The 55,579-nt window shown below is 67.4% G+C and carries 51 protein-coding genes and 2 tRNA genes (2 of these 53 only partly in view); 35 read left to right on the top strand and 18 right to left on the bottom strand.

Annotation, left to right across the window (positions count from 1 at the left end; translation table 11 throughout):
• The 3 genes in view from era to pdxJ are tightly spaced (at most 6 nt apart) and all read left to right on the top strand, a layout consistent with a single transcriptional unit that may run on beyond the window.
• Window positions 1-545: the 3' portion of a GTPase Era gene (gene era, locus RTK35_RS13690; RefSeq protein WP_044407217.1), read on the top strand. Its footprint begins 358 nt before the window's first position; only the last 545 of its 903 coding nucleotides appear in the window; the start codon falls outside the window, past its left edge; the stop codon is at window positions 543-545.
• A gap of 6 nt (window positions 546-551) precedes the next feature.
• A complete protein-coding gene (gene recO / locus RTK35_RS13695) occupies window positions 552-1,256 on the top strand; it encodes a DNA repair protein RecO (protein WP_044407215.1) in 705 nt (234 codons plus the stop codon).
• On the top strand, window positions 1,249-1,998 hold the full coding sequence (gene pdxJ, locus RTK35_RS13700; RefSeq protein WP_284548398.1) for a pyridoxine 5'-phosphate synthase: 750 nt from the start codon (window positions 1,249-1,251) through the stop codon (window positions 1,996-1,998). Before recO ends, pdxJ begins: the two co-directional genes overlap by 8 nt.
• Window positions 1,999-2,112: 114 nt before the next feature.
• Here pdxJ and cmoB read toward each other — a convergent pair whose 3' ends face one another.
• The 5 genes from cmoB to lon form a co-directional block, all read right to left on the bottom strand.
• A complete protein-coding gene (cmoB, locus tag RTK35_RS13705; RefSeq protein ID WP_316908233.1) occupies window positions 2,113-3,081 on the bottom strand; it encodes a tRNA 5-methoxyuridine(34)/uridine 5-oxyacetic acid(34) synthase CmoB in 969 nt (322 codons plus the stop codon).
• Complete coding sequence (cmoA, locus tag RTK35_RS13710) at window positions 3,078-3,821, bottom strand: carboxy-S-adenosyl-L-methionine synthase CmoA (RefSeq protein ID WP_316908234.1); 744 nt, start codon at window positions 3,819-3,821, stop codon at window positions 3,078-3,080. The genes cmoB and cmoA overlap by 4 nt, the downstream gene beginning before the upstream one ends.
• Before the next feature lie 65 nt (window positions 3,822-3,886).
• Entirely contained in the window at window positions 3,887-4,540 is a 654-nt protein-coding gene (locus RTK35_RS13715) for a lysoplasmalogenase (RefSeq protein WP_316908235.1), read from the bottom strand.
• Window positions 4,541-4,634: 94 nt separating this feature from the next.
• The gene (locus RTK35_RS13720) at window positions 4,635-5,033 is read right to left on the bottom strand and encodes a protease inhibitor I42 family protein (protein WP_410478665.1); all 399 of its coding nucleotides are present in this window, start codon (window positions 5,031-5,033) and stop codon (window positions 4,635-4,637) included.
• Between the two features lie 70 nt (window positions 5,034-5,103).
• Entirely contained in the window at window positions 5,104-7,500 is a 2,397-nt protein-coding gene (gene lon / locus RTK35_RS13725) for an endopeptidase La (RefSeq protein ID WP_316908237.1), read from the bottom strand.
• 163 nt (window positions 7,501-7,663) lie between these two features.
• On the opposite strand from lon, the gene RTK35_RS13730 reads away from it, so the two are divergent.
• From RTK35_RS13730 to putP, 3 genes are all read left to right on the top strand, one after another.
• Window positions 7,664-8,416, top strand: coding sequence for an AraC family transcriptional regulator (locus RTK35_RS13730; RefSeq protein ID WP_107329106.1), 753 nt, complete (start codon window positions 7,664-7,666; stop codon window positions 8,414-8,416).
• 181 nt (window positions 8,417-8,597) lie between these two features.
• Window positions 8,598-10,637: a TonB-dependent receptor gene (locus RTK35_RS13735; RefSeq protein ID WP_284548410.1), complete on the top strand. Its 2,040-nt coding sequence runs from the start codon at window positions 8,598-8,600 to the stop codon at window positions 10,635-10,637.
• Window positions 10,638-11,214: 577 nt separating this feature from the next.
• Window positions 11,215-12,708: a sodium/proline symporter PutP gene (putP, locus tag RTK35_RS13740; protein WP_044407203.1), complete on the top strand. Its 1,494-nt coding sequence runs from the start codon at window positions 11,215-11,217 to the stop codon at window positions 12,706-12,708.
• Window positions 12,709-12,822: 114 nt separating this feature from the next.
• Here putP and RTK35_RS13745 read toward each other — a convergent pair whose 3' ends face one another.
• Window positions 12,823-13,722, bottom strand: a complete 900-nt coding sequence (locus RTK35_RS13745; RefSeq protein ID WP_316908238.1) for a LysR substrate-binding domain-containing protein — start codon at window positions 13,720-13,722, stop codon at window positions 12,823-12,825.
• 137 nt (window positions 13,723-13,859) lie between these two features.
• On the opposite strand from RTK35_RS13745, the gene RTK35_RS13750 reads away from it, so the two are divergent.
• The gene (locus RTK35_RS13750; RefSeq protein WP_316908239.1) at window positions 13,860-14,498 is read left to right on the top strand and encodes an FMN-dependent NADH-azoreductase; all 639 of its coding nucleotides are present in this window, start codon (window positions 13,860-13,862) and stop codon (window positions 14,496-14,498) included.
• Between the two features lie 10 nt (window positions 14,499-14,508).
• A complete protein-coding gene (locus RTK35_RS13755) occupies window positions 14,509-14,826 on the top strand; it encodes a DMT family transporter (RefSeq protein WP_236212037.1) in 318 nt (105 codons plus the stop codon).
• A gap of 11 nt (window positions 14,827-14,837) precedes the next feature.
• Here RTK35_RS13755 and RTK35_RS13760 read toward each other — a convergent pair whose 3' ends face one another.
• The gene (locus tag RTK35_RS13760) at window positions 14,838-15,749 is read right to left on the bottom strand and encodes an alpha/beta fold hydrolase (protein WP_268194486.1); all 912 of its coding nucleotides are present in this window, start codon (window positions 15,747-15,749) and stop codon (window positions 14,838-14,840) included.
• Between the two features lie 267 nt (window positions 15,750-16,016).
• On the opposite strand from RTK35_RS13760, the gene RTK35_RS13765 reads away from it, so the two are divergent.
• On the top strand, window positions 16,017-16,832 hold the full coding sequence (locus tag RTK35_RS13765) for a MerR family transcriptional regulator (protein ID WP_142011218.1): 816 nt from the start codon (window positions 16,017-16,019) through the stop codon (window positions 16,830-16,832).
• Here RTK35_RS13765 and RTK35_RS13770 read toward each other — a convergent pair.
• Together RTK35_RS13770 and RTK35_RS13775 are read right to left on the bottom strand one after the other, a co-directional pair.
• A complete protein-coding gene (locus tag RTK35_RS13770; protein ID WP_044406198.1) occupies window positions 16,829-18,028 on the bottom strand; it encodes a GGDEF domain-containing protein in 1,200 nt (399 codons plus the stop codon). The two genes, RTK35_RS13765 and RTK35_RS13770, sit on opposite strands and share 4 nt — an antisense overlap.
• An 86-nt stretch (window positions 18,029-18,114) precedes the next feature.
• Window positions 18,115-21,591 (bottom strand): PAS domain-containing hybrid sensor histidine kinase/response regulator, encoded by a 3,477-nt coding sequence (locus tag RTK35_RS13775; RefSeq protein WP_316908240.1) that lies wholly within the window; start codon window positions 21,589-21,591, stop codon window positions 18,115-18,117.
• A 235-nt stretch (window positions 21,592-21,826) separates the two neighbouring features.
• Between RTK35_RS13775 and RTK35_RS13780 the strand changes: the two genes are divergently transcribed.
• From RTK35_RS13780 to RTK35_RS13800, 5 genes are all read left to right on the top strand, one after another.
• Window positions 21,827-22,396, top strand: a complete 570-nt coding sequence (locus RTK35_RS13780; protein ID WP_142011214.1) for a GNAT family N-acetyltransferase — start codon at window positions 21,827-21,829, stop codon at window positions 22,394-22,396.
• Complete coding sequence (locus RTK35_RS13785; protein ID WP_074968953.1) at window positions 22,393-23,235, top strand: helix-turn-helix transcriptional regulator; 843 nt, start codon at window positions 22,393-22,395, stop codon at window positions 23,233-23,235. The genes RTK35_RS13780 and RTK35_RS13785 overlap by 4 nt, the downstream gene beginning before the upstream one ends.
• 37 nt (window positions 23,236-23,272) lie before the next feature.
• Entirely contained in the window at window positions 23,273-23,986 is a 714-nt protein-coding gene (locus tag RTK35_RS13790) for an AzlC family ABC transporter permease (protein WP_142011212.1), read from the top strand.
• Window positions 23,986-24,315 carry an AzlD domain-containing protein gene (locus RTK35_RS13795; protein WP_172432980.1) on the top strand — a complete coding sequence of 110 codons (330 nt, stop codon included), beginning with the start codon at window positions 23,986-23,988 and terminating at the stop codon, window positions 24,313-24,315. Before RTK35_RS13790 ends, RTK35_RS13795 begins: the two co-directional genes overlap by 1 nt.
• A gap of 131 nt (window positions 24,316-24,446) precedes the next feature.
• Window positions 24,447-26,321, top strand: coding sequence for an MFS transporter (locus tag RTK35_RS13800; protein WP_279862911.1), 1,875 nt, complete (start codon window positions 24,447-24,449; stop codon window positions 26,319-26,321).
• 53 nt (window positions 26,322-26,374) lie between these two features.
• On the opposite strand, the gene sugE is transcribed toward RTK35_RS13800, so the two are convergent.
• From sugE to rdgC, 3 genes are all read right to left on the bottom strand, one after another.
• Window positions 26,375-26,689 (bottom strand): quaternary ammonium compound efflux SMR transporter SugE, encoded by a 315-nt coding sequence (gene sugE / locus RTK35_RS13805; protein WP_044406178.1) that lies wholly within the window; start codon window positions 26,687-26,689, stop codon window positions 26,375-26,377.
• A 163-nt stretch (window positions 26,690-26,852) separates the two neighbouring features.
• The gene (locus tag RTK35_RS13810; protein ID WP_316908241.1) at window positions 26,853-27,806 is read right to left on the bottom strand and encodes a bile acid:sodium symporter family protein; all 954 of its coding nucleotides are present in this window, start codon (window positions 27,804-27,806) and stop codon (window positions 26,853-26,855) included.
• A 57-nt stretch (window positions 27,807-27,863) separates the two neighbouring features.
• Window positions 27,864-28,784: a recombination-associated protein RdgC gene (rdgC, locus tag RTK35_RS13815; protein WP_044406173.1), complete on the bottom strand. Its 921-nt coding sequence runs from the start codon at window positions 28,782-28,784 to the stop codon at window positions 27,864-27,866.
• 157 nt (window positions 28,785-28,941) lie between these two features.
• Here rdgC and RTK35_RS13820 point away from each other — a divergent pair.
• The 7 genes from RTK35_RS13820 to RTK35_RS13850 all read left to right on the top strand — a co-directional run bounded on the left by RTK35_RS13820 (window position 28,942) and on the right by RTK35_RS13850 (window position 32,179).
• Window positions 28,942-29,017: transfer RNA gene (locus RTK35_RS13820), tRNA-Val, on the top strand.
• A 15-nt stretch (window positions 29,018-29,032) separates the two neighbouring features.
• Window positions 29,033-29,109: transfer RNA gene (locus RTK35_RS13825), tRNA-Asp, on the top strand.
• 231 nt (window positions 29,110-29,340) lie between these two features.
• Entirely contained in the window at window positions 29,341-30,066 is a 726-nt protein-coding gene (locus RTK35_RS13830; protein ID WP_044406170.1) for an FKBP-type peptidyl-prolyl cis-trans isomerase, read from the top strand.
• Window positions 30,067-30,467: 401 nt separating this feature from the next.
• A complete protein-coding gene (locus RTK35_RS13835; protein WP_044406167.1) occupies window positions 30,468-30,911 on the top strand; it encodes a YkvA family protein in 444 nt (147 codons plus the stop codon).
• Window positions 30,912-31,038: 127 nt separating this feature from the next.
• A complete protein-coding gene (locus RTK35_RS13840; RefSeq protein WP_268194492.1) occupies window positions 31,039-31,347 on the top strand; it encodes a multiprotein-bridging factor 1 family protein in 309 nt (102 codons plus the stop codon).
• A complete protein-coding gene (locus RTK35_RS13845; RefSeq protein WP_044406163.1) occupies window positions 31,344-31,709 on the top strand; it encodes a hypothetical protein in 366 nt (121 codons plus the stop codon). The genes RTK35_RS13840 and RTK35_RS13845 overlap by 4 nt, the downstream gene beginning before the upstream one ends.
• The gene (locus RTK35_RS13850) at window positions 31,709-32,179 is read left to right on the top strand and encodes a sel1 repeat family protein (RefSeq protein ID WP_253122718.1); all 471 of its coding nucleotides are present in this window, start codon (window positions 31,709-31,711) and stop codon (window positions 32,177-32,179) included. Before RTK35_RS13845 ends, RTK35_RS13850 begins: the two co-directional genes overlap by 1 nt.
• A gap of 7 nt (window positions 32,180-32,186) precedes the next feature.
• Here the strand turns inward: RTK35_RS13850 and RTK35_RS13855 are convergent, their stop codons facing one another.
• Both RTK35_RS13855 and RTK35_RS13860 read right to left on the bottom strand, forming a co-directional pair.
• On the bottom strand, window positions 32,187-33,935 hold the full coding sequence (locus RTK35_RS13855) for a bifunctional diguanylate cyclase/phosphodiesterase (protein WP_316908242.1): 1,749 nt from the start codon (window positions 33,933-33,935) through the stop codon (window positions 32,187-32,189).
• A 90-nt stretch (window positions 33,936-34,025) separates the two neighbouring features.
• Entirely contained in the window at window positions 34,026-36,107 is a 2,082-nt protein-coding gene (locus RTK35_RS13860) for a carboxy terminal-processing peptidase (protein WP_172432984.1), read from the bottom strand.
• Between the two features lie 127 nt (window positions 36,108-36,234).
• Here RTK35_RS13860 and RTK35_RS13865 point away from each other — a divergent pair, with 127 nt between their 5' ends.
• The 4 genes from RTK35_RS13865 to RTK35_RS13880 all read left to right on the top strand — a co-directional run bounded on the left by RTK35_RS13865 (window position 36,235) and on the right by RTK35_RS13880 (window position 40,345).
• On the top strand, window positions 36,235-37,197 hold the full coding sequence (locus RTK35_RS13865) for an NAD(P)H-quinone oxidoreductase (RefSeq protein WP_309042015.1): 963 nt from the start codon (window positions 36,235-36,237) through the stop codon (window positions 37,195-37,197).
• Between the two features lie 224 nt (window positions 37,198-37,421).
• The gene (gene ahpC, locus RTK35_RS13870) at window positions 37,422-37,985 is read left to right on the top strand and encodes an alkyl hydroperoxide reductase subunit C (RefSeq protein ID WP_044406148.1); all 564 of its coding nucleotides are present in this window, start codon (window positions 37,422-37,424) and stop codon (window positions 37,983-37,985) included.
• Window positions 37,986-38,123: 138 nt separating this feature from the next.
• The gene (gene ahpF / locus RTK35_RS13875; protein WP_044406145.1) at window positions 38,124-39,677 is read left to right on the top strand and encodes an alkyl hydroperoxide reductase subunit F; all 1,554 of its coding nucleotides are present in this window, start codon (window positions 38,124-38,126) and stop codon (window positions 39,675-39,677) included.
• A gap of 179 nt (window positions 39,678-39,856) precedes the next feature.
• On the top strand, window positions 39,857-40,345 hold the full coding sequence (locus RTK35_RS13880; RefSeq protein WP_142011203.1) for a GNAT family N-acetyltransferase: 489 nt from the start codon (window positions 39,857-39,859) through the stop codon (window positions 40,343-40,345).
• Between the two features lie 17 nt (window positions 40,346-40,362).
• Here the strand turns inward: RTK35_RS13880 and RTK35_RS13885 are convergent, their stop codons facing one another.
• Window positions 40,363-40,959, bottom strand: coding sequence for an NAD(P)H-dependent oxidoreductase (locus RTK35_RS13885; RefSeq protein WP_316908243.1), 597 nt, complete (start codon window positions 40,957-40,959; stop codon window positions 40,363-40,365).
• Between the two features lie 160 nt (window positions 40,960-41,119).
• On the opposite strand from RTK35_RS13885, the gene RTK35_RS13890 reads away from it, so the two are divergent.
• Window positions 41,120-41,437, top strand: a complete 318-nt coding sequence (locus RTK35_RS13890; RefSeq protein ID WP_316908244.1) for a putative quinol monooxygenase — start codon at window positions 41,120-41,122, stop codon at window positions 41,435-41,437.
• Between the two features lie 115 nt (window positions 41,438-41,552).
• Here the strand turns inward: RTK35_RS13890 and RTK35_RS13895 are convergent, their stop codons facing one another.
• Window positions 41,553-42,551, bottom strand: a complete 999-nt coding sequence (locus RTK35_RS13895) for an AraC family transcriptional regulator (protein WP_044406132.1) — start codon at window positions 42,549-42,551, stop codon at window positions 41,553-41,555.
• A gap of 322 nt (window positions 42,552-42,873) precedes the next feature.
• Between RTK35_RS13895 and RTK35_RS13900 the strand changes: the two genes are divergently transcribed.
• From RTK35_RS13900 to RTK35_RS13920, 5 genes are all read left to right on the top strand, one after another.
• Window positions 42,874-44,178, top strand: coding sequence for a dicarboxylate/amino acid:cation symporter (locus RTK35_RS13900; RefSeq protein ID WP_044406129.1), 1,305 nt, complete (start codon window positions 42,874-42,876; stop codon window positions 44,176-44,178).
• A 198-nt stretch (window positions 44,179-44,376) separates the two neighbouring features.
• Window positions 44,377-45,516 carry an acyl-CoA dehydrogenase family protein gene (locus RTK35_RS13905; RefSeq protein ID WP_044406126.1) on the top strand — a complete coding sequence of 380 codons (1,140 nt, stop codon included), beginning with the start codon at window positions 44,377-44,379 and terminating at the stop codon, window positions 45,514-45,516.
• Between the two features lie 50 nt (window positions 45,517-45,566).
• A complete protein-coding gene (locus RTK35_RS13910; protein WP_222901408.1) occupies window positions 45,567-46,403 on the top strand; it encodes an amidohydrolase family protein in 837 nt (278 codons plus the stop codon).
• 66 nt (window positions 46,404-46,469) lie between these two features.
• On the top strand, window positions 46,470-48,107 hold the full coding sequence (locus RTK35_RS13915; protein ID WP_316908245.1) for an AMP-binding protein: 1,638 nt from the start codon (window positions 46,470-46,472) through the stop codon (window positions 48,105-48,107).
• Between the two features lie 19 nt (window positions 48,108-48,126).
• The gene (locus RTK35_RS13920) at window positions 48,127-49,320 is read left to right on the top strand and encodes a CaiB/BaiF CoA-transferase family protein (RefSeq protein ID WP_316908246.1); all 1,194 of its coding nucleotides are present in this window, start codon (window positions 48,127-48,129) and stop codon (window positions 49,318-49,320) included.
• Between the two features lie 21 nt (window positions 49,321-49,341).
• Here RTK35_RS13920 and RTK35_RS13925 read toward each other — a convergent pair whose 3' ends face one another.
• Window positions 49,342-50,256, bottom strand: coding sequence for a DUF6685 family protein (locus RTK35_RS13925; RefSeq protein ID WP_279862926.1), 915 nt, complete (start codon window positions 50,254-50,256; stop codon window positions 49,342-49,344).
• Between the two features lie 153 nt (window positions 50,257-50,409).
• Here RTK35_RS13925 and RTK35_RS13930 point away from each other — a divergent pair, with 153 nt between their 5' ends.
• Window positions 50,410-50,634, top strand: a complete 225-nt coding sequence (locus tag RTK35_RS13930; RefSeq protein ID WP_044406117.1) for a DUF2835 domain-containing protein — start codon at window positions 50,410-50,412, stop codon at window positions 50,632-50,634.
• A 54-nt stretch (window positions 50,635-50,688) separates the two neighbouring features.
• Window positions 50,689-51,726, top strand: coding sequence for a quinone-dependent dihydroorotate dehydrogenase (locus RTK35_RS13935; RefSeq protein WP_069564861.1), 1,038 nt, complete (start codon window positions 50,689-50,691; stop codon window positions 51,724-51,726).
• A gap of 89 nt (window positions 51,727-51,815) precedes the next feature.
• Here the strand turns inward: RTK35_RS13935 and rmf are convergent, their stop codons facing one another.
• The gene (gene rmf / locus RTK35_RS13940) at window positions 51,816-52,031 is read right to left on the bottom strand and encodes a ribosome modulation factor (RefSeq protein WP_074968920.1); all 216 of its coding nucleotides are present in this window, start codon (window positions 52,029-52,031) and stop codon (window positions 51,816-51,818) included.
• Between the two features lie 430 nt (window positions 52,032-52,461).
• Between rmf and rlmKL the strand changes: the two genes are divergently transcribed.
• Complete coding sequence (rlmKL, locus tag RTK35_RS13945) at window positions 52,462-54,648, top strand: bifunctional 23S rRNA (guanine(2069)-N(7))-methyltransferase RlmK/23S rRNA (guanine(2445)-N(2))-methyltransferase RlmL (RefSeq protein WP_316908247.1); 2,187 nt, start codon at window positions 52,462-52,464, stop codon at window positions 54,646-54,648.
• A gap of 126 nt (window positions 54,649-54,774) precedes the next feature.
• On the top strand, window positions 54,775-55,579 hold the start of the coding sequence (locus tag RTK35_RS13950; protein WP_074968916.1) for a diguanylate cyclase. 1,955 nt of this gene lie beyond the right edge of the window; only the first 805 of its 2,760 coding nucleotides appear in the window; its start codon is at window positions 54,775-54,777; its stop codon lies beyond the right edge, outside the window.

A 55,579-nucleotide genomic window follows, 5' to 3' on the forward strand; every position in this document is an offset into this window, starting at 1 on the left:
TGATCATCGCCGTGAACAAGACCGACCGCCTGGAAGAGAAGTCCGAGCTGCTGCCGCACCTGACCTGGCTGCAGGAGCAACTGCCCAAGGCCGAGATCGTGCCGATCTCCGCCCAGCACGGCCACAACCTCGATGCGCTGGAGCGCCTGGTGGCGGACAACCTCCCGGAAAACGAGCACTTCTTCCCGGAAGACCAGATCACCGACCGCAGCAGTCGCTTCCTCGCCGCCGAACTGGTGCGGGAGAAGATCATGCGCCAGCTGGGCGCCGAGCTGCCCTACCAGATCACCGTCGAGATCGAGGAGTTCAAGCACGATGGGCGCACGCTGCACATCCATGCGCTGATCCTCGTCGAGCGCGACGGGCAGAAGAAAATCATCATTGGCGACGGTGGCGAGCGCATCAAACGCATTGGCCAGGACGCGCGCAAGGATATGGAGGTCATGTTCGACTCCAAGGTCATGCTCAACCTCTGGGTCAAGGTGAAGGGCGGCTGGTCCGACGACGAGCGGGCCCTGCGCTCCCTGGGCTACAACGACCTCTGACCCGCCATGCAGACACCCGCGCAGGCGGTACCGGCCTTTGTCCTGCACAGCCGGGCCTACCGCGAAAGCAGTGCGCTGGTGGACCTGTTCACCCCCGATGGGCGCCTGCGCGCAGTGTTGCGCGGCGCCCGTGGCAAGGCCGGCACCCTGGCCCGGCCTTTCGTCCCCCTCGAAGTGGAACTGCGTGGCCGCAGCGAGCTGAAGAACATCGGCCGGCTCGAAGGCGCGGGCATCCCGCATTTCCTTACCGGCGAAGCCCTGTTCAGCGGGCTCTACCTCAATGAACTGCTGGTGCGCCTGCTGCCGGCGGAAGCGCCTCACCCCGACCTGTTCCAGCATTACGCCGTGACCCTCCAGGCTCTTGCCGCCAACCGCCCGCTGGAGCCGCTGCTGCGCGCTTTCGAGTGGCGGCTGCTGGACGAGCTGGGCTACGGTTTCGCCCTGGACATCGACCTGCACGGCGCGCCCATCGCCGTCGACGGCATCTACCGCCTGCTGCCCGACGCCGGCCTGGAGCCGGTCGGCCACCTGCAGCCCGGCCTCTTCCAGGGCGCCGAGCTGCTGGCCCTGGCCGAGGCCGACTGGTCGGCGCCGGGGGCCCTGGCCGCGGCCAAGCGCCTGATGCGCCAGGCCCTGGCCCCTCACCTTGGTGGCCGGCCGCTGGCCAGCCGCGAACTCTTCATGACGATCAAGGAACCTGCCCGTGACTGAAGCCAACCGTGTACTGCTCGGCGTGAATATCGACCACGTCGCCACCCTGCGCCAGGCCCGGGGGACCCGTTACCCCGACCCGGTCAAGGCCGCCCTGGACGCCGAAGAGGCTGGTGCCGACGGCATCACCGTGCACCTGCGCGAAGACCGCCGGCACATCCAGGAGCGTGACGTGCGCGTGCTCAAGGAGGTCCTGCAGACCCGCATGAACTTCGAGATGGGCGTCACCGAGCCGATGATGGCCTTCGCGGAGGAAATCCGCCCCGAGCACATCTGCCTGGTGCCGGAAACCCGCCAGGAGTTGACCACCGAAGGCGGCCTCGACGTGGCCGGCCAGGAGGCGCGCATCCAGGCCGCCGTCGAGCGCCTGGCCAAGCTCGGCAGTGAGGTTTCGCTGTTCATCGACGCCGACCCGCTGCAGATCCAGGCCGCCCACCGCGTCGGTGCGCCGGCCATCGAGCTGCACACCGGCCGTTACGCCGATGCCCACACCCCGCAGGAAGCCGAGCAGGAGCTGCAGCGCATCCGCGAGGGCGTCGCCCTGGGCCTCAAGCTCGGCCTGGTGGTCAATGCCGGTCATGGTCTGCACTACCACAACGTCGAGCCGGTGGCGGCGATCCCCGGCATCAACGAGCTGAACATCGGCCACGCCCTGGTGGCCCACGCGCTGTTCGTCGGCTTCAAGCAGGCGGTGGTGGAGATGAAGCAGCTGATCCAGGGGGCGCAGGCGTCGCGCGTCTGACGCAGCCCAGGGTCACCACCCGCTGACCCCTGATGAAACGCCGGCCTACCCGTGGTGCACGGGTAGGCCGGTTCGTTTGTGGCGGGCGTTCCCGGGCTGAAGGCGGGTTGCGGTTCAGGGCTTGCGGGCGACGATCACCGCGCGAGCGGGGGCGGGTAGGCCTTCGACGGTGCGGCTGTGGTCGGCCGGGTCGAGGAACTCGGGCAGCGACTGGAAGCGCATCCACTCCGTGCTGCGCTGTTCCTCCACGCTGGTGACGCTCACGTCCACGCAACGCACGTCCACGTAACCGGCGCGGCGCAGCCACAGCTCCAGCGCCGGCACCGACGGCAGGAACCACACGTTGCGCATCTGCGCGTAGCGGTCCTCGGGCACCAGCACCTGCTGGGCATCGCCTTCCACCACCAGGGTTTCCAGCACCAGTTCGCCGCCGCGCACCAGGCAGTCCTTCAGGTCGTACAGGTGATCGATAGGCGAGCGCCGATGGTACAGCACGCCCATGGAGAACACCGTGTCGAAGCCTTCCAGCTTCGCCGGCAGCTCCTCCAGGGCCAGGGGCAGGTGCCAGGCGGGGAGGTCGGGCAGGAAGCGCTTCATGGCGAGGAACTGGCAGAAGAACAGCCAGTTCGGGTCCACGCCCACCACGCAGTCGGCGCCGGCGCCGAGCATGCGCCACTGGTAGTAGCCGTTGCCGCAGCCCACATCCAGCACCCGCTTGCCGACGAGGTCCAGGTGGGGCGAGACGCGCGCCCATTTCCAGTCCGAGCGCCACTCGGTGTCGACATGCACGCCGAACAGCTCGAACGGCCCCTTGCGCCAGGGAATCAGCCCTTGCAAGGCCGCTTTCAGTTGGGCCCGGGTGGCCTCGTCGCAGGGGCCGTCCAGCAGGAAGCGCTGGGCCAGCTCCACCTGCTGCGGTTGCAGCGCGGGGAGGGCGTTGACGGCCGCTCCCCAGCGCTTCAGGTCGCCGTGGCCGACGGCCAGCTTGGTGTCCAGTTGCGCCGGCAGGTCGGCGGCCCAGTCCTGCAGGCGGGTGCCGGCCAGTTGCTGTTGCAGGCTGTCGAGGTCGAGGGTGCGGATCATGGCAGGGCGATCAGCGAGGCGAAGTTGAGGCACTGGAACCAGGGCACCACCTTGGAGAAGCCGGCGGCGAGCAGACGCTCGCGGTGTTCCTCCAGGCTGTCCGGGTGCATGACGTTCTCCAGGGCGCTGCGCTTCTGGGCGATTTCCAGCTCGCTGTAGCCATTGGCGCGCTTGAAGGCGACGTGCAGGTCGGTGAGCAGCGCGTGGGCCTCGGCGTCCTCGAAGCGCAGCTTCTCCGAGAGAATCAGCGCCCCATCCGGCAACAGGGCCTGGCGGATGCGCCCCAGCAGTTCCTCGCGGCGCTCGCGGGGGACGAATTGCAGGGTGAAGTTCAGCGCCACCAGGCTGGTGGGCTGGAACTCCAGGGCGAGGATGTCCGCCTCCAGCACCTCCACCGGCAGCAGCTCCTGGAACATCGCGTCCTGGGCGTGCAGATACTCCCGGCAGCGCGCCACCATGGCGCTGGAGTTGTCCACCGCGATCACCCGGCAGCCCTCGGTCTTCACGTGGCGGCGCAGGGCCTGGGTCACGGCGCCGAGGGAGCTGCCCAGGTCGTAGAGCGGGGTGTTGGGCTGGGCGAACTGCGCGGCCAGCACGCCGATGTTCTCGACGATGGTGGGGTAGCCCGGCACCGAGCGCTTGATCATGTCCGGGAAGACCCGGACCACGTCCTCATTGAAGGCGAAGTCGGCCACCTGGGCCTGGGGCGTGGCGTAGATGCGGTCGGGTTGTTGCTTCACGGGCCGGTACCAGCAGTTGGAAAGGGCGGCATTCTAGCCAAGACTGCCCGCCGCCCCAAATGCCGCTACGTCGGGTTGCAGGCCGTGCCCGCCTTGAACCGCGCCGAGGCGGTGATGCCCCACTGGCCGAGCCAGTAGCTGAGGATGATGGCGTAGCCGTCACCGGGGAAACTGCCGACGAAGCGCGCGATGCCCAGCAGGCTGTCCGAGACCACGAAGCACAACGCCCCGGCCACGGCGGCCAGCACCGACCCGTGTGCTATCCCGGTCTCGCCGATGCGGGCTAGGGCGCGCCAGAGCATGGTGCTGATGGTCAGGGCGTAGAGCGCCACGGGCAGCGCCAGGGGCCCCAGGCCACCGCTGCCGAGCAGGGCGAACATGGCGCCGCCATAGACCAGGCAGGCCGCGAGGGCGAGGGGCGCCAAGCGGCGGCTGTCGCTCAGGTAGGCGGCGATGTAGCACAGGTGGCCCAGCAGGAACGCCGCCAGCCCGGGGACGAACAGGTCGCCGGGCCATTGCAGCAGCACATCCCCCAGCAGGCACAGCGCCAGGCCGAGGGCGACGCGGTTGCGGTAGGCGTCGGCCGGTGCACCCCGCAGCCAGAGCATCAGGGCGATGACCGGCAGCGGCTTGCTGGCGAAGCACAGCCAGGGCAGGTCGAGTGCACGGCCGATGAGGAAGGCGCAGGCGCCGGTCAGGCCGATCAGCAGGGCAGGCATGGGGCCGCTCCATCGAAGGGGAGGGCGAACTTTGCTTCAGCATCCGGTCGGGCCGCCAGGCGTTGTGCGCCAGGGCGGCTCGCCGATTGCGCCGTCACTCCACGTGGACGGGGCAGTCGAAGGTCTGCTCCGGGGCGACGTCGGTTTCCCAGGGGCGCTGGTAGACCAGCAGCAGGCGACCATCGCCCGGCTGGGCGGCGCTGAAGCGCCAGGTGGATTCCCCGGCGCCGCCGACCAGGCCGGCGTCCTCGGGGGCGTTGTAGACCTCCGGGCCGAGGCTGCGCAGCACGCCGGGCGCGGCGTCCTTCACCACCCAGCGGAAGCCGGTGGTGGGGTTGCTCGGCAGGGTCAGCACCAGGGTCTGGCCCTTGTCCAGCTCCAGGGGGCAGCGGTCCTGTTCCTGCACCAGCAGGGTGGTCGACTCGTGGGCGCAGCCGGCCAGCAGGGCGAGGGCGCCGGGCAGCAGCAGGTGGGGGAGGGGATTCAGGCGCATGGACGGCTCCATCGTTCAAGGGCCGCTGCAGCATATCCGCTGCTCCGGCCCCTGGGTAGGCACCGCGGGTTCAGCCGAAGAGCACCTTGGCGACATCCGAGAAGCGCTTGGCGAAGTGCACCGTCATGCCCTCGCGCAGGTAGTCCGGCAGTTCCTCGTAGGCACCCCGGTTGGCCTCGGGGAGGATCAGCTCGTGGAGCTTCTGCCGGCGCGCGGCGATGACCTTCTCGCGCACCCCGCCGATCGGCAGCACCTGGCCGGTGAGCGTCAGCTCGCCGGTCATGGCCACGCCCTTCTTCGGCGCCTGGTCGCGGGCCAGGGACAGCAGGGCGCTGGCCATGGTGATGCCGGCGCTGGGGCCATCCTTGGGCGTGGCGCCTTCCGGTACGTGAAGGTGCACGAAGGCCTGGTCGAAGAAGGTCGGGTCGCCGCCGAACTGCTTGAGGTGCGAACTCACGTAGCTGTAGGCGATCTCGGCCGACTCCTTCATCACATCACCCAGCTGGCCGGTGAGCTTGAAGCCCCGGTTGAGGGTGTGGATGCGGGTGGCTTCGATGGGCAGGGTGGCGCCACCCATGCTGGTCCAGGCCAGCCCGGTGATCACGCCCTTGCCCGCCAGCACCTGTTCCTTGCGGAAGGGCGGCGTGCCCAGCAACGGCTCCAGGTCCTTGTTGCCGACGCGGATCTTCGCCTCGGGCTCCTCCAGCAGGCGCACCACCGACTTGCGGATGATCTTGCCCAGCTGCTTCTCCAGCTGGCGTACGCCGGATTCCCGCGCGTACCCCTCGATCACCGCAGTGAGCGCAGCGTCGGTGATGGCCAGGCGCTGCTTCGGCACCCCGGTGCGTTCCAGCAGGCGCGGCCACAGGTGGCGCTTGGCGATGGCGTGCTTTTCCTCGGTGATGTAGCCGGACAGGCGGATCACCTCCATGCGGTCCAGCAGCGGGTCGGGGATCGAATCCAGGGTGTTGGCGGTGCACACGAACAGCACCTTGGACAGGTCCAGGCGCAGGTCCAGGTAGTGGTCGAGGAACTCGACGTTCTGCTCCGGGTCGAGGGTCTCCAGCAGGGCCGAGGCGGGGTCGCCCTGGTAGCTGGCGCCGAGCTTGTCGATCTCGTCGAGCATGATCACCGGGTTCATCACCTCCACTTCCTTCAGCGCCTGTACCAGCTTGCCGGGCAGGGCGCCGATGTAGGTGCGACGGTGGCCCTTGATCTCGGCCTCGTCACGCATGCCGCCGACGCTGAAGCGGTAGAAGGGGCGGCCCAGGGACTCGGCGATGGATTTGCCGATGCTGGTCTTGCCGACGCCGGGCGGGCCCACAAGCAGCACGATGGAGCCGGCGATCTCGCCCTTGAAGGCGCCGACGGCGAGGAATTCGAGGATGCGGTTCTTGATGTCGTCGAGGCCCGCATGGTGGCGGTCCAGCACCTGGCGCGCGTGCTTGAGGTCCAGCCGGTCCTTGCCGTACACGCCCCAGGGCAGGGCCGTGGCCCAGTCCAGGTAGTTGCGGGTCACTGCGTACTCGGGGGAGCCGGTCTCCAGGATCGACAGCTTGTTCAGCTCCTCGTCGATGCGTTTCTTCGCCTGCTCCGGGAGGGTCTTGCCCTCCAGGCGCTGGCGGAACTGCTCGGCGTCGGCGCTGCGGTCATCCTTGGTGATGCCCAGCTCCTGCTGGATCAGCTTCAGCTGCTCCTTGAGGAAGAACTCCCGCTGGTGCTTGCCGATCTTGCGGTTCACCTCCGCCGACAGCTCGCTCTGCAGGCGCGCCACCTCGACTTCCTTGCGCAGCATCGGCAGCACCTTCTCCATGCGCTTGAGCACGGGGATGGTGTCCAGCACCTCCTGCAGGTCGGTGGCCGGTGCGGTGGTGAGGGCGGCGGCGAAGTCGGTGAGCGGCGACGGGTCGTTGGGGCTGAAGCGGTTCAGGTAGTTCTTCAGCTCCTCGCTGTACAGCGGGTTGAGCGGCAGCAGCTCCTTGATGGCGTTGATCAGCGCCATGCCGTAGGCCTTTACCTCGTCGCGCGGGTCGGATTGCGGGCGCGGGTAGTCCACCTCCACCAGGTAGGGCGGGCGGTGGCGCTTGAGCCAGCCACGGATGCGCACCCGCGACAGGCCCTGGGCCACGAACTGCAGCTTGCCGCCCTCGCGGGTGGCGTGGTGCACCCGCACCAGGGTGCCGTGCTCGGGCAGGGTGCTGGGGTCGAAATGGCGTGGGTCACCCGGCGGGCTGTCGACGAAGAACAGCGCCAGGCTGTGGTGGTTGGTCTTGGCCACCAGCTCCAGGGTTTCTGCCCAGGGCTCCTCCTCGACGATCACCGGCAGCACCTGCGCCGGGAAGAACGGGCGATTGTGGATGGGGATGACGTACACGGTGTCCGGCAGCGTCTGGCCGGGCAGCGCCAGGCCCGTACTGGTGGCACTGGTGTCATCGACGAGAGTGGCGTGGATCTCCTGATCGCTCATTGGGCACCTGATGGAAACGAATGGGCTTGGGGTGGGGCATGCAGGCTAGATGGGGCGGCTCCGAAGGCTTTTCAACCGGCACGTCGAAGCGGGGCCTGCCCGGTGGTGCTGGGCAGGCGAGCGCCGCTTGTTTAAAATGCGCAAATTTTGAGCAACCCCCGCCATGCTCGTCGCCCGCCTGCAACGCCTGGATGAACAGGTCCATGCCCACGCCCATGACCACCATCAACTGGTGATGTCCCTGGCTGGCCGCGCCGCTTTTGAGGTCGGTGGCCGCGGTGGCGAGGTGTGCCGCATGCGCGCCTGCGTGGTGCCGGGCACCACCGAGCACGTCTTCGCCGGCTGCGGCGACAACCGCATGCTGATCCTCGACCTCAACGCGCCGGAGGCCGCCAGCGAGGACCGCGAGCTGCTCCAGCGCCTGTTCGACATCCCCCGCTTCCCCGACCTCGACGCCGACTTCCAGCACCTGCTGAGCTACGCCGGCGCCGAGCTGCAGCGCTACGGCGACGACCCGCTGCTGGCCCGTGCCCTGGGCGGTGTCCTGCTGCGCGCGCTGTACCTGCGGCTGTTCGGCGAGCGTGGGCGGCGCAGCAACCAGGGCCTCGACCTGGAGCCGCTGGATGCCTACATCGCCGACAACCTGGCTCGGCGCATCAGCGTGGCCGAGCTGGCCCAGGTGGCCTGCCTCAGCCCCAGCCATTTCCACGCCCTGTTCAAGGACAGCGTCGGCCTGACGCCCCACCAGTACCTTCTGCGCGCTCGCCTCGACCGCGCCTCCCGCCTGCTGCGCGAAAGCGACCTCGCCCTGGTGCGCATCGCCGAGGAATGCGGCTTCTCCAGCCAGAGCGCCCTGACCACCGCCATGCGCCGCCACCTGGGTCTGACGCCGAAGCGACTGCGCGACCACGCCTGACAGGGCCGTAAGGCCCGTTCCAAAGCCTTTGTCAGTGAATTGCCGGTCAATGCGATTCGCTCTTATTTGTTACGTTATAACGCTTTATAGTGGCGACCCGACGCAGCCTGCCTGTGTCGCACGTCCATCCGCCTGACAGGCGCGCAAGGTGGCGCGCCGACGACTATTCGAGGACCCCATGATGAAACCGATCCGCTCTCCACTCGCCTTGGCCATCGCCCTGTTCTCCGGGCCGGCGGCCCTGGCAGCCGAAGCCGAATCGCCCCTGGAGCTGGAGCCCAGCGTGGTGCGCGCCAGCGCCCTGTCCACCGCAACCCGCGACATGACGACCCCCGCCGAGGTGCTGGAAGGCGACGCCCTGCGCCTGCGCCGCGAGGCGACCCTCGGCGAGACGCTCGACGGCCTGCCCGGGGTGCATGCCAGCAGCTTCGGCCCCGGCGCCAGCCGCCCGGTGATCCGTGGGCTGGACGGCGCGCGGGTGCGGGTCCTCAGCGACGGCGTGGACACGCTGGATGCGTCCACCGTCAGCCCGGACCACGCCGTGGCGATCGAGCCGTTGCTGGTGGAGCGTGTCGAAGTGCTGAAAGGCCCCGCCACCCTGTTGTATGGCGGCGGCGCCATCGGCGGGGTGGTGAACGTGATCGACAAGAAGATTCCCGTTGCGCTCCCCGAGAAGGGCTACGAAGGCGAGCTGGAGCTGCGCGGCAACACCGTGGCCGACGAGGGCCTCGGGGCCGGTGGCCTGACGATCGGCACCGGCCCGTTCGCCTGGCGCATCGAGGGGCTCAAGCGCCAGGCCAACGCCTACGACATCCCCGGTGCGGCCGGCGACCCGCGCTCCTCGAAGCAGACCGGGGCCTACAACGACACCGACAGCGCCACCCTGGGCGGCAGCTGGATCGGGGATCGCGGCTACCTGGGCCTGGCCTACACCGAGCAGAACAATCGCTACGGCCTGCTCGCCCACGAACATGCCCACTGCCACACCCATGGCCCGCGCGACTGGCATTGCGGCGCCCACGGGCACGGCCATGCCCACGACGACCACGAGGAGGGCGGGCTGCCCTACATCGACATGAAGCAGAAGCGCTGGGACGTGCGCGGTGAGTACAGCGACCCGCTACCGGGCTTCGAGCTGGCCCGTGTACGAGGGGGCTACAGCGACTACCAGCACGAGGAGATGGAAGGCGGGGTGGCCGCGACCACCTTCAAGAACAAGGCCTACGACTCCCGCCTGGAGCTGACCCACGCACCGCTTTTCGGCTGGCGTGGCGTGCTGGGCGGGCAGAGCTCGCGCCGGGATTTCCAGGCCCTGGGCGAAGAGGCCTATGTGCCGCCGAGCCTGACCCGCAACCACGGCCTGTTCCTGCTGGAGGAGTACACCTGGGATGACTGGCGCTACGAGCTGGGCCTGCGCCACGAGTGGCAGGATATCTCCGCGCGCGGGGAGCGCAGCCGCCAGCACCGCGGCACCTCCGTGTCCGCCGGGGCGGTCTGGACCTTCGCGCCGGAATACTCCCTCGGCTTCTCCCTGTCCCGCTCCCAGCGCCTGCCCACCGCCGAAGAGCTGTACGCCAACGGCCCCCATGCCGCGACCCGTACCGTCGAGCTGGGGGACCCGAACCTGAGCGAGGAGACCTCGCGGAACGTCGAGCTGACCCTGCGCAAGTTCGCCGGCCGCACCCACTTCAGCCTCAGCGTCTACCGCAACCAGATCGATGACTTCATCTACGCGGCGGACACCGGGCGCGACATCGGCGGCGAGATGCGCGAGATCCAGTACCGCCAGCAGGATGCCGTGCTGACCGGCGCCGAGGGCGAGGTGGGCTATCGCTTCAGCGATGACACCGACGTCACGCTCTTCGGCGACCGCGTGCGTGGCCGCCTGCGCAGCGGCGGCGGGGACCTGCCGCGCATCCCGGCCGATCGCCTGGGCATCCGCCTCGATCAGCGCCTGGCACCGGCCCTCGCCGGGCAGCTGGAGTTCTACCGCGTGCAGCGCCAGGACCAGCTCGCCGACTACGAGACCCGTACCGGCGGCTACAACATGCTCGGTGCCGCGCTGACCTACACCGGCAAGCTGGAGATGGCCGACTACGAGCTCTACCTCAAGGGGAGCAACCTGCTGGATGCCGAAGGGCGCAACCACAGCTCCTTCATCAAGGACGAGGTGCTACTCCCGGGGCGCAACCTGACCATGGGCGTGCGCCTGGCTTTCTGAGCCAAAGTGCCGGCTGCTCTGACGAGTAGCCGGTTGCACCTTTTGGCAGAAAGTTCCCTTTATCGGACTATCCGGAAATGAAATCAGAGGATTGTGTAAGAAAGTCGAGGTGCCACCTCTCTACATTCCACGCTTCCTGATTTTCAGCCCGCCTTCATCGACGGTTTGGGCTGTACTGAATCCAACGCGATGGTCATGAAGACCAACGGGTAGCGCACCCGGGAATCACGCCTTTCCATGTGCAGGCGCTGTACCCGAACGGGCCCCATGTCCTGATGAGGTGGCCGCCCGGCACCCCGCGGCGGTTAATCCACGCACCGTCCTGGGCGGACGGTGCGTCAGCCAAGAGGCCAGGTATTTCTGTACATGTTCGCGAGGGCCGCTCCCCATGAGCAGGGCCTTCGATGACGGGTGGGGCCGGATCGCCTCGCTTGAAGTTCGATCGGACGTGAATCGGCTATTGGCCGACAGGGTCGAGAAGCCAAGCGGTCATCGCCACGCGCGGTCGCCAAACAATCACCACGGGAGCAGATCACCCTCAGCTCCCGAATAACAACAAACGAGCAGGGGAGACCCCATGACACTCAGCAACCCGATGCTGATCACGTTCGTGATCTATATCGCCGCCATGGTACTGATCGGCCTGGCCGCCTACCGTTCCACCAACAACCTGTCCGACTACATCCTCGGGGGCCGCAGCCTCGGCAGCTTCGTCACCGCGCTGTCCGCTGGCGCTTCCGACATGAGCGGCTGGCTGCTGATGGGCCTGCCCGGCGCCATCTACCTCTCGGGCCTGTCCGAGGCCTGGATCGCCATCGGCCTGATCGTCGGCGCCTACCTCAACTGGCTGCTGGTGGCCGGCCGCCTGCGGGTGCAGACCGAGCACAACGGCAACGCCCTGACCCTGCCGGACTTCTTCACCAACCGCTTCGAAGACCACAGCCGCATCCTGCGCATCTTCTCCGCCGTGGTGATCCTGGTGTTCTTCACCATCTACTGCGCCTCCGGCATCGTCGCCGGTGCCCGCCTGTTCGAAAGCACCTTCGGCCTGTCCTACGGGACCGCGCTGTGGGCCGGCGCCGCCGCCACCATCGCCTACACCTTCATCGGTGGCTTCCTGGCGGTGAGCTGGACCGACACCGTGCAGGCGACCCTGATGATCTTCGCCCTGATCCTCACCCCGGTCGTGGTGATGATGATCAACGGCGGCATCGATCCGACCTTCGCCGCCATCGAACTGCAGGACGCTGCCCACTTCGACATGCTCAAGGGCGCCACCTTCATCGGTGTGATCTCGCTGATGGCCTGGGGCCTGGGCTACTTCGGCCAGCCGCACATCCTGGCGCGCTTCATGGCCGCTGACTCGGTCAAGTCCATCCCCAACGCCCGCCGCATCTCCATGACCTGGATGATCGCCTGCCTGGGCGGCGCGGTTGCCGTCGGTTTCTTCGGCATCGCCTACTTCTCCGCTCACCCGGATGTGGCCGGCCCGGTCACCGCCAACCCCGAACGCGTGTTCATCGAACTGGCCAAGCTGCTGTTCAACCCCTGGGTGGCCGGCGTGCTGCTGTCCGCCATCCTGGCGGCCGTGATGTCCACCCTGAGCTGCCAGCTGCTGGTGTGCTCCAGCGCCCTGACCGAAGACTTCTACAAGGCCTTCTTCCGCAAGAACGCCAGCCAGAACGAACTGGTCTGGGTCGGCCGCGCCATGGTGCTGCTGGTGGCCGTGATCGCCATCGCCATCGCCTCCAACCCCGAGAGCAAGGTGCTGGGCCTGGTGTCCTACGCCTGGGCCGGCTTCGGCGCCGCCTTCGGCCCGGTGGTGATTCTCTCCCTGGTGTGGAAGGGCATGACCCGCAACGGTGCCCTGGCGGGCATGGTGCTGGGCGCCGTCACCGTGATCCTGTGGAAGAACTTCTTCGGCTGGACCGGTCTGTACGAAATCATCCCGGGCTTCATCCTCGCCACCCTCGGCATCCTGATCTTCAGCCGCATCGGCGCCGCGCCGTCGGATTCGATGATCAAGCGCTTCGACGCCGCCGAGAAGGAATACCAGGACGCCAGCGCCTGACCGGCGTCCTCCAGCGGGGCACAGACCCCGCCTGACGATTGCGATAGCGCCTCAACGGCCCACGTCCTCCCCGACCTGGGCCGTTTTTTTATGCCCGCGCCACGGGCATCGGCTTCAGGCCGGAGGCGGTACGGCTCCCGCTTCCCGGCCCAACCAGTCGGAAAACGCCTTGACCGGAGGGTGGCGCTCGCGACCCGGCACGCACAGGGTGGAGTAACCGGCGCCCTCGACGCTGACCTCGGGTCGGTAGGGCACCAGCAGCCCGCTGGCGATGCTCTCGGACACCAGGATCGAACTCGCCAGCACCAACCCCTGGCCGGCGATGGCGGCTTGCAGGGCGTAGTGCTCCTCGTCGTACTCGCGCTGTGGCGCGCTTTCCAGCAGGTGCTGCGCGCCGGCGGCCTGGCACCAGGCCTTCCAGCCCAGCTCGTAGAGCTGCGGGCTGCGCCAGCGGATGGTGATCAGCGTGGGCACCTGGTTGCCCAGGTTGTCCACCAGCGCGGGCGCGCCGTAGACGCCGAAGCGCTCATCCAGCAGGCACTGGCTGTGCAGGCTGGGGTAGTGCGTGGTGCCGTAGCGGATCACCAGGTCGATGCTCGCGTCTTGGTGCAGGTCCACCAGGGTGTTGCTGGTGTCCAGGCGCAGGCGGATCGCCGGGTACTCGGCGTAGAAACGCCCCAGGCGCGGGATCAGCCACAGCGCGGCAAAGGCCGGGGTGGTGGAGATCGTCAGCTGGCCGCTGCTGGGCTGGGGCCGCAGGTGATCGAGGGTCTGGCTCACATCCAGCAGGGCGCCGTGCAGGCGGCCGAACAGCTGCTGGCCGCAGGCGGTCAGCCGCACGCTGCGGGGCAGGCGCTCGAACAGCGGCACGCCGAGCCAGCCCTCCAGGCTGCGGATCTGGTGGGAGACCGCCGTCGGCGTCACCGCCAGCTCCTCGGCGGCCGCCTTGAAGCTCAGCTGGCGCGCGGCGGATTCGAAGGTGCGCAGCGCGGTGAGGGGCAGGTTGGCGAACATACAGTCCCCATGGATGAAATGGATTCATCTCGATGAACTAACGCTCATTTGTCCGCGAATGCGGAGAAACCTAGCTTAGTGCCTGTTCCAGGGCCGGTCACCGGCCTTGATGAGCCCACTGCACCCAGGAGTCAGAGATGAGCCAAATTCTTTCCATTCAAGGCAGCCCCCGTGGCGAGCGCTCCCACTCGCGCCGCCTGCAGGAGACCTTCCTTGCCGCGTGGCAAGCACAGCGCAGCGAGCGCCAGGTGGTGCGACGCGAGGTGGGACGAGCCCCCATCGCCCCGCTGACCGAAGGCTGGATCGCCGCCGCCTTCCACCCCGAGCCGGAGAGTCGCAGCGAGGTGATGAAAGCCGACCTGGCCTTGAGCGACCAGTTGGTGGATGAGTTGCTGGCCGCTGATCGCCTGGTGATCTCCGCCCCGATGTACAACTTCGGCGTGCCCAGTGGGGTCAAGGCCTGGATCGACCAGATCGTGCGCATCCGCCGCACCTTCGACTTCGATCCGGGGCGGCCGGGCAACCCCTATACGCCGCTGGTGCTGGGGCGCAAGGCGCTGGTCATCACCACCCGGGGTGACCATGGCTACGGGCCGGGCGGTGCCAACGCCCACATGAACCATGCCGACACCTACCTGCGCACGGTATTGGGCTACATCGGCATCAGCGACGTGACGGTGGTGGCGGTGGAGAACGACGAGTTCGGCGGCGCGGCCTTCGAGCAGTCCTACCAGCGCGCCGAGCGTGCCCTGGTCGAACTGGCCGAGGGGTTCTGAGGTGCCCGCCATGGCCTGGACATACCTGCTGGTCGCCGCCGTCTTCGAGGTGCTCTTCGCCATGGGCATGAAGTACGCGGAGGGCTTCACCCGGCCGCTGCCCAGCGCCTTGGTGATCGTGGCCGCTGTCGCCGGCATCTACTTCCTGACCCTGTCGATGCGCGTGCTGCCGGTGAGCGTCGCCTACCCGGTGTGGACGGCCATCGGCAGCCTCGGCACCGTCATCCTCGGCGTGGTGCTGCTGGGGGAGTCCTTCACGCCGGTGAAGGGGCTGTCGGTGGTGCTGATCGTGGCAGGCGTGGCTGGCCTGAAGGGCGGCGCGGGTTGAGAGCCGGGCGCTCAGCGCCCGGCGTCGTGCTCCTTCGCCTCGACGAAGGCCCGCAACCAGGCCGCCAGGCGACCCGGACGGGCCAGCAGCTGCCAGTGGCCGGCGTCCACCTCGCGCCGCAGCAGGTCCGGGACCCAGCGTTCCAGGCCGTCGAACAGCTGGGGTCGCACGTAGCGGTCACGGGTCTGCACCACCAGTTGCACCGGCACCCGGGTGGGGCGTTGGCGAGCGGCGAACAGGCGCGGCATGAAGTTGGCGCGGTAGAGCTTCACCCCGTGCTGGCCGTCGGCCAGCTGGTGCGGGTTGCGCTCCGGCTCGCGGATGCGCTCCATCTGCCGCATCACGGCCGGCCAGGCGCGCGCCAGGCCCAGCCGCCAGCAGAGTTCCGGCAGCCAGGGCGTCTGGAAGAAGGCGATGTACCAGGAGCTGGCCAGTTGCCCGAGCGCCTGCAGCCAGCCGCGTGGGGCGAGGCGCCCGAAGCGGGCGCGCATCCAGTGGCCGACGTGGTCCAGGCAGGGCCCGGAGAGGCTGGTGTAGGAGGCCAGCAGCGGCTCGAAGCGCGGATCGGTCACCGCCTCCCAGCTCTGGATCGAGCCCCAGTCATGGGCCACCAGGTGCACCGGGCGGTCCGGGCTGTGGGCGCGGATCACCGCTTCGAGGTCGTTGGCCAGGTGCACCAGGCGGTAGTCCCGCACCCGCCGGGGCGCTTCGGAGTCACCGGCGCCGCGCACGTCGTAGGCGATGATCCGGTAGTCGGCGGCCAGTTCGCGCACCAGCGGCAGCCAGACCCGGTGGTTGTCGGGGTAGCCGTGCACCAGCAGCAGCACAGGGCCCTTGGCGTTGCCCCATTGGTAGGTGGCCAGGCGTACGCCATCGCCCTGGACGAGGGTGCGCTGGGGTTCGAGGTTGAGCGGTGCGTTCATGGGCGTGCTCCCGGGCGTGAGGTGGGCCTGGGGCACGGATCGTGACATCAGGCGATGTCACTGATTGTCAGTGAGACGCCGGCGCCTGGCCAGTTGCCGCGCCCGCAGCGTTACCCCGTTACCGCCCGCCTGAAGACCTTGCCGCACCTGGCTTTGCGCGCTTCTGCGGGGTGCCGGGCGGGAAGGGGTGGCAGCAAGTCCAGCCATAGGATGGGGCGGGGTGGGCGTGTTGTTGGCGGTCCGGGGGCGGGGCTATGATCCGCCCCCATGAAGACACCCCAACCCTTCCTGTCCCGCCTGCTGGCCCGTACGCCAGCCGAGGGGGATGCCCCGCCCGAGGCGGCGGAATACACCGTCGACGAACTGGCCCGCGAGGCCGGCACCACCGTGCGCAACCTGCGGGCCTACCAGGACCGGGGCCTGCTGCCGCCGCCGGAGCGTCGCGGGCGGGTGGGCATCTACAACGGCGGGCACCTGTCGCGGCTGCTGCTGATCGGCCAGTTGCTGGAGCGCGGCTACAGCATCGCCAGCATCCGCGAGCTGCTGGAGGCCTGGGAGCAGGGGCGCGATCTGGCCCATGTGCTGGGCCTGGACGCTGCCATTGCCGGGGCCTGGGGCCAGCCGGAGCCGACCCGCCTGGGCTTCGACGAGCTGATTGCACTGTTCGGCGAGGCGCTGACCGACGACACCCTGGACCGTGCCCGCGAGCTGGGGCTGGTGGAGTTCGCCGGGGATCACCTGCGGGTGCTGAACCCGCGCATCTTCAACGCCGGGGTGCAGCTGCACCGCTCCGGCATCCCGCTGGCGGTGCTGCTGGAGCAGTTCGCGCTGATCCGCCAGCAGGTGGCGCCGGTGGCCGATGGCATCGTCGGCATGATCGTCGCCCACCTGGTCAACCCGCTGCTCAGCAGCAGCCTGCCCCACGTTTCCGAGCTGGAGGCGCTGAACCGGCAACTGCTGGCCCTGCGTCCGCTGGTGGAGGAGGTGGTGGACAGCGAGTTGGCGCGGGGGCTGCAGGCGTCGGCCAACCAGGAGCTGGGTGGCCGTGTCGGTGAACTGCTGAAGGGCTTCCTGAAGAGCTAGGGTGCGCCGGTTGCCGGGGCATCCTTGGCGGTGAAGGCTTCGACCCTGTTACGGCCCTGGTGCTTGGCCTTGTAGAGCGCCACATCCGCATTCCCGACCAGGGCTTCTTCACGGGCCACCGGCTGTTCGGTGGAGGCCACGCCGATGCTCACCGTGAGGTAGCCGCGCTGCGCGCCGGCATGGGGGACCTGTAGGGTCTCGATGGATGCGCGGATGCGTTCGGCGATGGCCTGGGCCGTGGCCAGGTCGGTGCCGGGCATGACCACGGTGAACTCCTCCCCGCCAAAGCGTGCGACGAAATCGCAGTGCTCGCGGATGCTGCCGCGCATGGCCTCGGCCACCTGGCGGATGCAGGTGTCGCCGGCCAGGTGGCCATAGCGGTCGTTGTAGAGCTTGAAGTGGTCGATATCCAGCATCAGCACGCTCAGCGGCGCGTGGGTGCGGGCGCAGCGGTGCCACTCGCGCTTGAGGGTTTCGTCCAGGTGGCGCTTGTTGGCGATGCGGGTCAGGTCGTCGGTGCGGCTCAGCACCGCCAGCTCCTGGTTGGCCAGGGCGTACTTGTGCGCCAGCACCTGGTGCTCCCAGGCCAGCTTGAGGGCCTCGTTGAAGCGGATCTGCAGGCGCCGGCCCATCTCGGCGATGAAGGGGCACACCACCCAGGCGGAGATGGCGAGGAAGCGCGCCTGGGGCTCCGGGTCGAGGGCGTAGGCGATGCCCAGCAGGGTGAACATCGGCACGTGGAAGGCCAGGTGGGCCGGCCAGTAGGAGACGTTGCTCATCGCCACCATCACCGAGGCCAGGGCGATGCAGCCGTAGATCACGTCCTCATAGGCGGTGCCGTAGCCCATCAGCCAGATGGCGCCGAAGCCCCAGGCGAGGCCGACCGCGCCGCACTGGCACATGGTCAGGCGGGCCCAGGCGAGCGGGGTGAAGCGTTGCGGGTTGCGGCGCCAGGCCGCCACCAGCCAGAGCCGCACGCCCATCAGCAGCACCAGCACCAGCAGCCAGACGCAACGCCCGAACAACGGGGCGCTGGCGTGGTAGACGCCGAACACCATGGTGCCGGAGAAGACGTTGCCCACCGCCGTGGCCGGGCTGGTGGAGAAGAGGGTGGCGACCCGTTCGGCGAGGTAGTCCTCGGCGGGGCGTTCGGGCAGGGGCGGCATGACTGCGGCCTGCCCGGTCTGGAGTGGCATCGACGGCATTCCTGGATTTCGTGGCGCTTCTTATACCGCGATGCCTGGAAAGCGGGAACTGCGTCACATCGGTTGGCGATTGCCCGTCAGCGCAGCGTCACGTGGCGGCTGATCAGCGCCCGCAGCGCGGCGGGCTTCACCGGCTTGGCGAGGTAGTCGAGCCCCGCCGCGTGGACTTCCGCCACCAGCTCGGCGCGGGCGTCGGCGCTGATCACCACGCCGGGCACCGGGCCGCCCATGCGGGTGCGCAGCCAGCCCATCAGCTCGGTGCCGGTCTCGCCTTCGTCGAGGTGGTAGTCCACCAGCACCAGTTCCGGGCGCACGGCTTCCTCCAGCAACTGCTCGCACTCCAGGCGGTTGCGCGCGGTCCAGACGCGGCAGCCCCAGCGTGACAGCAGGCTGTCCATGCCGGTGAGGATGCTGTCCTCGTTGTCGATGCACAGCACCTGGGTGCCGTTAAGGGCCTGGCCGGCGCCTTCCTGCGGCTGGCGGGCCGGGGCCGGGCGGGCCTGGCGTGCCACGGGCACGGTGACGCTGAAGACGCTGCCCTTGCCGGGCCAGGAGCGCACCTCCAGCCGGTGGCCGAGCACGCGGCAGAGGCCGTCGGCAATCGCCAGACCCAGGCCCAGGCCCTTCTCGGCACGGGTCTGGTGGCTGTCGAGGCGCTTGAACTCCTCAAAGATGACCTTGCGCTTGTCCTCGGGGATGCCGGGGCCGCGGTCCCAGACTTCCAGGCGCAGGGCGTCGCCCTCGCGGCGCACGCCCAGCAGCACGTGGCCCTTGGCGTAGCGGAAGGCGTTGGTGAGGAAGTTCTGCAGCACCCGGCGCAGCAGCTTGGCGTCGCTCTCGATGTTCAGCCGGCTGCCGCACAGGCGGAACTGCACGCCCTGTTCCTGGGCCAGGGCCTTGAACTCGGCTCCCAGGGTGTCGAACAGGCTGGCCAGGGGGAAGGTGGTGCGGTCGGGGGTGATGCGGCCGCTTTCCAGGCGTGAGATGTCCAGCAGGTCGGTGATCAGGTCCTCGGCCGAACGCAGCGAGCTGTCGAGGTGCCCCACCAGTTCGCGGGCCTCGGGGGGCAGCGCTTCCAGCTGGTGGGCGAGGGCGGCGGAGAACAGCCGCGCGGCGTTCAGCGGCTGCATCAGGTCGTGGCTGACGGCGGCGAGGAAGCGGGTCTTCGACTGGTTGGCGGCCTCGGCCGTGCCCTTGGCCTCGATCAGCGCCTGGTTCAGCTGGGACAGCTCCTGGGTGCGCTCGACGACGCGCTGCTCCAGGCTTTCGTTGGATTCCTTGAGGGCGTGCTCGGCCTCGCGGAAGGCGGTGATGTCGGTGAAGCTCATGACGAAGCCGCCGCCGGGCATGGGGTTGCCGATCAGCTCGATGACCCGGCCGTTGGGGAACATCCGTTCCGAGGTGTGGGCGTTGCCCTGGCGCATCCAGTACAGCCGGCGGGAGACATGGGCTTCGGCATCACCGGGGCCGCACAGGCCGCGCTCGGCGTTGTAGCGGATGATGTCGGCGATGGGCCGGCCGACGCTGATCAGCCCTTCCGGGTAGTCGAACAGCTCCAGGTAGCGGCGGTTCCAGGCCACCAGGCGCAGGGACTGGTCCACCACGCTGATGCCCTGGGTGATGTTCTCGATGGCGCCCTGCAGCAGGGCGCGGTTGAACTGCAGCACCTCGGAGGCTTCGTCGACGATGCGCACGACGTCCTCCACCTGCATCTCGCGGCCTTCGATGGCGGCCTTCACCACTGCGCGGGCTGAGGAGGCGCCGAGCACGCCGGCCAGCAGCCGTTCGGTGTGGGTGATCCAGTCCTGGTTGGCGTTCTGCGTGGGGGTGAAGCTGGTGCCCTGGCGGTAGGCGAAGCGGGCGAAGCTCTGCCGTGCGCGTTCCTCGCCGACGAAGCGGGCGGCGAGCATCAGCAGGTCCTCCACCTGCACCGCCAGCAGCGAGCGGCCGCTGGGGCGTGCCGAGACCACCTGGCCGATGAAGCGGCTGGCCTGCCAGTGTTCGGAGACGCGGGTGCGGGAGAGCAGCGAGACCCAGGCGAACAGCAGCCAGTTGCCGGCCAGGGAAATGACCACGCCCTGGGTCTGCGGGTCGATGGGCAGGTGCAGCGGGTTGGCCATCAGCCAGGCCAGGCCGGGGAAGGCCTCCAGCGGCCAGCCGAGGCCGCGCGCCACCAGCGGCAGCACCAGGGTGTAGGCCCAGAGCGCGGAGCCGGTGGCCAGCCCGGCGAACACGCCACGGCGGTTGGCCTGCTTCCAGTACAGGGCGCCGGCCATGGCCGGGCCGAGCTGGGCGATGGCGGCGAAGGCGATCTGGCCGATGGTGGCCAGGCTCGCGGTGGAGCCCAGCAGGCGGTAGCTGACGTAGCCCAGCAGGATGATCACCACGATGCTGATGCGGCGCACCGAGAGCATCCAGTGGCGGAACACCTCGAACGGCCGCTCGGCGTTCTGCCGGCGCAGCAGCCAGGGCAGCAGCATGTCGTTGGAGACCATGGTCGAGAGGGCCACGGCTTCGACGATCACCATGCCGGTGGCCGCCGAGGCGCCACCGATGAAGGCCATCAGGGCCAGCGCCGGGTGGGCCTCGGCCAGGGGCAGGCTGATGACGAAGGAGTCCGGCATCACGCCGGCGGGCAGCAGCATCATGCCGGCCAGGGCGATGGGCACGACGAACAGCGCGGCCAGGGCCAGGTACACCGGGAACACCCAGCGGGCGGTGCGCAGGTCGCGGGCGTCGATGTTCTCCACCACCGCCACGTGGAACTGCCGGGGCAGGCAGACGAAGGCGGTCATGGCCACGGCGGTCTGCACGATGAGGGTCGGCCATTCCACCGGGTGGTTCCAGAAGTTTTCCAGCCGCGGGGCGAGCAGGGCGCGGCGGGTCAGGTCGTCGAAGCCGTCGAAGAGCACGAAGCTGACGTAGGTGCCCACCGCGAGGAATGCCAGCAGCTTGATCAGCGATTCGAAGGAAATCGCCATCACCATGCCCCGGTGGTGCTCGGTGGCGTCGAGGTTGCGGGTGCCGAAGAGGATGGTGAACAGGGCCAGCACCAGGGACACGATCAGCGCCGTGTCCTGGGCGCGGGTGCCGGTGGAGTCCGCGCCGGAGCCCACCAGCAGGTTGACGCCGAGGACGATGCCCTTGAGCTGCAGGGCGATGTAGGGCAGCACGCTGACCAGGCAGATCAGCGCCACCACCACCGCCAGCGCCTGGGACTTGCCGTAGCGGGCGGCGATGAAGTCGGCGATGGAGGTGATGTTCTCCTGCTTGCTGATCAGCACCATCTTCTGCAGCACCCAGGGGGCGAACACCATCAGCAGGATGGGCCCCAGGTAGATGGGCAGGAAGGCCCAGATCTGTCCGGCGGCCTGGCCGACGGCGCCGAAGAAGGTCCAGCTGGTGCAGTACACCGCCAGCGACAGGCTGAACATCAGGGCACGCGCCCGGGGCGGCATCGGGGCGCTGCGGCGATCGCCGTAGAAGGCGATGCTGAACAGCACCGCCATGTAGAGGAGGGCGACCGCGGCGATCAGCCCGCTGGACAACGACATGCAGACTCCGGAGGAAAAAGGGCGGGCAGGGCCCGGGCACAGGCTGCAGTTTCGCACCAAAGGTCATTTCCGTCAGGCGGCTGCTACCAAGGTCGCAGGCGGACTTGAGCGCCTCTTGCCGGGCTGTTAGCTTGGCTTGCCGCGCCGGGCCTGGAGCCCGCCGCAGCCCTGCCAGGCAACCGCGTCCGGTTGTCGCGTAGAACGGGCAGGGGTTATTCGCCTGAGGAGGGCGCAGATGTTCAATCCGCAACCGGTCACCCTGCAGCGTGGCGCATTGCGCCTGGAGCCACTGGGGGAGGCCGATGTCAGCGAGCTGGCGGCCCTGGCCGAAGCCAATCGCAACGAACTGGTCTACATGAGCGGCCCGCTGCGGCCGGACTGGTACCGGCAGGGCATCGCCCAGCAGCGCGAAGGCCAGGCCGTGGTGTTCGCCATCCGCCTGGGTGACCGCCTGGTGGGCACGAGCCGATTCGCCGAATTCATGCCGGCCCTGCCCGCCGTGGAGATCGGCTGGACCTGGCTGGCCGGCAGCGAGCACGGCACTGGCCTCAACGCCTCGATCAAGTACCTGATGCTGCGCCACGCCTTCGAGGAGTGGCAGGTGGTGCGGGTGCAGCTGAAGACCGCCGGCAGCAACCTGCGCTCGCAACGGGCCATCGAGAAGCTCGGCGCGGTGCGTGAGGGTGTGTTGCGCAATCACCGTCGCCTGGCCGACGGGCGCCTGGACGACAGCGTCATGTTCAGCATCACCGACCACGAGTGGCCGGCGGTGAAGCAGGCCCTGGAAGCTGCATTCGTCCAATGAGTACGGGCGGTGAGCGCACGCGCTTCTGGCAGGCCAGTGCGCTGAGCGGGGTTGAGCTCCTGCATGCGCGCTACATCCAGCATCGCTTCTCGCCCCACGTGCACGAAGGCTACGTCTTCACCATCCTCGAGTCCGGGGCCCAGCGCTTCCGCCACCGCGGCAGCGACCACCTGGCCGCCGTCGGCAGCATGGTGCTGATCAACCCGGACGAGCTGCACACCGGCTCCAAGGCCCACGAGGAAGGCTGGCGCTACCGGGGGTTCTACCCCGACCTGCACCGGGTGACCGATGTGCTGGACGAACTGGAGATCGCCACCGGCGGGCTGCCCACCTTCGCCGACAGCGTGCTGCATGACCCCGAGGTGACCCGCCGCTTCCTCGATCTGCACTGCCTGCTGGAGCGCAATGCCTCCGCCCTGGAGCAGCAGGTGGCCTGGCGCGAGGCGATCCTGCTGCTGTTCAGCCGCCACGCGCGCATCGGTGCGCCACGGCCAGCGGGGCAGGAGCCCCAGGCCGTGGCGCTGGCCCGCGAGGTGCTGGCGGCGCGCCTGGCCTCGCCGCCATCCCTGGAGGAGCTGGCCGCCCTGGTGGGGCTTTCGCCGTTCCACTTCGCCCGGGTCTTCCAGCGTGCCACCGGGATGCCGCCCCACGCGTGGCTCAAGCAGCGTCGCCTGGAGCAGGCGCGGGCCATGCTGCGCAGCGGTTGCGCGCCGTTGTCGGTGGCGATGCAGTTGGGCTTTGCCGACCAGAGCCACCTGACCCGTCAGTTCAAGCAGACCTATGGTGTAGGTCCCGGCGAATACCGGACCGCCAGCGCAAGATCGTTCAAGACCGACTGAGCGCCGGCTGGCAGAGTACGGGGACAAGGAGAATCCCATGTCCCGCTCTACAGAATTCCTCCGCGGCGTTCGCGACATCGTGCCGATGCTCATCGGCGCCATGCCCTTCGGCATCATCTACGGCACCCTGGCCGCCGGGGCCGGCCTCGATGCCTGGCAGACCCTCGGCATGTCCCTGCTGGTGTTCGCCGGCTCGGCCCAGTTCATCGCCATCACCCTGCTGGGCGGTGGTGCCGGGGTGGCGGTGGTGCTGCTCACCACCCTGGTGGTGAACCTGCGCCACGCCCTCTACAGCGCCACCCTGCAACCCTTCGTGCGGCACCTGCCGCGGCGCTGGCGCCTGCTGCTGGCCTTCTGGCTCACCGACGAGGCGTTCGCCGTGGTGCAGCATCGTTATGCAGAGGAGGACGACTCGCCGCTCAAGCACTGGTACTTCCTCGGTGCTGCGCTGGCGATGTACCTGAGCTGGGTGTCCTACACCCTGGTGGGGGTGGTGTTCGGCCAGGCGGTGCCCAATCTCGCGGCCTGGGGGCTGGACTTCGCCATGCTGGCGACCTTCATCGGCATCGTCGTGCCCATGCTGCGCAATCGTCCGCAGGTGGCGGCGGCGCTGGTGGCCGGTGCGGTGGCGGTGGCGTGTCAGGGCCTGCCCTACAAGCTCGGGCTGATGGCCGCGGCGCTGGCCGGCATCGTGGTGGGCGTGGTGCTGGAGCGCCGTGATCGCCTTGACCTGCTGGGGGAGACCCTGTGATGGAAACCTGGTTGCTGATCCTCGGCATGGCCGCGATCACCTTCGCCATTCGCTACAGCCTGTTCGCCTGGCCGGACCTGCGCTTCCCGCCGGTGGTGCGCCAGGGGCTGCACTACGTGCCCACGGCGGTGCTCACCGCCATCGTGGTACCGGGCATGCTGATGCCTGACGGCGAGCACCTGGCCCTGGCGCTGGACAACGCCTACCTGCTGGGCGGGTTGGGCTGCATCCTCATCGCCGCGCTGACCCGGCACCTGCTGGCGACCATCCTCGGTGGGTTGCTGCTGTTCTTCGCGCTGCGGGCGTACCTGGGGCAGTTGCCGTTGTAGGGGGGAGAAATCCGCGCCGTTTCAAACATCCTCGCGGCAGATGTGGCTTTCCGACCGGGTCCTGATGTCCAATCAGCGATGTGCGATTCCCTGCGGGGCGCATTCTCGCCAACCATCAGGTACCAAGGACGATGAGCCAACATTCGCAATTCGCTCTGCTGGGCACGCGGCGCTTCCTGCCGTTCTTCGTGACCCAGCTGCTCGGGGCCTTCAACGACAACATCTTCAAGCAATCGCTGATCCTGGCGATCCTCTACAAGCTGGCGATCTCCGGCGACAAGGGGATCTACGTCAACCTCTGCGCGCTGTTGTTCATCCTGCCGTTCTTCCTGTTTTCCGCCCTGGGTGGCCAGTTCGGCGAGAAGTACGCCAAGGACGCCCTGATCCGTGCCATCAAGCTGGCGGAGATCGCCATCATGGCGGTCGGTGCGCTGGGCTTCTTCTTCGACAACCTCTGGCTGCTGCTGGCGGCGCTGTTCGCCATGGGCACCCACTCGGCGCTGTTCGGCCCGGTGAAGTACTCGATCCTGCCCCAGACCCTGCGCGAGCAGGAGCTGGTGGGGGGCAACGCGCTGGTGGAGATGGGCACCTTCCTGGCGATCCTCGCCGGCACCATCGGCGCGGGCGTCATGATGTCCGCGTCGCACTACGAGCCGATCGTGGCCGGCGCCATCCTGCTTACCGCCTGCCTGGGCTACCTGGCCAGCCGGGGCATTCCCCGTGCGGCGGCGGCCATGCCGGAGCTGAAGCTGGAGTGGAACATCTTCGTGCAGTCCTGGCGCATCCTGCGGCTGGGCCTGGAGCAGCGGCCGTCGGTGTCGCGCTCGCTGGTGGGCAACTCCTGGTTCTGGTTCCTCGGCGCCATCTACCTGACGCAGATCCCGGCCTACTCGAAGGACCTGCTGTACGGCGACGAGAGCGTGGTGACGCTGATCCTCACGGTGTTCTCGGTGGGCATCGCCATGGGGTCGATGCTTTGCGAGCGCCTCTCCGGCGGCAAGGTGGAAATCGGCCTGGTGCCCTTCGGCTCCATCGGCCTGACGGTGTTCGGCATCCTGCTGTGGTGGCACTCCGGCGGCTTCCCCCAGGGCGCCCAGCCCCATGACTGGCTGGCCGTGCTGAGCGAGCCGCAGGCGTGGATGATCCTGGCGGACATCTTCGGCATCGGCCTGTTCGGCGGCTTCTACATCGTGCCGCTGTATGCGCTGATCCAGTCGCGCACCGCAGAGAACGAGCGGGCGCGGGTGATCGCGGCCAACAACATCCTCAACGCCTTGTTCATGGTGGTTTCGGCCATCGCCTCGATCCTGTTCCTGAGCGTCGCCAAGCTGTCGATCCCGCAGCTGTTCCTGGTGGTGTCGCTGATGAACATCGCGGTGAACAGCTACATCTTCAAGATCGTCCCCGAGTTCAGCATGCGCTTTCTGGTGTGGCTGCTCGGCCACTCCATGTACCGCGTGCACCATCGCGGCCTGGAGGCGATCCCGGAGGAGGGCGCGGCGCTGCTGGTGTGCAACCACGTGTCCTTCGTCGATGCGCTGCTGATCGGCGGCGCGGTGCGCCGGCCGGTGCGCTTCGTCATGTACTACAAGATCTACAACCTGCCGGTGCTCAACTTCATCTTCCGCACGGCCGGCACCGTGCCGATCGCCGGCCGCAGCGAGGACCTGCTGGTCTACGACCGCGCCTTCAAGAAGATCGACGAGTACCTGAAGGCGGGCGAGGTGGTGTGCATCTTCCCCGAGGGCAAGCTGACCGGTGATGGCGAGATGAACGAGTTCAAGAGCGGCGTGGAGCGCATCCTCGAACAGAACCCGGTGCCGGTGATCCCGATGGCGCTGCAGGGCCTGTGGGGCAGCTTCTTCAGCCGCGATCCGAACAAAGGCCTGTTCAAGCGCTTCTGGTCCCACATCAACCTGGTGGCTGGCCCGGCGCTGGCGCCGGAGACGGTGGACCGCCTCAGCTTGCAGGCGTCAGTGGCGGCGCTGCGTGGTGAGGTGCGCTGAGCGATCCGGAACGAAAAAGCCCGCCGGAAGGCGGGCTTTTTCATGGGCGCGATTCAGGTGCTCATCTTGAGCCCGATCAGCCCGCAGATGATCAGCGCGACGCTGCCCAGGCGCATCAGCGCGACCGACTCGCCGAACAGGATGACGCCGGCGATGACGGTGCCGACGGCGCCGATGCCGGTCCAGATCGCGTAGGCGGTACCCAGGGGCAGCTGCTTCATGGCCAGGCCCAGGAGGCCGAGGCTGATGGCCATGGCCAGCACGGTGAGGGCGGTGGGCAGCGGGCGGGTGAAGCCTTCGGTGTATTTCAGGCCGACGGCCCAACCCACTTCGAACAGGCCGGCGAAGAACAGGATGATCCAGGACATGGTGACCTCCAGAGGGGGACGGAATGTGGGGGCCGTCCCCGGGTGGTCACTGCAGCACCGCACTGAAGGCGTGGCTGGAAGTGGCAGGGCCGTCCCTGCGTTTGCGCAGTATTTTGCACATCCTGCCCGTGCGGACAAGTCCGAACGGGCAGGCGGTTGTCAGTCAATGGTGTGCGGAACGGTCGGAGTCAGGTTCGCTCATGCGTCGGAAGATCGCGGCGAGCAGTGAGCCGGACAGGTTGTGCCAAACGCTGAACAGCGCGCTCGGCACGGCGGCCAGGGGGGAGAAATGGGCGTTGGCCAGGGCTGCGCCGAGCCCGGAGTTCTGCATGCCGACCTCGATGGAGAGGGTCTTGCGCTGGGCCAGCGGCAGGCCGAAGACGCGGCCGGCGAGGTAGCCCAACGCCAGGCCGAAGCCGTTGTGCAGCACCACCACCGCCATGATCAGCAGGCCGGACTCGGCGATCTTGGCCTGGCTGGCGGCAACGACGCCGGCCACGATGGCGACGATGCACAGCACCGACACCAGCGGCAGCACCTGCTCGGCCACCTGCACCCGCGCACCCAGCAGGCGTTGCACGATGAAGCCGAGGGCAATGGGCACCAGCACTACCTGCAGGATGGACATGAACAGGGCGCTGAACTGCACCGGCAGCCAGGCCGAGGCCAGCAGCCAGATCAGCGCGGGCGTGACCAGTGGCGCCAGCAGGGTGGTGACGGCGGTGATGGCGACGGACAGCGCCACGTCCCCGCGGGAGAACCAGGTCATCACGTTCGAGGCGGTGCCGCCGGGGCAGCAGCCGACCAGGATGACGCCGACGGCGATTTCCGGCGGCAGCTGCAGCAACCAGCAGAGCAGCCAGGCCAGTCCCGGCATGATGATGAACTGGGCGAGCACGCCGATCAGCACCCACAGCGGCCGCCGCGCGACCTCGCGGAAGTCCGCTGCCTTCAGTGTCAGGCCCATGCCGAACATCACCAGCCCCAGCAACGGCACGATCCATTGGGTGATCGGCAGGAAGGGGGCCGGGACGCAGAACGCCAGTACGGCGAACAGCAGGATCCAGAGGGCGAAGGTGTTGCCGACGAAGCGGCTCAAGGCAGCGAGGGCGCGCATGGTCATTCCTTGTCGTTATTGTGAAAGCGCCGGCTCTGGGCCGGCGCTTCGGGAGGGTCAGATGCCCTGGGGTATCTCTTCGCCGCCGAGGGCGTCGAGCAGCTGGGGCAGGAACTCCACGAGCGTCAGCATCATCAGGGTGAAGCTGGCGTCCAGCTGGGCGAGGGCGTCTTCGCCGCCGTCCTGCTCGGCCTTCTCCTGCAGCAGGTCTTCGAAGCGCAGGCGCTTGATCACCAGCTTGTCGTCGAGGATGAAGGAGAGCTTGTCCTGCCAGGCCAGGGACAGCTGGGTGACCAGCTTGCCGGAGGAGAGGTGCAGCTGGATCTCGTCGCTGGTCAGGTCCTGGCGCTTGCAGCGCACCACGCCGCCGTCTTCGTCGGTGTCACGCAGCTCGCATTCGTCGAGGACGTAGAAGTCCTTGGCGGCTTCCTGGGTCTTGACCCACTCGGTGAGGGTGGCGGTGGGGGCGATCTTCACCGAGGCCGGGCGCACCGGCAGCGAGCCGATGGCTTCGCGCAGGGTGGAGAGCAGGTCCTCGGCACGCTTCGGGCTGGAAGCGTCCACCAGGATCAGGCCCTGGGCCGGGGCGATGGCGGCGAAGGTGGCCGACTTGCGGATGAAGGCGCGCGGCAGCAGGGTCTGGACGATCTCGTCCTTGAGCTGGTCGCGCTCCTTCTTGTAGACCTTGCGCATCTGCTGGGTCTCGATCTCGTCGACCTTCTCCTTCAGTGCGTCACGCACCACGCTACCGGGCAGGATGCGTTCCTCCTTGCGGGCGGCCACCAGCATGAAGCCTTCGCTCACGTGGACCAGCGGCGCGTCCGCACCTTTGCCGAAGGGCGCCACAAAGCCGTAGGTGGTCAGTTCCTGGCTGGCGCAGGGGCGCGCGGGCTTGGTGGCCAGGGCGGCCTCCAGGGCGTCGGCGTCGAAGGGCACATCCTGGGTGAGGCGGTAGACGAGCAGGTTGCGGAACCACATAAGAGGAACTCTCCGGAAACAAAGGCCGCATTATTCTCGTCCCGGGCCTGCAGGCCAACCCTGCGCTAAGCCTTTGGAACGGCTGAAAAAATTTTTTGAAAAAGGGCTTGCCAGAGTTCGAATGCATCCCTAGAATGCGCACCACTTCGAGAGTGAAGGGTGATTAGCTCAGCCGGGAGAGCATCTGCCTTACAAGCAGAGGGTCGGCGGTTCGATCCCGTCATCACCCACCAATCTCGGGGTAACGCGCAGCGGTAGTTCAGTCGGTTAGAATACCGGCCTGTCACGCCGGGGGTCGCGGGTTCGAGTCCCGTCCGCTGCGCCATATACAAAGCCCTCAGGTAGCGATACCTGAGGGCTTTTTCGTTCGTCCCGGTTTTTTCGGTGCGGTTCCGGCCCAGCTGATTGGTGGCGAAAAGCCGCAAAATCCTCGCCCTGGCGCTGAACTTATTCCCCTGTTTTCGATCCTAAGTGCCCATAGCCACTGATCGCAGCGGCCTGCTAAGCTCGCCGCTTCTTCGAACATGCCCTCACGGCGTACAGATAAGGAATCAGCATGAAACAAACTCGGTTGGCGGCAGCGGTGGCCCTGGTGGGCCTGGTGCTCGCAGGCTGCGACTCCCAGACCAGCAGCGTCGAGCTGAAGACTCCGGCCCAGAAGGCGTCCTATGGCATCGGCCTGAACATGGGCAAGAGCCTCGCCCAGGAAGGCATGGACGACCTGGATTCCAAAGCCGTCGCCCTGGGTATCGAAGACGCCATCGGCAAGAAGGACCAGCGCCTGAAGGATGAAGAGCTGGTCGAAGCCTTCGCCTTCCTGCAGAAGCGTGCCGAAGAGCGCATGACCAAGCTGAACGAAGAGTCCGCCAAGGCGGGCAAGAAGTTCCTGGAAGAGAACGGCAAGCGCAAGGAAGTCACCACCACCGCTTCCGGCCTGCAGTATGAAGTGATCAAGAAGGCCGACGGCGCTCAGCCCAAGCCGACCGACGTGGTCACTGTCCACTACGAAGGCAAGCTGACCGACGGCACAGTGTTCGACAGCTCTATCCAGCGTGGCAGCCCGATCGACCTGCCGGTGAGCGGCGTGATCCCCGGTTGGGTGGAAGGCCTGCAACTGATGCACGTCGGCGAGAAGTACAAGCTGTACATCCCGTCCGAGCTGGCTTACGGCGCGCAGAGCCCGAGCCCGGCGATCCCGGCCAACTCGGTCCTGGTCTTCGACCTGGAACTGATCGGCATCAAGGATCAGGCCGCTGACCAGGGTGCTGCTCCGCAGCAGTAATGCCCGGTCGACCAGACGCCCCGCCTAGCGGGGCGTTTTCGTTTGTGCCTTTCTTTCGATAGGCGCTCCTGACCGTAACGGGACTGCGGGTTACCAAACGAACCCCGGCTCGACCGGCAGGTCTGAAAGGGGGTGGAGGCACGCCACCCTGTTACGGTTATGCACATGGTCGTGCAGTCACGGATTTGTCACTGCGACGGGCTGCCGCAGCGACTAGACAAAAAATCAACTGGTTGATTTAGCTGGCTTTTTCGGCGTGGCGAAAAAATCGCCGATCTGAGCGGAGGCCTCGTGGCGCGGGGCTTTCATGGCGTAATCAATACACTGTCAACAAGGTTATCCACAGGATCTGTGAGTAACCGCCGAAGAGCCCGTCCCATGCGGTTCGGAGAGTCGAGACGATGAAGGCACCCTGGAATTTCGAGCGTTACCTGCCCCTGGCCGGCCGATTCCTGGCTCGCGGACGGCTACCGGCCTTGCTGTTGGCCGTCACCCGAAAGAGTGCCCGCCAAGGTGGTCGTCTGGGTGGCGCACGGGAGGACCTGAAGCTGCTGATGGCACTCTGCGTGGCACGGGTTCGCGGGCAGTATCGGGATCTGAGCCCCAAGGCGCTGCTGTCGGTGGTGGCTGGGCTGGTCTACTTCCTGACGCCGGTGGATGCGATCCCCGATTGGGTGCTGGGGGCGGGCCTGATCGACGACCTCGCGGTGCTGGCCTGGGTCATGCGCACCTGGGGCCAGGAGCTGGAGGCATTCCGCCGCTGGCGCGATGCCCAGGCACCGGAGGTGGTGGCGCGTCTGGAGCAACTCCCCGCACCGCAGGAGCTGTCGGAGGAATTCAGCTGATCCGGTGGGTCTGCCTACCCGGTCATGCTCCGTTCATGTAGGACCCCGTAGGCCGATTCGCCCTGTTAAGATGGCCGCCTGCAAGGAAGGTGCTGAGACGTCGGCACTGCTGTCCACGGGAGTTGCAATGAACGTGCAAGTGATCATGCGTGACGGCGAAGCAGAATACGCCGTATTGCCTTGGGCCGATTACCAGGCGCTGCTGCAGGCCGCCGGACAGGCCACACCCGCTTCGGCCCCCGCCGATACCCATCCCCTGCGCGAGCTACGGGCACTGCGCGAGGCGCGTGGCCAGAGCATCGAGCAATTGGCGCGTGCGGTGGGCATCAGCCCGGTCTACCTGGGGTTGATCGAGGAGGGCGAGCGCGAGCCCGATGCCGCCATCCAGCGGTCCCTGGCCGTGACCCTGGGGATCGCCGGCTGGGAGGTGCAATGAGCGTACGCATCAGTCGCCAGCACTGGCAGTCGCTGTTGAATGAGCTGGATGATGCGCGGCGCCAGCGGCATCTCCTGACCTACCGGGCCCTGGTGGAGCGCCTGCAACTGCCGAGCCCGGCGATGCAGACCCTCACCGCTGCCCTGGAACACCTGGCGGCGCTGGATGCCCGGGCCGAGCGGCCGTTGCGCAGCTCCCTGGTGATCAGCCAGGGCGCCAGTCGCCTGCCGCGTACCGGCTTTTTCGAATTCGTGGTGCGACTGGGGCGTTTCTCCGGTCCTCCGGACGGCGTGGCCGCTGCCTCCTGGCATGCCGCCGAGGTGGTTCGCGTCTTCGAATTCGATTACCCCGAGGAGCCCTGATGGCCGTCTGGAAGCTGCGGGCCTGGCTGGGCTATGCGGTGGCCCGCTGGCTGCTGCGCTTCCCGTCGCTGGTGCGCAACCCGCGTGCCTGGAACTGGATGCAGGGGCAGTACGCCCGGCAGGCCAACCTCGGGAATGTCGCGGCCCAGCGCTTCTACGGCCACCTGCTGTTGCACCGCGGCCAGGGCTTCGGCGCGCGGGAGGAGGGCATTCGCTTGTTGCGCCTGGCAGGCCAGGCCGGGGACGGCAAGTCGGCCTACCAACTGGGCGTACTGGCATTGGCCGGTGATGCCCGGCAGGCACCGGATGCGGCCCAGGCCGCCCATTGGTGGAGCCTGGCGGAGCAGGCCGGTCACCCGCTTGCGGCACGCAAGCTGGCGGACCTGTACCGCGAGGGCGGGCCGGGGCTGGCGGCGGATGTCGAGGCCGCCGAACGCCTGGATCGTCGCGCCGCCCAGCTCGGGCTCTGAGTCGAACCTAGACCGCGTCGATGATGTGCAGGCTGTATCCGGGCACAGCCTTGGCGTGGCGCTTGGCCTCCGAGGCGAGGCCGGCCAGTTGCCCGGCATCCAGCTGGCTGCAGGCCTCGGGCGTCAGGTTCACCACGCCGATGGAGAGTGACAGCAGGGGGAACTCCTCACGCTGGCCGCTGCGGTTGTGGGCGATGAAGCAGCCCGCCTGCAGGTGGTCGGCCCGGTAGAAGCGCCGGCACTGCCCCTGGAAGTCCTCCAGCAGGAAGTTGAGCTTGCTGCGCCAGTCATCCGAGCCCAGCACCAGCATGAAGTCATCCCCGCCGATGTGCCCGACGAAATCCCGCGCCGGGTCGACGCGCTCGTTCAGGCATTGCGCCAGGCACAGCAGCACTTCGTCGCCCTTGGCGTAGCCGTAGAGGTCGTTGAAGGGCTTGAAGCTGTCGATGTCCACGTAGCAGACCCGTGCGGCACGCCCCTGCTGAAGCAGGCGGCTCAGGCACTGCTGGATGGGCACGTTGCCCGGCAGCAGGGTCAGAGGGTTGGCGTGGCGGGCCTGCTGGATCTTCATCTCGGTGATCAGCTTGAGCACGTCGATCACCCGCCCCAGGCCGAGGTAGCGCCCCTCGGAAATGATCACGAAGTCTTCCTCGATCCGCTGCCGCGCCCGGCTGGTGAGCAGGCGGCTGACCTGCTGCAGGGACTGGCCGATCTCCACGGCGAGGAAATCGTCGCTCATCAGCCGGCTGATGGGCTTGCGGGCGAACAGGTCGGTGGCGAAGGGCTTGAGCAGCGCATCGGACAGCAGATGGCGGTGGACGATGCCGATGGGCTGCTGCTGGTCGTCCAGCACGGCCACCGAGTTCAGGTTGGCTTGCACGCGGAAGGCCTCCAGCACTTCGCTGATGGGGGTATTGCGGTGCATCGCCGGTTGCTCGTTGAGCAGGGGCTTGAGGTCGGCGCTGTCCTCGCCCAGTTGGCTCTGGGCGCGGTCCAGCAGCGGCAGGTAGGCGCGGGCCTCTCGCGGTGGGTTCTCCTGGGGCCGGCAGAGCAGGTAGCCCTGCACCAGGTCCAGGCCCATCTCGGCCAGCACGGCCAGTTCCTCGCTGAGCTCGATGCCCTCGGCGATGACCTGGGCGCGGGAGGCCTTGGCCATCTTCAGGATGGAGCCGACGAACTCGCGCTTCACCGCGTCCTGGTGGATGCCGTCGATGAAGTGGCGGTCGATCTTCACGTAGTCGGGGCGCAGCTCCGACCACAGGCGCAGGCTGGAATAGCCCGCACCCAGGTCGTCCAGGGCGATGGAGAAGCCCATGGCGCGGTAGTGGTGCAGGGCGGTGTCGAGCAGGGCGAAGTCATCAGTGGGGGCATGCTCGGTGAGTTCGATGACCACCTCGCTCGGCGGGATGCCGAAAGCCTGCAGCATCTGCAGGGTGCGGCCCGGTTGGTGGGCCGGGTCCAGCAGGGATTCGGGGGAAACGTTGAGGAACAGCTTGCCGTCGAGCTTCAGCTCATGGAAGCGGGTGCAGGCGCGCTTGCGGCAGGCCATCTCCAGTTCGCTCAACCGTCCGGCGTGACGGGCCATGGCGAACAGGGTAACGGGGGAGTGCAGCGGGCTGTTGGAGGGGCCGCGGGTCAGGGCCTCGTAGCCGAGGATGCGCCGCTCGGAAAGGGAGAAGATCGGTTGGAACAGGCTGTTCAGGTCGCCGTGAGCGAGGATCTGGCCCAAGGCGCTCAACTGCTCGGTGACTGTCATGAGGGGCTCTCGTACAGGAGGCGCTAAAAGCAAGGGGCCGCATAAGCGGCCCCTGCATTTCACGACAGTTTCGTGACGATCTGATGACGCTCAGTGCTTGGCTACCGTGGTGTTCAGGCCCAGGTAATCCAGTAGGATCTGTCCGGTCTCGGTCAGGTAGGCGTCGTCTTCCGGCTTGGTCTTGTCGTCCTCTGGCAGGGCGTCCTCGTCTTCCCTTTTCAGCTCCTTGAGCAGGTCTTCGCCCTTGGCCTTGCGGCGGGCGTTTTCCATGGCCAACTGCTTGTTCTCGATATCGGTCTGCTGGGCGCGGCGCTTGGCTTCGTTGAGGCTGACGACGGTTTCCTTCATCAGCTTCTGGGCCAGTGCCAGGCGTTCGCGACTGTAGACGAAGTCCGGGTTGTGGGCGGTACGCGCGTCGTGGCGGGCCTTCAGCTCAGCCAGGAAGGGGCGGAAGGGGTCGACCTCCGGCTTGATCGCCGGGCGGATGCTGTCCCAGGGCATGGCCTCGGGCAGGGCGCTCTCGCCGATTTCCTTGGTGTCCACCACCGAGGGGTACTCGATGTCGGGAATCACGCCCTGGTGCTGGGTGCTCTGGCCGGAGACGCGGTAGAACTTGGCCAGGGTCAGCTTCAGTTCGCCGTGGTTCAGCGGCTGGATGGTCTGCACGGTGCCCTTGCCGAAGGTCTGGCCGCCGATGATGAGCGCACGGTGGTAGTCCTGCATGGCGCCGGCGAAGATCTCCGAGGCCGAGGCGGACAGTCGGTTCACCAGCACGGCCATCGGGCCCTTGTAGAACACGCCGCTGTTCTCGTCGGCCAGCACGTCAACGCGGCCGTCGCTGTTGCGTACCAGCACGGTGGGGCCCTGGTCGATGAACAGGCCGGTCAGTTCGGTGGCTTCCTGCAGGGAACCGCCGCCGTTGTTGCGCAGGTCGATGACCACGCCGTCGACGTTTTCCTTCTGCAGCTCACCCAGCAGCTTCTTCACGTCACGGGTGGTGCTCTTGTACTCGGGGTCGCCGGCGCGGAAGGCCTTGAAGTCCAGGTAGAACGCCGGAACCTCGATCACGCCGAGCTTGAACGGATGGCCGTCGTGCTCGAGCTTGAGCACCGATTTCTTCGCGGCCTGCTCCTCCAGCTTCACTGCCTCACGGGTGATGGAGACGATCTTGCTGGTCTGGTCGTTCGGGGCGTTGCTGGCAGGCACCACTTCCAGGCGGACCACCGAACCCTTCGGTCCGCGGATCAGCTTGACCACTTCGTCCAGGCGCCAGCCGATCACGTCGACCATCTCGCCGTTGCCCTGGGCAACGCCGACGATCTTGTCGGCCGGGGCGATCTGCTTGCTCTTCTCGGCGGGGCCGGCCGGAACCAGGCGCACCACCTTCACATGCTCGCTGTCGCTCTGCAGGACGGCACCGATGCCTTCCAGCGACAGGCTCATGTTGATGTCGAAGTTCTCGGCGTTGTCCGGGGAGAGGTACTGGGTGTGGGGATCGTAGGTCTGGGCGAAGGCGTTGATGTAGGCCTGGAAGATGTCTTCGCCACGGGTCTGCTCAAGGCGCGAAAGCTGGTTCTTGTAGCGCTTGATCAGCAGCTCCTGGATGGCCTTGGGCTCCTTGTTGGCGAGCTTCAGGCGCAGGACCTCGTCCTTCACGCGCTTGCGCCACAGGTCGTCCAGTGCGGCGCTGTCCTTGGCCCAGGTGGCTTTCTCGCGGTCGGTTTCGAGGGTCTCGTCGACGGTGAAGTCGATCTTGTCGACGCCCTTCTCGAGCATGGCCAGGGCGAAGTCCAGGCGCTCCTTCAGGCGGTCGAGGTGGCGCTTGTAGATGGTGAAGCCGGGCTGCAGGTCACCCTTCTTCAGGAAGTCGTCGAACTGCGTCTTCCAGGCATTGAATTCGGCGATGTCGCCCGCAGTGAAGTACATCTTCGCGGGGTCGAGCATCTTGAGGTAGCCCTCGTAGATCTTCACCGAGCGTTCGTCGTTGAGCGGGGGCTTGTTGTAGTGGTGGCGCTTGAGCAGCTCGACCACGTTGAGGCTGGCGATCACCTGCTCGCGGTCCGGCTGGAGGGAGTCCCAGCTGTCGCTTGCCGAGGTGGTGGAGGCATGCAGCGGGAGCGCGCTGATGCTGAAAACGAACGCAAGGGCGGAGCAGATCAGAGAGCGCTTCATGCTGATTCGACGTCGGGGCAGGTGATAACGCATATTAGGCCGTATTTGAGGGCGCCGGGTTCCTTCGGCGCAAAGCAAAAGCCCGGCGGTCAGCGCCGGGCGGGTCCGGGGTCACTATGGAGGCAGCGTGAAAGCATTGCAAGGCATTGAAGGCCGCGTGGAGTGGGCAGAGCGCACGGTTCCGAGCTGTGATGTGGGCCAGGTCCGAATCCGTGTCGCCGCGGCAGGTTTGAACCGTGCCGACCTGCTCCAGGCAGCGGGTCATTACCCCCCACCGCCGGGGGCCAGTGACGTGATCGGGCTGGAGTGTTCCGGGGTGATCACCGAGGTCGGTCCCGGGTGCGCCTGGGAGGTTGGTGACCGGGTCTGTGCACTGCTCGCGGGCGGTGGCATGGCCGAGGAGGTGGTGGTGGATGCCCGCCACGCGCTGCCGGTGCCGGAGGGGCTGTCCCTGGCCGAGGCGGCCGCTGTGCCCGAGGTGTATGCCACCGCCTGGCTCAACCTGTTCCAGCTCGCCGCGCTCGGCCCGGGTGAGAAGGTGCTGCTGCACGCGGGCGCCAGCGGCGTCGGCTCGGCGGCCATCCAGTTGTGCAAGGCGTTCGGCAACCCGGTCTGGGTCAGCGTGGGTTCGGCTGAACGGCTGGCTTATTGTGTGGGCCTGGGTGCCCAGGGCGGCGCGTTGCGGGGTGATGACCTGCAGGGCCTCAAGGATTTCGGTCCGTTCGACGTGATCCTCGATCCGGTCGGCGGCAACTATGCCGCGCTGAACCTCGACCTGCTGGCCCGCGACGGCCGCTGGGTCAACATCGGCCTCATGGGCGGCCGCAAGGCCGAGCTGGACATGGCCCAGGTGCTGGGCAAGCGCATCCAGCTCATCGGCTCCACCCTGCGCAACCGCGACGACGCCTTCAAGGCCGACCTGCTGCGCGATCTGCACCAGCAGGTCTGGCCGCTGTTCACCGAGGGGCGTGTGAAGCCGCAGCTGGAAAAGGCCTTCGCGGCGGCCGACGTCCAGCTCGCATTCGACACGCTCGCCGGCAACCAGGTAGCCGGCAAGCTGGTGGTCATACTGGACGAGAGCCTGTCGTGATGGTCTGATCGTCGGCCGTTCATCGGCGAATTCTCGGCGCAGACGGCCTCGCCAACGCCTACTGAATCGCTGCAGGCCCCGTAGTCACTGGCCTGCAGCATTGATTTAGTAAACCAATGATGGCGATGCTCTCAATCAATAAGCTCTTTACCGAGTAACCGCCTAGTATTCGTCGGGTAGATTTTTCAACCCACCCTTCACCCATGGAAAAGAGGTCTAACTGGATGTCTCTGATCAATACCTCCGTACAACCCTTCAAGGTCAACGCTTTCCACAATGGCAAGTTCATTGAGGTCACCGAAGAGTCCCTCAAGGGCAAGTGGTCGGTCCTGATCTTCATGCCGGCAGCCTTCACCTTCAACTGCCCGACCGAGATCGAAGACGCCGCCAACAACTACGCCGAGTTCCAGAAGGCCGGTGCCGAGGTCTACATCGTGACCACCGACACCCACTTCTCCCACAAGGTGTGGCACGAAACCTCCCCGGCGGTCGGCAAGGCTCAGTTCCCGCTGATCGGCGACCCGACCCACCAGCTGACCAACGCCTTCGGCGTGCACATTCCGGAAGAAGGCCTGGCCTTGCGCGGCACCTTCGTGATCAACCCGGAAGGCGTCATCAAGACCGTCGAGATCCACTCCAACGAGATCGCCCGTGACGTGTCCGAGACCCTGCGCAAGCTGAAAGCTGCCCAGTACACCGCTGCCCACCCGGGCGAAGTGTGCCCGGCCAAGTGGAAGGAAGGCGCCGCTACCCTGGCCCCGTCCCTGGACCTGGTCGGCAAGATCTAAGTCACGCAATACCCTTCCCCCGGTGGCCGGCCGACCGGCTGGCCACCCTGCACAAAGCCCGAATCCGAGCGAGCAGGGCGGACGCGTCAGCGTCCGCCGCGGGGACCCCTTACGCCCGAAATACCCAAGGAGTCAGTCATGTTGGACGCCAATCTTAAAACCCAGTTGAAGGCCTACCTGGAAAAGGTCACCCAGCCGTTCGAGATCGTCGCGTCCCTCGATGACAGCGACAAATCCCGCGAGCTGCGTGAACTCCTGCAGGAAATCGTCGGCCTGACCGACAAGATCACCCTGCGCGAAGACGGCAACGACGCCCGCAAGCCCTCCTTCGCCCTGGAGCGCCCGGGTGCCGACATCAGCCTGCGCTTCGCCGGCATCCCCATGGGCCACGAGTTCACCTCCCTGGTCCTGGCCCTGCTCCAGGTCGGCGGCCACCCGTCCAAGCTGGACGCCGCCGTGATCGAGCAGATCAAGAACCTGGAAGGCGAATTCAACTTCGAAACCTACTTCTCGCTGTCCTGCCAGAACTGCCCCGACGTGGTGCAGGCGCTGAACCTGATGGCCGTGCTCAACCCCAACATCCGCAACGTGTCCATCGACGGCGCGCTGTTCCAGGACGAGGTCGAGCAGCGCCAAGTCATGTCCGTGCCCAGTATCTACCTGAACGGTGAGCTGTTCGCCCAGGGCCGCATGGGCGCGGAAGAAATTCTCGCCAAGATCGATACCGGCGCCGCCGCCCGCGACGCCGAGAAGCTCAGCGCCAAGGAGGCCTTCGACGTGCTGGTGGTGGGCGGTGGCCCGGCCGGTGCATCGGCCGCCATCTATGCCGCCCGCAAGGGCATCCGCACCGGCGTTGCCGCCGAGCGCTTCGGCGGCCAGGTGCTGGACACCATGGCCATCGAGAACTTCATCTCCGTCCCGGAGACCGAAGGCCCGAAACTGGCCCGTGCGCTGGAAGAGCACGTCAAGCACTACGACGTCGACATCATGAACCTGCAGCGTGCCAGCGCCCTGATCCCGGCCAAGGCCGAAGGTGGCCTGCACGAAGTGAAGTTCGAGAGCGGTGCCAGCCTCAAGGCCAAGACCGTGATCCTCGCCACCGGCGCCCGCTGGCGTGAAATGAACGTCCCCGGTGAGCAGGAATACCGCGGCCGTGGCGTCGCCTACTGCCCGCACTGCGACGGCCCGCTGTTCAAGGGCAAGCGCGTTGCGGTGATCGGCGGGGGCAACTCCGGTGTCGAGGCGGCCATCGACCTGGCCGGCATCGTCGCCCACGTCACCTTGATCGAGTTCGACAGCAAGCTGCGCGCCGACGCCGTGCTGCAGAAGAAGCTGCACAGCCTGCCCAACGTCGAGGTGATCACCAGTGCGCTGACCAGCGAAGTGAAGGGCGACGGCCAGAAGGTCACCGGCCTGACCTACAAGGACCGCACCAACGACGAGTTCAAGACCCTGGAGCTGGAAGGCATCTTCGTGCAGATCGGCCTGCTGCCCAACAGCGACTGGCTGAAAGGCACCGTTGAGCTCAGCCCCCGTGGCGAGATCATCGTCGACGCCCGTGGCGAGACCTCGCTGCCCGGCATCTTCGCCGCCGGCGACGTCACCACCGTGCCGTACAAGCAGATCGTCATCGCGGTTGGCGAGGGTGCCAAGGCCTCCCTCAGCGCCTTCGATCACCTGATCCGCAACTGATCGGTCGACGCTCCAGCCCAAAAGGCAGCCCTTGGGCTGCCTTTTTTGGTTAGTGCGAGTCGTCCATGCCGATGCCGGACGTGCTCCTTGGGATGATCCATGGGCAGCGATTATGCTCGGCGCTCTCTTACCGACACCACCGCACCCACCTTATCCAGGCCAATCGACAAGGAGTCCCCGTGAGCCTTCACATCCGCCCGGCCGTGAGCAGCGACGCCAGCCAGATCCTCACCTTCATCCTCGAACTGGCCCGCTATGAAAAGGCCGAGCACCAGGTGGTCGCCACCGTCCCGGACATCGAGCAGAGCCTGTTCGCCAGCGACTCGCCGGCCCAGGCGTTGATCTGCGAGGTGGAGGGGCAGCCCATCGGCTTCGCCGTCTACTACTTCGCCTATTCCACCTGGCTGGGCCGCAAGAGCCTGTACCTGGAAGACCTCTACGTCTCCCCCGAGCGCCGTGGCCTGGGTGCCGGCAAGGCGTTACTCGCGTACCTGGCTCGGGTGGCCTGCGAGAGCGGCTGCCGCCGCATGGAATGGATGGTGATGGAGTGGAACGAGCCCGCGCTGGCCTTCTATCGCCGCCTGGGCGCGGGCCCTCTGGAGGACCTGGTGCGCTATCGCCTCGCCGACGACGCACTCCAGGCCCTGGCTGAAACCCGCCCGGCCTGAAGCGGCCGTTCGGCGCCTCAGGCCGGGGTGCCGGCGCCGAAGACCCGGGCCAGGTGCGCCTGGTAGCGGGCCACGTCGCCGTCGATGTCCGGGCGCTTCATCACATCCACCGCGAGGAAGGTCGGCAGCGGCTGCATGCCGAGGAACTGGTTGGCCTTGTGGAAGGGGAAGTACACCGCGTCCACGCCCTTGGCTTCGAAGAAGTCGGTGGGGTCGTCGAAGGCCTGCCGGGGCGCATTCCAGGTGGCGGAGATCATGTAGCGCTTGCCGTGCAGAAGGCCGCCGCTGCCGTACTTCTGCGAGGCGTCCGAGCGGGTACGGCCATCGTTGGCGTAGAGGCTGCCATGGCCGGCGGTGAACACCTCGTCGATGTAGCGCTTCACCGTCCAGGGCGCGCCCATCCACCAACCCGGCATCTGCCAGACGATCACGTCGGCCCAGAGGAATTTCTGCACTTCCTCGGCGATGTCGTAGCCGCCGTCGATGAAGGTGGCCTGCACCTCGAATCCGGCGCGGTCGAGGAAGGCGAGGGCCGCCTCGTGCAGGGTCTGGTTGTAGCGGCCGTCGGAGTGGGCGAACTGCTTGCCGCCGTTGAGCAGGAGAATCTTTTTCATGGCCAGGGCCTCATGGGAGCGAAGAGTGGCCGGCAGCGTAGCGGGCGACAGGTGCGGGAAACACCGTCTCCCGCTCAAATCGCCTTTGCGTGAAAGTCATGAATCGGTCGCTGACCCGTGCGCTAGGCTGGTGCTCCCTTTCGACCCCGACGGAGTGCCCATGGCCGCGCCCTATGCCTTCATCCTTCATGCCCAGTTGCGCCCGGAGAAAGCCGATGACTTCGAGGCGCTGTTCCGCGCCTATGTCGAACCCAGCCGCGCCGAGGCCGGCTGCCTGGAGTACCACATGCTGCGGGATGCCCAGGACCCGACGCTGTTCATCTTCTTCGAGGTCTGGCGCTCGCGGGCGGATCTGGAGTTCCACGCCGCCTTGCCCCACATGCAGGCGTTCCACGCCAGGCGCATGGAGTACCTGGTGCGGGATTTCGAGATCCGCGAGGTGGCGGTGCTCAGCGAGGGGGAGAGGAGGGCGCGTTGAGGGGCGTGCGGGGGCTTCAGGTGTTCTGGGGGGGCGCTGGGACTTGGACGCCGCAGAGCTCCCGGACTGAAGTCCGGGCTACGTCCGGGCTACGGACTGGAACAAGCCGGGGCGGTCAGGCTTCCTGGGCGCGGTAGGCGCCGGGGGTGAGCCCCGTCCATTTCTTGAAGGCGCGGTGGAAGGCCGAGGGCTCGGAGAAGCCGAGCTGCTCGGCCAGGTCCTGGATGGACAGCTCGTCCCGCCCCAGGTGGTAGATCGCCAGGTCCCGGCGCAGATGGTCCTTCAGTTCCTGGAAGCTGGAGCCTTCTTCCCGCAGGTGGCGGCGCAGGGTCTGCGGGCTCATGTGCAGCTGCTGAGCGACCCGCTCCAGGTCCGGCCAGGTGCGGCAGTCGCGTCCCAGCAGGCGGCGGATCTGGCTGGTCAGGCTGTCGCCGCCATCCGGGCGGGCCAGCAGGTCGGCGGGGGAGTGTTCGAGGAAGTGCTTCAGCGTGCGCTCGTCCTGCAGCAGCGGCATGGCCAGGTAGCGTGCGTTGAACAGCAGGCTGGTACCCATCGCGCCGAAGCGGCGAGCGGTGGGGAAGAGCAGCTCGTACTCGGCCACGTGCTCCGGCTCGGCATAGGCGAAGGTGGCCTCCTCCAGGCGGATGCGCTGGCCGATCAGCCAACTGCCCAGGCGGTGCCAGATCACCAGTAGGCTCTCCACCAGGAAGTGGTCCGGGTCCCAGAGCATGCTGTCGTCCACGCTCAGGCGCACGCACTCGCCCTCGCGCTCCAGGCGGATCATCGGAGCCTCCGGGAACAACCCGTAGAACAGCGCGCCGCGCACCAGGGCTTTTTCCAGGGACCGGCAATGGATGATGGCGTGGCACATCATGGCGAAGGTGCCGCGCTTGCTGCGCTGCCGGCCGAAGCCCATGTACTCGTCGTCCAGCGCCTCCCACAGCAATTGCATCAGCCGGCTGAACTGCTCGGGCGCGACCCGTGCGCGGGGCTCCTCCAGGAGGGCCGGGTGGATCCCGGCCTGCCTGAGGAGGGCACTGCAGTCCAGGCCATGACGCGCCGGACCACGCAGGGCGGCACGGACGAAATGGCTGGCAATGGTGCGCTCGCGCATGGGGCGGATTCCCGGTCTGGAGGTGGCCGATGGTAGGGCGCTGCCGGAACGCGCCACAAGGGGCAGGGTGGCGGAAATCCCCCTGGCGGGAGGGCGGAAACCCGCCCTGAATCACCCGTCACGCAATCGGGTGGTGGGCTGGGCCCTTAGTGCCACAAGGGTTTGATGGACTGAGTGAAGTTGGCACAAGGGCTGCAAAAGGCAGCTGCCGTCCAATGGTTTGGGCCGCAGAACAAGAAAGCCTCCCGGCAAGGGAGGAGCCAGATACCCGGTGCTGCGGGTCCGTTACGGACCTGGTCCCCAGCGCCCGAGAGGAACTGCCATGACCCGTCAACCCCTCTACAAAAGCCTCTATGTCCAGGTGCTGGTGGCCATCGCCATCGGTATCCTCATCGGGCACTTCTACCCGCAGACCGGCGTAGCCCTGAAACCCCTGGGCGACAGCTTCGTCAAGCTGATCAAGATGGCCATCGCCCCGATCATCTTCTGCACCGTGGTGACCGGCATCGCCGGCATGCAGAGCATGAAGGCCGTGGGCAAGACCGGTGGCTACGCGCTGCTGTACTTCGAAGTCGTGTCCACCCTGGCCCTGATCATCGGCCTGGTGGTGGTCAACGTCGCCCAGCCCGGCGCCGGCATGCACGTCGACCCGACCACCCTGGACACCAAGGGCATCGCGGCCTACGCGGCGGCGGGCGAGAAGCAGTCCACCATCGACTTCCTGATGAACGTGATTCCGGGAACCGTGGTCGGCGCCTTCGCCAATGGCGACATCCTCCAGGTGCTGTTCTTCTCCGTGCTGTTCGGCTACGCCCTGCACCGCCTGGGTGACTACGGCCGCCCGGTGTTCGAGTTCATCGAGCGCATCTCCCAGGTGATGTTCAACATCATCAACGTGATCATGAAGGTCGCGCCCATCGGTGCCTTCGGTGCCATGGCCTTCACCATCGGCGCCTACGGTGTGGGCTCGCTGGTGCAGCTCGGCCAACTGATGGCCTGCTTCTACATCACCTGCCTGCTGTTCGTGCTCATCGTCCTGGGCGGCATCGCCCGTGCCCATGGCTTCAGCATCCTCAAGTTCATCAAGTACATCCGCGAAGAACTGCTGATCGTGCTGGGCACCTCCTCCTCCGAGTCCGCCCTGCCGCGCATGATCGACAAGCTGCAGAAACTGGGCGCCGACAAGTCCGTCGTTGGCCTGGTGATCCCCACCGGCTACTCCTTCAACCTCGACGGCACCTCCATCTACCTGACCATGGCCGCGGTGTTCATCGCCCAGGCCACCGACACCCCGATGGACATCACCCACCAGATCACCCTGCTGCTGGTGCTGCTGATCGCTTCCAAGGGCGCTGCCGGCGTCACCGGCAGTGGCTTCATCGTCCTCGCCGCCACCCTCTCCGCCGTCGGCCACCTGCCGGTCGCCGGCCTGGCGCTGATCCTTGGCATCGACCGCTTCATGTCCGAAGCCCGTGCCCTGACCAACCTGGTTGGCAACGGCGTCGCCACCCTGGTGGTGGCCAAGTGGTGCAAGCAGCTGGACACCGACACCCTGAACCGCGAGCTGGCCGGCAACGGTTCGACGGCTGTGGACGTTGCCAGTGCGGGTGACGCCCAGCGCGCCTGATAGCGTTTCAACGGTTTCTCCTCCCTCCCCACGGGGAGGAGCCTTTCCAGGCCCGTCTCAGGACGGGCTTTTTTATGCCCGGAAGCCCACACCGCCTCCAAGAGCGCATCGGTCAATCCACCCTGAGCGCTTGCGTCATTGAGCGGCCATTCGGCCGACGCCTACCCTGCGGGACGATTCCAACAGTGGGGACCCCGCATGCAACGCCAGCACTTCGAGACCGAGCACAACCTGTTCCGCGACGCCTTCAGTGCCTTCCTGCAGAAGGAAGTGGTGCCGCACCAGGACGAATGGGAGGCCGCCGGGGTGGTGGACCGCAGCGTGTGGAAGAAGGCAGGGGAAATGGGGTTCCTGCTGCCTTGGGCGGACGAGACGTACGGCGGGGCGGGGCTCAAGGACTTCCGCTACGAACAGATCATGTGTGAGGAACTGGCGGCCATCAACGAGCCCGGTTTCATGATCCCGCTGCACTCCGCCCTGTGTGGCCCGTACATCGCCGAGTACGGCAGCGAGGAGCAGAAGGCCCGCCTGCTGCCGGGGATCATTCGCGGCGAGATCATCCTCGCCGTGGCGATGACCGAGCCGTCCGCCGGCTCCGACCTGGCCGGCATGCGCACCACCGCCGTGGACAAGGGCGACCACTACGAGCTGAACGGCTCCAAGGTGTTCATCTCCAACGGCCTGCTGGCCGACGTGGTGATAGTCGCCGCCAAGACCGATCCGGCGAACAAGCACGCCATGGGCCTGTTCCTGGTGGAGCGGGGCATGGAGGGCTTCGAGCGCGGGCGCAACCTGAAGAAGCTGGGCATGAAGAGCCAGGACACCGCCGAGCTGTTCTTCAACAACGTCAAGGTGCCCAAGGCCAACCTGCTGGGCGATGCCAAGGGCGGCTTCTTCTACCTGATGAACATGCTCGCCCAGGAGCGCCTGACCAACGCCTGCGGCGCGGTGGCTGGTGCCGAAGCGGCGCTGCAGACCACCCTCGACTACGTGAAGGAGCGCAAGGCCTTCGATCGGCCCGTGTCCCACTTCCAGAACACCCGTTTCAAACTGGCCGAGATGCGCACCCAGATCGACGTTGCCCAGGTGTTCACCGACCGCTGCGTGATGGACCACAACCAGAAGAAGCTCACCCCCGAGGTGGCCGCCGAGGCCAAGCTGTTCACCACCGAACTGCTGTGCAAGGTGGTGGATGAAGGCGTGCAGCTGCACGGCGGCTGGGGCTACATGTGGGAGTACCCGATCTGCAAGATGTACGCGAACGCGCGCATCCAGCGCATCTTCGCCGGCACCTCGGAAATCATGAAGGAGATCATCAGCCGCGGGATGAAGCTCTGAGCCCTGTCCCGGCTGCCACCGCCATGCCTGACGGCCAGGAGGCCATTGCCATGAATGCCACTGCTTCCCCGGGTGCCATCGACGCCTGGGCCCAACCCGCCAACGGCCGCGCACGGCAGTTGCTGCCGGAGGTGGTGCGGTTGTTCGAGAAGTCCGGCTCTGCGCACCTGCTGGACCAGCCCCTGACCCCGGCGCAGACCGTGGCGGCCATGGACGAGGCCGGGGTGGACAAACTGATGCTGGCAGCCTGGTGCCGGCCGGAAGGGTGGGTCTTCGACAACGACCTGGTGGCCGAGTACACCCGTGCCTTCCCTGACCGCTTCGTCGGGGTCGCCACTGTGGACCTGGCGCGCCCCATGGCGGCCCTGCGCGAGCTGGAGCGGGCGGTGCAGGAGCTGGGCTGCAAGGCGCTGCGCATCGTGCCCTGGCTTTGGAAGCTGCCGCCCAACCACCGGCTCTACTACCCGCTGTACGCCAAGTGCATCGAGCTGGACATTCCCTTCTGCACCCAGGTTGGCCACACCGGGCCGCTGATGCCTTCGGAGACCGGACGGCCGGTGCCCTACCTGGACGAGGTGGCGCTGGACTTCCCCGAGCTGCGCATCGTCGCCGGGCACATCGGCCATCCCTGGACAGAGGAGATGATCGGGCTGGCCTGGAAGCACGACAACGTCTTCATCGACACCTCCGCCTACCTGCCGCGCTACTACCCCCAGGCGCTGCTGCACTACATGGCCAGCTACGGGCGGGACAAGGTGCTGTTCGGCAGCAACTTCCCGCAGCTGTCGTTGCAGCAGTGCATGGAGCAGGTCCGCGCCCTGGGGCTCAGGCCGGAGGTGGAAGCCGCCTTCCTGCAGGGCAATGCCCGGCGGGTGTTCCGCCTCTGAATCGCGCGGCCGGGAGGGCCGCCTGGCACCAGCCTCCACCACAACGACAAGCACAAGGGGGACGGGATGACTGACGCACTGCCACTGCAACAACTGGCCCACTGGGTCACCACCACGCCGGACCGGGTCTGGCTGCGCCAGCCGGTGGCGCGCCACTGGCGCACGCTCACCTGGCGTCAGGCCGACGACCAGGCCCGGCGCTTGGCCAGCGCCTTGCGCGCCCTGGGCTGCGAACCGGGGGACCGCGTCGCGATCCTGGCGAAGAACTGCGCCGAGTGGGTGCTGAGCGACCTGGCGATCATGCTTGCCGGGCTGGTCAGCGTGCCGCTCTACCCGCTGCAGTCGGCCGAAAGCATCGGCTACGTGCTGCGCCATGCCGGCTGCAAGGTGATCATCCTCGGCAAGCTGGACGACCCCGAGCGTCTGGCGCCGGGTCTGCCCGAGGCGCTGGCGCGCATCGCCATGCCCTATCCGACCCTGCCGGCCGAGCACGCCTGGGACGACCTGCTGCGTCGCCATCCGCCCCTGGAGGACGCCCACTGGCAGCAGCCCGACGACCTGCTGAGCATCCTCTACACCTCCGGCACCACCGGCCAGCCCAAGGGGGTGATGCACAGGGCCCGGGCCTTTGCCTTCGCTTCCAGCCGCTCGGTACGGGAAATGGGCCTGGGGCCGGAGGAGCAGTTCGTTTCCTACCTGCCCCTGTCCCACGCGGCCGAACGCTTCCTGGTGGAGAGCAACAGCCTGTACAGCGGGGGCAGCATCGCCTTCGTCGAATCCCTGGAGACCTTCGCCGAGGACCTGCGGATCATCCGCCCCACGGTGTTCTTCTCGGTGCCGCGTCTGTGGACGCGCTTCCAGCAGGGCGTGCTGGAGAAGCTGCCCCAGGCGAAGCTGGAGCGCCTGCTGCGCCTCCCCCTGGTGGGCGGCCTGGTGGCCCGGCGCATCCGCCGAGCCCTCGGGCTGGACCGTGCGCGGGTGCTGGTGAGTGGCGCCGCACCGATCCCGGTGGCGCTGCTGAGCTGGTACCAGCGCCTGGGCATGACCATTTGCGAGGGCTACGGCATGACCGAGAACTTCGCCTACGGCAACTTCAACCGGCCCGGGCAGGTGCGCTTCGGCACGGTCGGCCGGGTCATGCCCGACAACCAGCTGCGCATCGCCGAGGACGGCGAGGTGCTCTATCGCAGTCCCAGCCTGATGACCGGCTATTACCGGGAACCGGAGAAAACTGCCGAGACCCTGCGTGATGGCTGGCTGCACACCGGCGACAAGGGCCAGGTGGACGAGGCGGGCTACCTGCGCATCACCGGGCGGGTGAAGGACATCTTCAAGACCAGCAAGGGCAAGTACGTGGCCCCGGCGCCCATCGAGGGTGAACTTTCCAAGAGCCACTGGGTGGAGCAGGTGTGCCTGATGGGCAGCGGCCTGGACCAGCCCCTGGCGCTGCTGGAGCTGAGCCCGGCAGCCCGTGCCGAGGCCCGGGAGCAGCTGGAGCGCGACCTGCTCTCGGTGCTGGAGCGGGTGAACGCTACGCTGTTGCCCCATGAGCGCATCCGCCACCTGGTGCTGGTGCGCGAACCCTGGACGGTGGACAACGGCTGCATGACGCCCACCATGAAGATCCGCCGCAACGTACTGGAAGACCGCTTCGCCGCGCTGGCCGCCGGGCTCGACCCGCAGCGGCCGTTGCATTGGGAATGAACCGAACCTGGGAGTCGCCATGAAAGGCCCGCTCGCGTCACTGAAGATCCTCGATTTCTCCACCCTGCTGCCGGGGCCCTTTGCCTCGCTGCTGCTGGCCGACATGGGCGCCGAGGTGCTGCGCGTCGAGTCCCCCACTCGCATGGACCTGGTGCGGGTGCTGCCACCCCATGACGGCGGGCAGTCCACCAGCCACGCCTACCTGAATCGCAACAAGCGCAGCATTGCGCTGGACCTGAAGCGACCCGAGGCGCTGGCGGTGATCCATCGCCTGGTGGCCGAGTACGACATCCTGCTGGAGCAGTTCCGCCCCGGTGTGATGGAGCGGCTGGGCCTCGGCTACGAGGCGCTGAGGGCGATCAACCCGCGGCTGATCTACGTCTCCATCACCGGCTACGGGCAGACCGGCCCCTACCGTGACCGTGCCGGGCACGACATCAACTACCTGGCCCTGGCCGGGGTGGCCAGCTACACCGGCCGCCGCGACATCGGCCCGTTGCCGCTGGGGGTGCAACTGGCAGATATCGGGGGTGGCTCGCTGCATGGTGCCCTGGGGTTGCTGGCGGCGGTGATCCACCGGCAGGCGACGGGGGAGGGGCAGCACGTGGACGTGAGCATGACCGACTGCGCCTTCAGCCTGAACGGCATGGCCGGCGCGGGCTACCTGGGGGCCGGGGTCGAGCCGGACATGGAGAACCAGGCGCTCAACGGCGGCAGCTTCTACGACTACTACCGCACCCGCGACGGCCGCTGGTTCTCCGTTGGCAGCCTGGAGCCGCAGTTCATGGAGGCGTTCTGCGCGGCCATCGGCCGGCCCGAGCTGGCGGCCCGTGGCCTGTCACCCCGCCCCGAGGACCAGCAGGCGCTCAAGCGTGCCATCGAGATCGAGTTCGAGAAGCGCGACTTCAGCGAGTGGCAACAGGTGTTCGCCGGCCTGGATGCCTGCGTGGAACCGATGCTGCCGCTCTCCGAAGCGGTGGAGCATCCGCAGATCCGCGCCCGTGAGCTGGTGGTGGAGGTCCCGCGCGAGGGGCAGCCGGCCCAGCGCCAGATGGCCTGCCCCATCCGTTTCTCGGCGGGGCTGCCGGCACCGCGCCACACGGGCGTGGCGCTGGGCGCGCACACCCGGGAGGTGCTGGTGGGCCTGGGGTACACCGAAGAGCAGATCGAGGCGCTGAAGGTTGCAGGTGTCACCGGGCCGGCGAAGCGCTGAGGCGCTGGCCGGCGAGGGGCGTCACTTCGCGCCGGGGAGGGCGGGGGGCTTGTCCAGAAGGGTGCGCAGGTACTGCACCACGTCGGCCGCACCGGCCAGGCGCAGGCCTTCGCCCAGGGCGGTGGCCTCGGGGTTGTCCTTGGGCAGCAGCAGGAACTCGGGGGCCTTGCCCTTGCGATTCTTCAGCAGGCTGAGGCGGGCGTAGGGAATGCCCTCGCTCATCAGCAGGGCCATGAACTCGGCGTGGCTCCAGGCCTCCACCGGCATCGACAACACGTGGTAGCGGCTGTCCAGCAGGTCCAGCCCGGCGGGGAGCAGGCGGTAGGTCACCAGGTCGGCCGGCAGCGTCACCTCCATCTGCCGGCGCCGAGCGTACACGACAGCCGCAGCGAAGGCCTCGGGGTGATGGCTGCCGTGCCAGAAGACCCGGTCGCCGTACCAGCTGGCCTGGTACAGGGCCAGCCGTTCACCGGCCAGGAAGCGAGGCAGCGGCTGGCTGATGGCCTTGACGAAATCCTTGTAGCTGATGATCCGCACGTTCTTGCAGGCGGGCGTGGCAGCGTACAGCTCGAAGCTGGGGCAGGACGGTTCCGGTTCGTCGTGGCCGTGGATCCCTTCCACCAGGCGCAGGTCGAAGGCGGACAGGTCGCGCCGTTCCTCCTCCACCAGATGCACCAGCACGGCGTGGGCCTGGGCCTTGTCTTCCTGCACCGGGCCGGAGAGTGCGTTGCGCGGCAGGTCCACCAGGCGTTGCAGCGGCGGACCGTTCTGCCACCAGATGTCCGGCTGCAGGGGGGAGAGCGGGGCGAAAGGCAGTTGCAGGCGGCTGGCGTGCTCCAGCACCTGGCGAGAAGCACGACCCACCAGGCCCAGGCGTTGAGCCAGGGCTGCCAGGCGGGACGACAGGGTGTTCGTTGGGGACTGCGGCGAACTCATGGCCAGACAAGGACTCCCGGATCACGAAGGGGAGTTTGGCAGAGGTCGCGGATGGCTGCACGGCTTTGACGGTAACGGCAGTGATACGCTGGCGCGGTACGCCGCACAGTGCCGGCAGGTTGGATCATTTCGACGAACAACGAGGAGGCCTCCATGCCCAGCCTGGTGCTGGATATCTCACTGACCGCGGACCAGTTCCTCGCGGTCTATCAGGGCCACGCCAATCGGGTGATGGTGCGTAGCCGGGACGGGCGCAAGGTTAGCTTACCTGCGCATCATCTGCGGCCTTTTCTGACCCACGAAGGCATCCGCGGTTCCTTCGAGCTGGTGTTCGACCCGGCCAGCGGCACCCTGGAGTCGTTGCGTCGCCTCGCCTGAGTCGGGTCCGACGGCTATAATCGCCGGCCCATCCCGCCGATCGAAAACCCGCCCATGTACACCCTGGCCCGCGAGCTGCTGTTCAAACTGTCCCCGGAAACCTCCCACGAGCTGTCCATCGACCTGATCGGGGCCGGCGGACGCCTGGGCCTGAACCGCCTGCTGACCAAGGCACCGGCCAGCCTCCCGGTGAAGGTGATGGGGCTTGAGTTCCCCAACCCCGTGGGCCTGGCTGCCGGCCTGGACAAGAACGGCGACGCCATTGACGGCTTCGCCCAGCTGGGCTTCGGCTTCGTCGAGATCGGCACCGTCACCCCCCGGCCGCAGCCGGGCAACCCCAAGCCGCGCCTGTTCCGCCTGCCCCAGGCCGAGGCGGTGATCAACCGCATGGGCTTCAACAACCACGGCGTCGACCACCTGCTGGCTCGGGTGCGTGCGGCCAAATACGACGGCGTGCTGGGCATCAACATCGGCAAGAACTTCGACACCCCGGTCGAGCGCGCCGTCGACGACTACCTGATCTGCCTGGACAAGGTCTACGCCCACGCCAGCTACGTGACGGTCAACGTCAGCTCACCTAACACCCCCGGCCTGCGCAGCCTGCAGTTCGGTGACTCGCTCAAGCAGTTGCTCGAAGCCCTGCGCCAGCGCCAGGAAGACCTCGCCGTGCAGCACGGCCGCCGCGTGCCACTGGCGATCAAGATCGCCCCGGACATGAGCGACGAGGAAACTGCCCTGGTGGCCAGCGCGCTGGTGGAGTCGGGCATGGATGCGGTGATCGCCACCAACACCACCCTGGGCCGCGAAGGCGTCGAGGGCCTGGAGCATGGTGACGAAGCCGGCGGCCTGTCGGGCGCGCCAGTGCGGGAGAAGAGCACCCACACCGTGAAGGTGCTGGCGGCGGAACTGGGCGGGCGCCTGCCGATCATCGCCGTGGGCGGGATCACCGAAGGCCGTCACGCCGCCGAGAAGATCGCCGCCGGCGCAAGCCTGGTGCAGATCTACTCGGGCTTCATCTACAAGGGGCCGGCGCTCATCCGTGAATCGGTGGACGCCATCGCCGCGCTGCCGGGATTCGGCAAGGGGCGCTGAAATGAAAAGGGCTCCCGCTTGGGAGCCCCTGGGCTTGCGCCCGCCGCCCGGATGGGGCGTGCTTGGTGAAATCGGTCAGGTCCGAGGTATCAGCCTACGGCGTGGAGTTGATTGAGTCGGTGAATGCCGGCCGTGCCGGTAAAGCCATCCCAGTGGTCGCCGCGGCCCTCCCGCCAGCCGTTGATCCAGGCTTGGCGAGTGGTGGGATGGGTGAAAGGACAAAGGTCGCGGGATTTGCCATGAATGCCGTGCTGATAACCGCGCAGGAATGCTCGTTCCATCGGATCACGCTTAAGTCTTCTCATAGGGTGTAGCCCTCATTTGTTGACTGTTATGTCCCATGGCCCGGGTGCCGGGCCTGGCAGGTCTGGCCTGCCTTCGGGGAGGCGCTGCCGGCGTGGCGCTCCCCTCGTCCGCTGCCGTTGCGGTAGCGGATTAAGCTGTGTTCTAACCCTTGCTCCGGGGCATTGGAATGATCGTTTTGTCATAAGGACGTAACGAACATGGGCTCCGGACCATAAGCCGGAGGGGCTGTTTTTCGCCCCTCGGCGCCCTGTGCCCCCTGTGGCGCGGCCTTGCGCGAAGTTGATGTCGAGGTGCCATGAAGGCCTCGCGCTTGAGAATGAGAATTCTCCAATCCGACGAAGGGACGTTCTGCGACCTTCAGTCACATAATTCTTCGAGGTGTGGAGACATTTCCGCGCCGTTGATCAGCCGAAAGGCACTGGAACTAGCATGTCGGACCGTTACGAACTCTTCCTCACCTGCCCGAAAAGCCTGGAAGGGCTGTTGCTGGAGGAAGCCAGCCAGCTCGGCCTGGAGGAGCCCCGCGAGCAGGTCGCTGCCATTCGCGGCCACGGCAGCCTGGAAACGGCCTATCGGCTGTGCCTCTGGTCGCGCCTGGCCAACCGCGTGCTGCTGGTGCTCGCGCGCTTCCCGGTGAGCAATGCCGACGACCTCTACGAGGGCGTCAAGGCCGTGGACTGGCATGACCACCTGGCCGCCGACGGCAGCCTGGCCGTGGAGTTCAGCGGCCACGGCGCCGGCATCGACAACACCCACTTCGGCGCCCTCAAGGTGAAGGACGCCGTGGTCGACCGCCTGCGCACCAGCACCGGCCAGCGCCCCTCGGTGGACAAGCAGAACCCCGACGTGCGCCTGCACCTGCGCCTGGAGAAGGGCGAGGCGATCCTCTCCCTCGACCTCGCCGGCCACAGCCTGCACCAGCGCGGCTACCGCCTGCAGCAGGGCGCGGCGCCGCTGAAGGAGAACCTCGCCTCGGCGATCCTGATCCGCGCCGGCTGGCCGCGCATCGCTGCCGAGGGCGGCGCCCTGGCCGACCCCATGTGCGGTGTCGGCACCTTCCTGGTGGAGGCGGCGATGATGGCCGCCGACGTCGCCCCCAACCTCAAGCGCGAGCGCTGGGGCTTCTCCAACTGGCTCGGCCACGTACCGGCGATCTGGCGCAAGCTGCACGACGAGGCCCAGGCCCGTGCCGACGCCGGCCTGGCCCGCCCGCCGCTGTGGATCCGTGGCTACGAGGCCGACCCCCGGCTGATCCAGCCGGCCCGCAACAACATCGAGCGTGCCGGGCTGGGCGCCTGGGTGAAGATCTACCAGGGCGAACTGGCCACCTTCGAACCGCGCCCGGACCAGAACCAGAAGGGCCTGGTCATCAGCAACCCGCCCTACGGCGAACGCCTCGGTGACGAAGCCAGCCTGCTCTACCTCTACCAGAACCTCGGCGAGCGGCTGCGCCAGGCCTGCATGGGCTGGGAAGCCGCGGTATTCACCGGCGCGCCCGAGCTGGGCAAGCGCATGGGCATCCGCAGCCACAAGCAGTACGCCTTCTGGAACGGCGCGCTGCCCTGCAAGCTGCTGCTGATCAAGGTGCTGCCCGAGCAGTTCGTCACCGGCTCGCGCCGCCAGGATTCCACCGCCGAGGCAGAGCCGGGCGTGGCCCCGGCCGCAGAGCCGGCACGCCTGTCCGAGGGCGGGCAGATGTTCGCCAACCGCCTGCAGAAGAACCTCAAGCAGTTGGGCAAGTGGGCGCGCAAGGAAGGCATCCAGTGCTACCGCCTGTATGACGCCGACATGCCCGAGTACGCCCTGGCCGTCGACCTCTATGGTGACTGGGTGCACGTGCAGGAATACGCCCCGCCGCGCTCCATTGACCCGGAGAAGGCCCAGGCCCGCCTGCTGGACGCCCTTGCGGCGATTCCCCAGACCCTGCAGATCGACCCGTCCCGCGTGGTGGTCAAGCGCCGCGAGCGGCAGACCGGCACCCGCCAGTACGAGCGCCAGGGCGCCGAAGGGCGCTTCATGGAGGTGAACGAAGGTGGCGTGAAGCTGCTGGTCAACCTCACCGACTACCTGGACACCGGCCTGTTCCTCGACCACCGTCCCATGCGCCTGCGCATCCAGCGCGAGGCCGCGGGCAAGCGCTTCCTCAACCTGTTCTGCTACACCGCCACCGCCACCGTGCATGCCGCCAAGGGCGGTGCCCGCAGCACCACCAGCGTCGACCTCTCCAAGACCTACCTGGACTGGGCGCGGCGCAACCTCTCGCTGAACGGCTTCTCCGACAAGCAACGGCTGCAGCAGGGCGATGTGATGGCCTGGCTGGAGGAGGATCGCGGCGAGTACGACCTGATCTTCATCGACCCGCCGACCTTCTCCAACTCCAAGCGCATGGAAGGGGTGTTCGACGTCCAGCGCGACCACGTGCACCTGCTCGACCTGGCCATGGCCCGCCTGGCGCCTGGCGGGGTGCTCTACTTCTCCAACAACTTCCGCAAGTTCCAGCTGGATGAAGCCCTGGGCGCCCGTTACCAGGTCAGCGAGATCAGCGCCGAAACCATCGACCCGGACTTCGCCCGCAACGGCAAGATCCACCGAGCCTGGCGCCTGACCGCCCGTTGAGCACCGTCCGTCCCCGCCCGTAAGGGCGGGGCGGAACTTTTCCCGACGGCGCTAGGCAAAATGCCAGCATCCCGCTAGGTTTGTGATCACAGGGACGTCTTTTCCATCACGAACCGAGGCTCGAGCATGGCTACGCCTGCCCAGTCAATCACGTCCCCTTCCTTCCCCGCAGGCAACCGCGGTCTGCTCCTGCTCATCTGCGTACTGGTGATCGGTATCGGCCTGGGGTTCACCGTCCTGCTTGGTCGAGCCGTGCACGACTCCGAGGAGCACCAGCTGCGGGAGCGCTTCGCCCAGGTCGCCAACGAGCGCATCAGCCGGGTCGAGGAGCGCCTCAACGGGCAACTCAAGGAGCTGGATGCGCTGCAGCGTTTCGTCGCCAACTCGCCCCGCCTCGACCTGCAGCGCTACCGGCGCTTCGTCGAGCCGATGCTGCTGGACACGCTGGCGTACTACTGGGTACCGCGGGTGGACGCCGGCCAGCGTGACCGCTACGAGAGCACGGCGCGCCACGAGGGATTGGCGGACTTCCGCATCCATGACCTGGAAGGGGCCAGCCCCGCCCGCGACTACTACCTGCCGCTCTTCTATGGAGCGGCCCGCCGCAACAGCGAGCTGCCCATCGGCCTGGACATGCGCGCCTTGCCCGAGCGCCAGGCCCTGCTGAACAAGGCCGAGGTGGAGCGGCAGGTGACGGTGTCCGGCCTGGTCCGGGTCTATGGCATGCCGGACAACATCCACGAAGGCGTCCTGATCGTCGCCCCGGTGCTTGGGCGGGCGGAGGAGCCACTGCCCGGTTTCGTCGTCGCCATCGTGAGCCTGCGCCAGGAGCTGGAAGACGGCCTGCCGAGCGAAATGCTCGCCAATATGCCCACGCGGCTCGACGACATCACCGACCCGGTTCGTCCGCAACGCCTCTACCAGAGCCATT

It is taken from the genome of Pseudomonas sp. zfem003, assembly GCF_032621675.1.
GTDB lineage: Bacteria > Pseudomonadota > Gammaproteobacteria > Pseudomonadales > Pseudomonadaceae > Metapseudomonas > Metapseudomonas otitidis.

Bases quoted from the DNA above. Each gene is read 5' to 3' on its own strand.
- RTK35_RS13745 (WP_316908238.1), bottom strand. From the start codon at position 13,722: ATGTTCGCCAACCTGCCCCTCACCGCGCTGCGCACCTTCGAATCCGCC.
- cmoB (WP_316908233.1), bottom strand. From the start codon at position 3,081: ATGATCCGCACCCTCGACCTCGACAGCCTGCAACAGCAACTGGCCGGC.
- RTK35_RS13930 (WP_044406117.1), top strand. From the start codon at position 50,410: ATGCCCAGCCTGGTGCTGGATATCTCACTGACCGCGGACCAGTTCCTC.
- RTK35_RS13935 (WP_069564861.1), top strand. From the start codon at position 50,689: ATGTACACCCTGGCCCGCGAGCTGCTGTTCAAACTGTCCCCGGAAACC.
- lon (WP_316908237.1), bottom strand. From the start codon at position 7,500: ATGAGCGATCAGGAGATCCACGCCACTCTCGTCGATGACACCAGTGCC.
- ahpC (WP_044406148.1), top strand. From the start codon at position 37,422: ATGTCTCTGATCAATACCTCCGTACAACCCTTCAAGGTCAACGCTTTC.
- RTK35_RS13790 (WP_142011212.1), top strand. From the start codon at position 23,273: ATGTCCCGCTCTACAGAATTCCTCCGCGGCGTTCGCGACATCGTGCCG.
- RTK35_RS13780 (WP_142011214.1), top strand. From the start codon at position 21,827: ATGTTCAATCCGCAACCGGTCACCCTGCAGCGTGGCGCATTGCGCCTG.
- putP (WP_044407203.1), top strand. From the start codon at position 11,215: ATGACACTCAGCAACCCGATGCTGATCACGTTCGTGATCTATATCGCC.
- RTK35_RS13845 (WP_044406163.1), top strand. From the start codon at position 31,344: ATGAGCGTACGCATCAGTCGCCAGCACTGGCAGTCGCTGTTGAATGAG.
- RTK35_RS13855 (WP_316908242.1), bottom strand. From the start codon at position 33,935: ATGACAGTCACCGAGCAGTTGAGCGCCTTGGGCCAGATCCTCGCTCAC.
- RTK35_RS13770 (WP_044406198.1), bottom strand. From the start codon at position 18,028: ATGCCACTCCAGACCGGGCAGGCCGCAGTCATGCCGCCCCTGCCCGAA.
- rlmKL (WP_316908247.1), top strand. From the start codon at position 52,462: ATGTCGGACCGTTACGAACTCTTCCTCACCTGCCCGAAAAGCCTGGAA.
- RTK35_RS13730 (WP_107329106.1), top strand. From the start codon at position 7,664: ATGCTCGTCGCCCGCCTGCAACGCCTGGATGAACAGGTCCATGCCCAC.
- RTK35_RS13915 (WP_316908245.1), top strand. From the start codon at position 46,470: ATGACTGACGCACTGCCACTGCAACAACTGGCCCACTGGGTCACCACC.
- RTK35_RS13900 (WP_044406129.1), top strand. From the start codon at position 42,874: ATGACCCGTCAACCCCTCTACAAAAGCCTCTATGTCCAGGTGCTGGTG.
- RTK35_RS13775 (WP_316908240.1), bottom strand. From the start codon at position 21,591: ATGTCGTTGTCCAGCGGGCTGATCGCCGCGGTCGCCCTCCTCTACATG.
- RTK35_RS13800 (WP_279862911.1), top strand. From the start codon at position 24,447: ATGAGCCAACATTCGCAATTCGCTCTGCTGGGCACGCGGCGCTTCCTG.
- ahpF (WP_044406145.1), top strand. From the start codon at position 38,124: ATGTTGGACGCCAATCTTAAAACCCAGTTGAAGGCCTACCTGGAAAAG.
- RTK35_RS13840 (WP_268194492.1), top strand. From the start codon at position 31,039: ATGAACGTGCAAGTGATCATGCGTGACGGCGAAGCAGAATACGCCGTA.
- rdgC (WP_044406173.1), bottom strand. From the start codon at position 28,784: ATGTGGTTCCGCAACCTGCTCGTCTACCGCCTCACCCAGGATGTGCCC.
- RTK35_RS13830 (WP_044406170.1), top strand. From the start codon at position 29,341: ATGAAACAAACTCGGTTGGCGGCAGCGGTGGCCCTGGTGGGCCTGGTG.
- RTK35_RS13795 (WP_172432980.1), top strand. From the start codon at position 23,986: ATGGAAACCTGGTTGCTGATCCTCGGCATGGCCGCGATCACCTTCGCC.
- RTK35_RS13755 (WP_236212037.1), top strand. From the start codon at position 14,509: ATGGCCTGGACATACCTGCTGGTCGCCGCCGTCTTCGAGGTGCTCTTC.
- RTK35_RS13785 (WP_074968953.1), top strand. From the start codon at position 22,393: ATGAGTACGGGCGGTGAGCGCACGCGCTTCTGGCAGGCCAGTGCGCTG.
- RTK35_RS13905 (WP_044406126.1), top strand. From the start codon at position 44,377: ATGCAACGCCAGCACTTCGAGACCGAGCACAACCTGTTCCGCGACGCC.
- RTK35_RS13750 (WP_316908239.1), top strand. From the start codon at position 13,860: ATGAGCCAAATTCTTTCCATTCAAGGCAGCCCCCGTGGCGAGCGCTCC.
- RTK35_RS13810 (WP_316908241.1), bottom strand. From the start codon at position 27,806: ATGCGCGCCCTCGCTGCCTTGAGCCGCTTCGTCGGCAACACCTTCGCC.
- RTK35_RS13920 (WP_316908246.1), top strand. From the start codon at position 48,127: ATGAAAGGCCCGCTCGCGTCACTGAAGATCCTCGATTTCTCCACCCTG.
- RTK35_RS13890 (WP_316908244.1), top strand. From the start codon at position 41,120: ATGGCCGCGCCCTATGCCTTCATCCTTCATGCCCAGTTGCGCCCGGAG.
- RTK35_RS13895 (WP_044406132.1), bottom strand. From the start codon at position 42,551: ATGCGCGAGCGCACCATTGCCAGCCATTTCGTCCGTGCCGCCCTGCGT.
- RTK35_RS13765 (WP_142011218.1), top strand. From the start codon at position 16,017: ATGAAGACACCCCAACCCTTCCTGTCCCGCCTGCTGGCCCGTACGCCA.
- RTK35_RS13860 (WP_172432984.1), bottom strand. From the start codon at position 36,107: ATGAAGCGCTCTCTGATCTGCTCCGCCCTTGCGTTCGTTTTCAGCATC.
- recO (WP_044407215.1), top strand. From the start codon at position 552: ATGCAGACACCCGCGCAGGCGGTACCGGCCTTTGTCCTGCACAGCCGG.
- RTK35_RS13715 (WP_316908235.1), bottom strand. From the start codon at position 4,540: ATGCCTGCCCTGCTGATCGGCCTGACCGGCGCCTGCGCCTTCCTCATC.
- RTK35_RS13760 (WP_268194486.1), bottom strand. From the start codon at position 15,749: ATGAACGCACCGCTCAACCTCGAACCCCAGCGCACCCTCGTCCAGGGC.
- RTK35_RS13735 (WP_284548410.1), top strand. From the start codon at position 8,598: ATGAAACCGATCCGCTCTCCACTCGCCTTGGCCATCGCCCTGTTCTCC.
- RTK35_RS13835 (WP_044406167.1), top strand. From the start codon at position 30,468: ATGAAGGCACCCTGGAATTTCGAGCGTTACCTGCCCCTGGCCGGCCGA.
- rmf (WP_074968920.1), bottom strand. From the start codon at position 52,031: ATGAGAAGACTTAAGCGTGATCCGATGGAACGAGCATTCCTGCGCGGT.
- RTK35_RS13850 (WP_253122718.1), top strand. From the start codon at position 31,709: ATGGCCGTCTGGAAGCTGCGGGCCTGGCTGGGCTATGCGGTGGCCCGC.
- RTK35_RS13885 (WP_316908243.1), bottom strand. From the start codon at position 40,959: ATGAAAAAGATTCTCCTGCTCAACGGCGGCAAGCAGTTCGCCCACTCC.
- RTK35_RS13925 (WP_279862926.1), bottom strand. From the start codon at position 50,256: ATGAGTTCGCCGCAGTCCCCAACGAACACCCTGTCGTCCCGCCTGGCA.
- RTK35_RS13910 (WP_222901408.1), top strand. From the start codon at position 45,567: ATGAATGCCACTGCTTCCCCGGGTGCCATCGACGCCTGGGCCCAACCC.
- sugE (WP_044406178.1), bottom strand. From the start codon at position 26,689: ATGTCCTGGATCATCCTGTTCTTCGCCGGCCTGTTCGAAGTGGGTTGG.
- RTK35_RS13720 (WP_410478665.1), bottom strand. From the start codon at position 5,033: ATGCGCCTGAATCCCCTCCCCCACCTGCTGCTGCCCGGCGCCCTCGCC.